Here is a 57,068-nt window from a genome sequence, read left to right as displayed (position 1 = left end):
TTCCGGTGCTGCTGGAGCAGGCCCGACTGCCGCACGAGCAGGCCGAGTCCGCCATCAAGATGGCCAAGAAGCTGGCCACCAACCTGCGCGAGCAGAAGGTCGGCACTGGCCGCGAGGGCCTGGTGCAGGGCCTGATCCAGGAGTTCTCGCTGTCGTCGCAGGAAGGCGTGGCGCTGATGTGCCTGGCCGAGGCGCTGCTGCGCATCCCGGACAAGCCCACGCGCGACGCGCTGATCCGCGACAAGATCAGCGGCGCCAACTGGCAGTCGCACCTGGGCCAGAGCCCGTCGCTATTCGTCAATGCCGCGACCTGGGGCCTGCTGCTGACCGGCAAGCTGGTGGCCACGCATACCGAGTCGGGCCTGAGCAAGGCGCTCACGCGCATCATCGGCAAGGGCGGCGAGCCGCTGATCCGCAAGGGCGTGGACATGGCCATGCGGCTGATGGGCGAGCAGTTCGTCACCGGCGAAACGATCTCCGAGGCGCTCGCCAACGCGCGCAAGTATGAGGCGCAGGGCTTCCGCTACTCCTACGACATGCTCGGCGAAGCCGCGATGACGGAGGAAGACGCCCAGCGCTACCTGGCGTCCTACGAGCAGGCCATCAACGCGATCGGCCAGGCCTCGCGCGGCCGTGGCATCTATGAAGGCCCGGGCATCTCGATCAAGCTGTCGGCGCTGCATCCGCGCTACAGCCGCGCCCAGCACGAGCGCGTGGTCACAGAGCTGTACGAGCGCCTGAAGTCGCTGACGCTGCTGGCGCGCCAATACGACATCGGCATCAATATCGACGCCGAAGAGGCTGACCGGCTCGAAATCTCGCTCGACCTGCTCGAACGCCTGTGCTTCGAGCCCGAGCTGGCCGGCTGGAACGGCATCGGCTTCGTGGTGCAGGGCTACCAGAAGCGCTGCCCGTTCGTGATCGACTTCCTGATCGACCTGGCCCGCCGCAGCCGCCACCGCCTGATGATCCGCCTGGTCAAGGGCGCCTACTGGGACAGCGAGATCAAGCGCGCCCAGGTCGAAGGCCTGGAGGGCTATCCGGTCTACACGCGCAAGGTTTACACCGACGTGTCCTACGTGGCCTGCGCGCGCAAGCTGCTGTCGGTGCCGGACGCGATTTATCCACAGTTCGCCACGCACAATGCGCACACGCTGTCGGCCATCTACCAGATCGCCGGCCACAGCTATTACCCGGGCCAGTACGAGTTCCAGTGCCTGCACGGCATGGGCGAGCCGCTGTACGACCAGGTCGTCGGCCCGATCGCCGACGGCAAGTTCAACCGCCCGTGCCGCATCTACGCGCCGGTCGGCACGCATGAAACGCTGCTGGCCTACCTGGTGCGCCGCCTGCTCGAAAACGGCGCCAACACGTCGTTCGTCAACCGCATTGCGGACGACACCATTTCGCTCGATGAGCTGGTGGCCGATCCGGTCGCCGTGGTCGAGACCATGCATCGCGACGAGGGCACGCTGGGCCTGCCGCATCCGAAGATCCCGTCGCCGCGCGGCCTCTATGGCAAGTCGCGCCCGAATTCGGCCGGTATCGACCTTGCCAACGAACATCGCCTGGCGTCGCTGTCTTCGGCGCTGCTGGCCGGCACCAGCGACCGCGTGGTGGCCGAGCCGATGCTGGGCGCCGAGGTAGCGCGTCCGGCCGATGCGGTCTCCGCGCCCGTGCTGAACCCGGCCGACCACCGCGACGTGGTGGGCCATGTGGCCGAGGCCAGCCAGGCCGAGGTCGACGCCGCGCTGCAGGCCGCCGCCAATGCCGCGCCGATCTGGCAGGCCACGCCGCCCGACGTGCGCGCCGCCGCGCTGGACCGCGCCGCCGACCTGATGGAAGCACAGATGCAGCAGCTGATGGGCATCATCATGCGCGAGGCCGGCAAGACCTTCTCGAACGCGATTGCCGAAGTGCGCGAGGCGGTCGACTTCCTGCGCTACTACGCCGCCGAAGTCCGCCGCAGCTTCGACAACGAGACGCACCGCCCGCTGGGCCCGGTGGTCTGCATCAGCCCGTGGAACTTCCCGCTGGCGATCTTCACCGGCCAGGTGGCCGCGGCGCTGGCCGCCGGCAACACCGTGCTGGCCAAGCCCGCCGAGCAGACCCCGCTGATCGCCGCCGCCGCCGTGCGCCTGCTGCGCGAGGCCGGCGTGCCGGCCGGCGCGGTGCAGCTGCTGCCGGGCCGCGGCGAGACCGTGGGCGCGGCGCTGGTGGGCGATGCGCGCGTCAAGGGCGTGATGTTCACGGGCTCGACCGAAGTGGCGCGCATCCTGCAGCGCAATGTTGCTGGCCGCCTCGATGCCGCCGGCCGCCCGATCCCGCTGATCGCCGAAACCGGCGGCCAGAACGCGATGATCGTCGATTCCTCGGCGCTGGCGGAGCAGGTGGTGGGCGACGTGGTGAATTCGGCGTTCGACTCGGCCGGCCAGCGCTGCTCGGCGCTGCGCCTGCTGTGCCTGCAGGAAGACGTAGCCGACCGCGTGCTCGACATGCTCAAGGGCGCCATGAATGAACTGACCATGGCCAACCCGGACCGGCTGTCGACCGACGTGGGCCCCGTCATCGACGACGAGGCGCGCGGCAATATCGTGCGCCACATCGACGCCATGCGCGCCAAGGGCCGCCGCGTGCACCAGGCCGACCCGAATGCCGCGCAGGGCGCGAGCTGCCGCCACGGCACCTTCGTGCCGCCGACGCTGATCGAACTCGACAGCGTGGAAGAACTCAAGCGCGAAGTGTTCGGCCCGGTGCTGCACGTGGTGCGTTACCCGCGCGTTGCGCTCGACACCCTGATCGGCCAGATCAACGGCACCGGCTATGGCCTGACGATGGGCATCCACACCCGCATCGACGAAACCATCGCGCAGATCGTGCAGCACGCCGAGGTCGGCAACCTGTACGTGAACCGCAATATCGTCGGCGCGGTGGTGGGCGTGCAGCCGTTCGGCGGCGAGGCCCTGTCCGGCACCGGCCCGAAGGCCGGCGGCCCGCTGTACCTGCACCGTCTGTTGTCGGTCTGCCCGCAGGACGCGGTGGTACGCAGCGTGCGCCATGCGGAAGCCTCGGGCGCCACGCCGGCCACGCTGGATCGCCCGGTCGCCGCGCAGGCGCTGAGAGACTGGGCCAGCGCGCAGATGCCTGAACTCGTCGCCGCCTGCGACCGCTTTGCCGAAGCCTCGGCGGCGGGCGTCTCGGTGACGCTGCCCGGGCCGACTGGCGAGCGCAATACCTACTCGCTGCTGCCGCGTCACCACGTGCTGTGCCTGGCGGCGCAGGAATCGGACCTGGCGATGCAGCTCGCGGCTGTCCTGGCCGTCGGCAGCCAGGCCGTGATGGCGGAAAACCCTGTCGCGCGCGGGCTGTTTTCGCGCCTGCCCAAGGGCGTACAATCGCGCGTCCGCCTCGTGGCCGACTGGACGTCGCCCGACGTTGCGTTCGACGCGGTGATCCACCACGGCGATGCGGACCAGTTGCGTACCGTGTGCGAACAGGTCGCGGCACGGCCGGGCGCGATCATCGGCGTGCAGGGTCTGGCGCAGGGTGAAACGAATATCGCGCTGGAACGCTTGCTGATCGAGCGCTCGCTGTCGGTCAATACCGCGGCCGCCGGCGGCAATGCCAGCCTGATGACGATCGGCTGAACCGGCGCGGACAGAGTTTGACGTGCGTATGCGCGGCGGCGATCCTGCCGCCATACGCAGCCATAGGGGAGGGGCGCCCAGCCGGCGTTCCCGAAGCGTAGAAAAAACGCAGCACACAGGCTGAACCAGCCACCAAGGAGAACTGATGACCTCGACATTCCACAAGACGGCCCTGACCGTTGCCCTGACCTTCGCCGGCCTGACCGGTGCCACGGCAGCCTTCGCGCAGGCGCAGGAAATCAAGCTGGGCTTCGCCGCGCCGATGACCGGCGGCCAGGCCCAGTACGGCAAGGACATGCAGAACGGCGTGGTCCTCGCCATCGAGGACATGAACGCCACCAAGCCGAAGATCGGCGGCAAGGACGTCAAGTTCGTGCTGGTGTCGGAAGACGACCAGGCCGATCCGAAGACCGGTTCCGTGGTGGCGCAGAAGCTGGTGGACAACGGCATCCAGGGCATGCTCGGCCACTTCAACTCGGGCACCAGCATCCCGGCGTCGATGGTCTACAACCGCGCCGGCATTCCGCAGATCGCCATGGCGACCGCGCCGGAATACACCCGGCAGGGCTTCAAGACCACCTTCCGCATGATGACTTCCGACACCCAGCAGGGTTCGGTGATCGGCGCCTTCGTGGTGAAGAAACTGGGCGCGAAGAACATCGCGATCGTTGATGACCGCACCGCCTACGGCCAGGGCCTGGCGGACGAGTTCGAGAAGGCGGCCAAGGCCGCCGGCGGCAAGATCGTGCGCCGCGAGTTCACCAACGACAAGGCGGTGGACTTCAAGGCCGTGCTGACCAACATCAAGCGCAGCAACCCGGACGTGATCTTCTATGGCGGCGCCGAGACCCAGTCGGCCCCGATGGCCAAGCAGGTCAAGGAACTGGGCATGAAGGCCCCGCTGGTGTCGGGCGAAATGTCCAAGACCGACAACTTCCTGAAGCTGGCCGGCCCGGCTGCCGACGGCACCGTGGTGTCGCTGGCCGGCCTGCCGCTGGACCAGATGCCGGGCGGCGCCGCGTACGAAAAGAAGTACGAGAAGCGCTTCGGCACCAAGGTGCAGACCTACTCGCCGTACGCCTATGATGGCGCCACCGCGATGATGACGGCCATGATCAAGGCCGGCTCGGCGGACCCGGCGCGTTACCTGCCGGTGCTGGCGGCCACCAATATGCAGGGCGTCACCACGAAGACGCTGGCGTACGACGCCCGCGGCGACCTGAAGGACGGCGGCATTACCGTCTACAAGGTGGTGGGCGGCAAGTGGACTGTGCTGGAGACGGTTGGCGGCAAGTAGTCGGCTATGCCGTTTGCCTGACTGAGGGCAGGAACGCCATCCGCTTCGGATGGCGTTTTAGTTTGCGGGCGACAAGCTAAAAACCCCTGCGTGCCAGTGAAGATTCTGCGCGAAGGTCCCGTTAACCGAGTTCTGCCGCGTCGGCAGTTCACGCAAGGACCGTGAGGGAAGTGTGCTTCCTTGCCGGGTACGAACCCCGCCATTGGCGCATAATCCCGCTTTCGCAATCCAGAAGGAGCAGTACGTGTCCGTGCAGGAAGTCAGCTACGACCGCGCAATCGAACTGGCCGGTGTCGGCCGGTTCGACGAGGCGCTGGACATCGCCGGCCAGTTGTCGGAGGCCCGGCCCGAAGTGGTCGATTTCATTACGCTGCGTGCACGGCTGCACTTCGACAAGGGCGACGCGCAAGCGGCCTTCGCCGTGCTGGACGACGCGCTGGCGCGGCTGGACTCGCTGGGGCTGGCGGCGCCACACCGCTGGGCCTCGCGCGGGGTGATCGCGCATCGCTACGGCGCCATGCTGATGAGCCTTGGGCGCGACCGCGAGGCGTTGCCCTGGCTGCATGAGGCCGCGCGGCGCAACGGCCTGCTCTCAGGCGAATGGGCCGCCCATTTCCATGCGGGCCTGGCGTGCTACCGGCTTGGCGACCTGGCTGGCGCTGGCCGTTTCTGGCACGACCTGCTGTACCGGGCCCCGGACCTCGGCGCCGAGGACATCCTTGCGCTCGTACACGATGCGATTGCACGGGCCGAGGCAGCCGGCCAGCCGGTCGAGCCCATGATGCGCGTCTGCCTCGGCCGCATCGCGCTGGACAACCCCGACCTGCTGGAACTCGAACCGGAGGCCGCCGACGCGCTCGCGGGCGAGCAGGCCGGCATGGTGCTGGCGCAGGCGCCCGATCATCCGCATGCCCGCCGCCTGCGAGCGCCACTGCGCTTCGGCACTGGCGACACGGAAGGCGCCCAGGATGACCTGGCCGTGTATCTGCGCCAGTGCCCGGATCCGCAGACCCAGGTACGCGCCATGGCGTGGCGCCACCAGGCCGCGCAGGCCGGCAAGCAGGGGGCCGATGCCCAGCCCTGGCTCAAATTCAGCCTGACCACGCAGTCCGACGACGGCGCCGGCTACTACCGTGCCGCCACGGCGCTGGGCGAGTTCATCGACCAGGTGCCGCAGTCCGAAGCCACGCTGCGGCCGCGCCTGGTGGAAGCCTGCCAGCTTGGCGTGGCGCGATTCGAAGCGTACTTTGCGACCGGCGAAGGCGATCAGGACGGCCATGGCGGCAACGCCGACCCGCACGTCTATTCGCTGCTTTGCCGCCTGCTTGCGCGCAGCCTGCCCGCTGAAGCGGGCAACCTGGAGACGCGCATCACGCTGCACCACAAGGGCATGGCGGCGAGCGAATTCATCGATCACTGGATCGACCTGCTCGACTGCCACGCCGGCGCGAACCAGCACCAGAAGGTGGTGGAGCTGGCGGGCGAGGTACTGAACCGCTATCCGCTGGAGCGTAATCCTGCCGACGTGACCTGGGCATTCAGCCGCCTGATCGCCGCGTGGAAGGCCATTGGCGGCGCCGAGGCCGGCGAGGCGGCCGGCGCGGCCATGTCGCATATGGACGCCCGGCTCGATGCGCTGCCGGTCGAGGCGCGCAGCGAAGCCGCGCACCCGATGGCGCATGCTCGGGCCCACTACGCCGCGCTGGTGCAGGCCCGCATGGATGGCATGGACCAGCACGACCGTACCGACGCAATCGCCGAGATCGACGCCCTGCAGCGCCGTGCGCTGCTCGTGGAAGATGCGTGGCTCTTCAACCGCTTTGGCTTGATCTGGCGCGACGTGGGCGACCACGAGCGTGCGCTGCCGCTGTTCGAGCAAGCCATTGAAATGACCGAGGGGGATGCCTTGGACCAGGCTGCGCCGCGGGTTCAGCGCGCGTTGATCCATAACGCCGCCGCACGCCACGACGCCGCGCTGGTGGACTTCGTCGCCGCCTTTGCAGTCCGTGACGACTGGGATGCCGAAACCTGGCTGCATGCCGTGGAATCGGCGGTCGGCCTCGGGCAGCGCGAGACGGCGCTGGGCTATTTCGACAAGGCACGTACCGCCGGGGCCGGCGAAGGCCGCACACGCAGCCTGAATGCGAAGGTCGAGGCAGCCCTGCGAACCACCCGCCCGAAGTGGAAACTCTGGGGCGTCTGACACCGACAGACCGCCTCCACATTGCGGAAAATCCCGCATCGAGAAACGCCATCAAGCAAGATGGCGTTTTTTATTGAAAGTTAGACTCAGAAGTTGGCGCATTCCGTGCGGTGTCAGACAATCACCGACAAGGAATGTCATGTGCTTCCATTACCATGTCACGCATGAATGGACTGAGCCAACTTTTCCCGTCACTTCCGCTCGCGCCCGGCGGCCTGTTCTGGGTCGGCCTGGCGCTGATCGGCGCCGGCCTGGCCGGCGAGGTGAGCCGCCGCTGGCTGCGTTGCCCGCGCATTGTCGGCTATGCCGCCGCGGGCCTGTGCGCCGGCATGCTCGGCCGCAGCATCGTCGACGACAACATGATCGCCCAGACCCGTATCCTGATCGATATGGCGCTGGCACTGGCCCTGTTCGAACTGGGGCACCGTCTGTCGCTGACCTGGTTGCGCGCCAACCGCTGGCTGCTGCTGACTAGCGCGTTCGAAAGCGTGCTGACCTGGGGCCTTGTCGCGGCCGTGCTGCAATGGATGGGCGCCTCGCCGGGCATTGCGATCCTGGCCGGGGGCATCGCGGTCAGCACTTCGCCGACCATCGTGCTGCAGCTCAAGAATGAATTGCGCGCCGAGGGCCAAGTAACGGAGCGGCTGCTCGCCATGGCCGCGCTCAACAGCATCTATGCGGCCGTGATCGTGCAGGTCGCCACCGGCTGGCTGCATTCCGAGTACGGCAACCTGGGCGCCGCGCTGCTGCATCCGCTCTACCTGCTGGTCGGTTCCTGCCTGCTGGCCTGGGTGGTGGGCAAGGTCGGCCACGCGATCTATGGCCGGATGTCGGTGGACGATCACTACAGCTTCCTGGTGCTGGTGGGTCTGGTGCTGTTCACGCTGGCGTTGACCCGGGTATTAAAACTATCGATGCCGATCACGCTTTTGCTGGCCGGGGTCGTGTTCAAGCACGAGGACAGTCAGCCGCATGTGTGGCCGACGCATTTCGGCAGCGCCGGCAGCTTGCTGATCATCGTCATGGTGGTGTCGCTGGGTCTGCCGCTCACGGCGCATGACTGGGTGGTCGGCGGCGTCTATGCTGTAGTGCTGGTGTTGCTCCGCCACCTTGCCAAGCTGGCGGGAGTGGTGTCGCTCGGATCGTTCTCCGGGCTGAGCCTGCGCCAATGCGTGGCGCTCGGGCTCGCGCTGGCGCCCATGTCGGGCCTGGCATACCTGTTGATGAACGATGTCGCGCGCCTGTATCCGGGTACCGGCGAACCGTTGGCCGCCATCATCCTGTGCGCGCTCGCCATCGAGCAACTGCTGGGCCCGGTGCTGGCGGCGTGGGCACTGCGGTTTGCCGGCGAAGTCCGTGCCGACCTGCGCAGCAATGGAGGAGGGCGCTGATGTCGCTCGAACCGTTCAAGCATTCCGAGGCGCTGACCTTCGGCGTCGAGCTGGAGCTGCAGCTCGTCAACCGGCACGACTACGACCTGGCGCCGTTCGCGCCCGACCTGTTGCGTGCGTTGAAGGGTGCCCAGCATGCCGGCGACATCAAGCCGGAGATCAGCCCGTCGATGATTGAGATCAGCACGGGCATCTGCCACACGTATGACCAGGCGGTGGAAGAACTGACCACCATGCGCGACCTGATGTCGGCGGCCTCGCGCGCGCTCAACATCGGCATCAGCGGTGGCGGCACGCATCCGTTCCAGCAGTGGGCCGACCGCATCATTTCCGATTCGCCGCGCTACCAGTACATCTCGGAGCTGTATGGCTACCTGGCCAAGCAGTTCACGGTCTTCGGCCAGCATGTCCATATCGGCTGCCCGACTGCGGATGAATCGCTGTTCCTGCTGCATGCCATCGGCCGCTACGTGCCGCACTTTGTCGCGCTCGCTGCATCGTCGCCCTATGTGCAAGGTGTCGATACCGGCTTCGCTTCGGCACGCCTCAATTCGGTCGCGGCCTTCCCGATGAGCGGGCGTGCGCCGTTCCTGCTCACCTGGGAAGCCTTCACCGCGTATTTCGAGAAGATGCGCAATACGGGCGTGATCGAGAGCATGAAGGACTTCTACTGGGATATCCGGCCCAAGCCCGAATTTGGCACGATCGAAGTGCGCGTGATGGATACGCCGTTGACGGTTGGCCGCGCCTGCGATATCGCCGCGTATATCCAGATGCTGGCGCGCTACCTGTTGCTGTCGCGCCCGTTCATGCCGCAGGAAGACGACTACCTGGTCTACACCTTCAATCGTTTCCAGGCCTGCCGCTTCGGGCTGGAGGGTGAATACGTGCATCCCAACGAACTGACGCGCCAGCCGATCGCCGAGCACATCCTATCGATCTGCGACGCGCTGGTGCCGCATGCCGAGGCGCTGGGTTCGCTGCAGGCGCTCGCCAATATCCGCGCGCTGGCCGAGCGCCGCGACGGCGATGCCGAATGGCTGCGCCAGGTCGACGCAGATGCCCGCAGCCAGCGGGAAACCGTGCGCCAGGCCTGCGAGCGCTGGGCGGCCTGATGTTTTCAGGTTTTTCGCTGATGGGCTTTGGGGATGACCGGGTCGTCGCGCTTGACAGACGTGGCTGTTTCGCCGGCGTAGCCGGCGAGTCACTTTTTGTCCGAGCGACAAAAAGTAACCAAAAAACGCGTTTACTTGCCCTAACGGGCGAATATTGATCGTAGCGTGCTGAGGGTGTTGTACGGGTATGAACTTCAGAGCGTGCCTGGCTGCCTGCCGCGTGGTGCGCGTCCGCATGCAGGCTTTCAAGCCGTGATTGAACCAGCCCTGAACCTGTCCGTGGCCCCTGCTTCCACCGTCATCGCATCATCGCCTTCGGCTGCTGCGCAGCTCACTAGTTGGTTAGTCAGGGGCATCAGCGGCGCTGGCGTCGGTGCTACCGTTTTCGCTTCGCCATTTCATTTTCTTTCGCTGAGCCGCGCGCAGCGCAGCCGAAGGCGATGATGCGATAGCGCGGGCAGTGTCGGGCCACGGACAGGTTCAGGGCTCGTTCAATCATTGCCCGAGAGCCTGCATACGGTTGCGCACCACGCGGCAGGCAGCGGGGCAGACTCTGAAGCGAGTACCCGTACGAAATTCTTCGCACGCTACGATCAATATTCGTCCGCTAGGACAAGTAAACGCGCTTTTTGGTTACTTTTTGTCGCCCGGACAAAAAGTGACTCGCAGGCTACGCCTGCGAAACAGCGGCGTCTGCCAAGAGCCAGAGCCAATTCCCAATCCCAATCCCCCACACCCCCCCCATCACGCCCCATGCGGCACGCTTTCCCCATCCCGCAGCCCGAGCCGCTTGTTCGCCGGCACCGCCACATCGATCAGCTTGGGCCGCGGCAGGTTCAGCCCGCGCATCATCTCGATGAACTCGTCCCGCGTGCGTCCCGCCACGCGGCTATTGCTTGCGCGTTCCTGCGCGATCGTCGACGAGGTGCGGCCCTTGTAGTCATGCGCCGGGAAGACCAGCGTGTCGTCGGGCAGCGCGAACAGCTTGCGCGTCAGGCTGTCGTACAGCGTGCCAGCATCGCCTGACTGGAAATCAGTGCGGCCGCAGCCATCGATCAGCAGCGCATCGCCGGTGAAGACGCGGCGTACCGTGCCATCCGGCGTAGTCTCTTCCCACAGGTAGCTCATGCTGCCGGCGGTGTGCCCCGGCGTGTGGATCGCACGCAGCACCTGCGTACCGAAGTTCAACGTATCGCCATCGATCAACTGCTTCTGCGCCGACCGGATATCGCATCCGGACGGCGCAGCGGTATGCGCACCGGTCTGCATGGCCACGTGCCCCGCCGAAGTGATGTGGTCGGCATGGGCATGCGTTTCCACCACCCACGCAAGGCTCGCACCGGCGTCGCGCAGCACGGCCATGTCGCGGTCGAGCTGGTGGTCGACCGGGTCGATCAGCACGGCATCGCGCGTAGCGGCGTCGATCAGCAGGTAAGTGAAGGTCGACGAGGCATCGTCGAACAACTGGAAGAAAGTTTGCATGGCCGCCTCGCTTTTTGCTCTGGTTCTGGCAGGCGCCCGCGGTGGCGCCATGGGGAGACTGGCGCCATGATACGCCGCAGCGGGCTCAGCATTCCACGATATTCACCGCCAGTCCGCCGCGCGCCGTTTCCTTGTATTTGGTCTTCATGTCGGCGCCGGTTTCGCGCATGGTCTTGATGACTGAATCGAGCGAGACATAGTGCGTGCCGTCCCCGCGCAAGGCCATGCGCGCGGCGTTCACCGCCTTGACCGAAGCCATGGCATTGCGCTCGATGCACGGAATTTGCACCAGCCCGCCGACCGGGTCGCACGTGAGGCCGAGGTTGTGCTCCATGCCGATCTCGGCGGCGTTCTCGACCTGTTCGGGCGTGCCGCCCAGCACTGCCGCGAGCGCACCGGCCGCCATCGAGCAGGCCACGCCGACTTCGCCCTGGCAGCCGACTTCGGCGCCCGAGATCGACGCGTTGAGCTTGTAGAGCAGGCCGATCGCGCCGGCCGTGAGCAGGAAGTCCACCACGCCCTGCGCGTTGGCGCCGGGCACGAAGCGATCATAGTAATGCAGCACGGCAGGGATGATGCCGGCCGCGCCATTGGTCGGCGCGGTCACCACGCGGCCGCCGGCGGCGTTCTCCTCGTTGACGGCCATGGCGTAGAGGTTGACCCAGTCCATCACGGACAGCGGATCGGACAGCGTGCGCTCGGCGCGCTCGGTCAGGCTGCGGAACAGCTCCGGCGCGCGGCGGCGGACCTTGAACGGGCCGGGCAGCTCGCCGTCGGTGCGGCAGCCGCGCGCGACACAGGCCTGCATCACGTCCCAGATATGCAGCAGCCCGGCGGTGACGTCTTCCTCGCTGCGCCAGGTGAGTTCGTTTTCCATCATCAGGCGCGCGATGCTCTTGCCACTTTCGCTAGCCATTTCCAGCATGTCCTTGCCGCTGCGGAACGGATGGGGCAACTGCTGCGCGGCGTTGAGCACCTGCGTGTTGGGCGCGCCCGCGGTGACGACGAAGCCGCCGCCGACCGACAGGTAGCGCGCCTCGCGCAGCGACTCGCCTTGTGCGTCGAAGGCGTGGAACTTCATGCCGTTCGGATGCTCGGCCATTGCCTCGCGGCGGTAGAAGGCAATGTGCTCCTTCTCGACGAACGGGATCGGGTGGCGGCCCAGCAGCGACAGCGTGCGGCTCGCGCGCAGCGCCTTCAGCCGGCCGTCGATGGTATCGGGATCGATGGTGTCAGGCGCCTCGCCCATCAGGCCCAGCATTACGCCCTTGTCAGTGCCGTGGCCCTTGCCGGTCGCGCCGAGCGAGCCATACAGCTCCACGCGCACGCTAGCGACCTGCGGCAGCAGGCCGTCACGCTCCAGCCCCTGGGCGAACATCAGGGCGGCGCGCATCGGGCCCACGGTGTGCGAACTCGACGGGCCGATGCCCACCTTGAACAGATCGAAGACGCTGACTGCCACGGAGCACTCCTGAAGTCACCTCCGCCTGCGCATGGCAAGCGGCGTTGCGGGTTCAAACGGCGTCGTCCTTGCCGACCTGGCTCCAGACCGACGCCGCTGTCTTGGGCGGCGCGCCATCGGCCGGCTGCTGGCGCAGCTTGACCGAAACCGTGCCGTCCGTTTCCAGGATGGCGAAATGCACGTCGGCCATGCTGGTGCTGCCGGCGTGGCGCAACACCTTGTTGAGGTCGTCCACGCTGATGCGCTGGTCGCGCATCACGTCTTGCAGCAATTTGCCGTCATGGATCAGGAACTGCGGCCGGCCTTCCACGAGGTTCTCAAGCTTGCGGCTGCGCCAGGTCAGATAGGCGAGCCCGGCATTGGCGCCCACCAGCGTGACGGCCAGGATCAGCCCGGCGGTCACGGAGTTGTCCCCTGCATTCATGGCGTTCTGCACGGCATTGGACAGCACCAGCAGCAACACCAGGTCGAATGGCGTGAGCTGTCCGATCTGGCGCTTGCCGGACAGCCGCAGCAAGGCCAGCACCGAGCCATACACGATCAACCCGCGCAGTACGAACTCCCACCAGGGCGCACTGAGATTCCACATGAAGCCTCCGCTGTACTGATGGCGCCCCGACGCGCGGCGCCTCCAAGTTCAGCATAGCGCGCCTGGCGGTCGACCGTAACCGGGGCGCCAGGTGCTGGACGGCCTCAATCGGCTCAGTCCTCGGCGTACTCGCTCATCGGCACGCAGCTGCAGAACAGGTTGCGGTCGCCATAGACGTTGTCGGCGCGGCCGACCGGCGGCCAGTACTTCTGGGTGCGCAGCGACGCCACCGGGTAGGCCGCTTCTTCACGCGTGTACTTGCGCGTCCACTCGTTGGCCGTGACCACGGCCGCGGTGTGCGGAGCGTGCTTGAGCGGGTTGTCGTCGCGGTCGAAGGTGCCATCGGCGACGCGGCCGATTTCCTGGCGGATGGCGATCATCGCGTCGATAAAGCGGTCCAGCTCGTGCAGGGCCTCGCTCTCGGTCGGCTCGATCATCAGCGTGCCCGGTACCGGGAAGCTCATGGTCGGGGCGTGGAAGCCGTAGTCCATCAGGCGCTTGGCCACGTCTTCGTTGCTGATGCCGGTGTCCTTCTGCAGCGGGCGCAGGTCCAGGATGCACTCGTGCGCCACCAGGTCGTGCTGCCCCGTGTACAGCACCGGGTAGTACGGCGACAGGCGCTTGGCGACATAGTTGGCGGTCAGGATGGCGTTCTCGGTGGCGGCGGTGAGGCCGGCCGACCCCATCATGGCGATGTACATCCACGAGATCGGCAGGATGCTGGCCGAGCCGAACGGCGCGGCCGATACGCCCCCGATGCCGTTGTCGTCGCGGCGATAGCCCACGCTGTCCTGGTTGGGCAGGAAGTCGGCCAGGTGCGCGCCGACCGCCACAGGGCCCACGCCGGGGCCGCCGCCGCCGTGCGGGATGCAGAAGGTCTTGTGCAGGTTCAGGTGCGACACGTCGCCGCCGAACTGGCCCGGCGCGGCGGTGCCGACCATCGCGTTCATGTTGGCGCCGTCGACATAGACCTGGCCGCCGTGCTGGTGCACGATCTCGCAGATCTGCTGCACGCCCTGCTCGAACACGCCGTGCGTGGACGGGTAGGTGATCATGATGGCTGCCAGGTTCTTGCTGTGCTGCTCGGCCTTCTTCGCCAGGTCTTCCAGGTCGACATTGCCGTTCTCGTCACAAGCCACCACCACCACCTTCATGCCGGCCATCTGGGCCGACGCCGGGTTGGTGCCGTGCGCCGATGACGGGATCAGGCAGATGTCGCGATGGCTTTCGCCGCGGCTGGCGTGATAGGCGTGGATGATCAGCAGGCCCGCGTACTCGCCTTGCGAGCCGGCGTTCGGCTGCAGGCTCACGGCGGCGTAGCCAGTGGCCGCGCACAGCATGGCCTCGAGCTGGTCGATCATCTCGCGGTAGCCGACGGTCTGGTCCAGCGGCGCGAACGGGTGGATCTGGCTGAATTCGGGCCAGGTCACCGGGATCATCTCGCTGGTCGCGTTCAGCTTCATCGTGCACGAGCCCAGCGGGATCATGGTGCGGTCCAGCGCCAGGTCCTTGTCGGCCAGCATGCGCAGGTAGCGCAGCATCTCGTGCTCGGCGTGGTGCGTGTTGAACACCGGGTGCGTCAGGTATTCGCTGGTGCGCGCGAGGCCGGCCGGGAAGGCGTCGTCGGCCGTGGCTTCGATCGCGTCGAACGTCAGCGATGCCGGCAGCGGCTTGCCGAACGAGAAGATTTCCCACAGCGCCACCACATCGTCGCGCGTCGCGGTCTCGTCGAGCGACACGCCGATGCGGGTCGCGCCGGCATGGCGCAGGTTGATGCCGCGTGCGGTCGCGGCGGCGTGGATCGCTTCGGTGTTGAAGCCGGTCTCGAACGTCAGCGTGTCGAAGAACGTCGCGTTGGTGCGCGTGAAGCCGAGCGTCTGCAGGCCGGCGGCCAGCGTGGCCGTCAGGCGATGCACGCGCTGCGCGATGCGCTTGAGGCCCTGCGGGCCGTGGTACACGGCGTACATCGACGCCATCACGGCCAGCAGCACCTGCGCGGTGCAGATATTGGAGGTGGCCTTCTCGCGGCGAATATGCTGCTCGCGCGTCTGCAGGGCCAGGCGGTAGGCCTTGTTGCCCTGCGCGTCGATGGTCACGCCAACCAGTCGGCCCGGCATCGAGCGCTTGAATGCATCCTTCACGGCCATATAGCCGGCGTGCGGGCCACCGAAGCCGAGCGGCACGCCAAAGCGCTGCGAGTTGCCGACGGCCACGTCGGCGCCCCATTCGCCCGGCGCGGCGATCAGCGTCAGCGCCAGCAAGTCGGCGGCCGCCACCACCAGGCCGCCGGCGGCGTGCACGGCGTCGGCAATGGCGCGGTAGTCGTTGACGTCACCGTTGACGCCCGGGTACTGCAGCAGCACGCCGAATGCGTGGGACGAAGCTGCGTCGGCAGCCGGGCCGACCTTGACTTCGATGCCCAGCGGCCTGGCGCGCGTGCGTACCACTTCCAGCGTCTGCGGCAGGACGTCGTCGGCCACGTAGAAGGTGTTCGACGCGTGCTTGTTCACGCGCTGCAGCAGCGTCATGGCTTCGGCCGCGGCCGTGCCTTCGTCCAGCATCGACGCGTTGGCGATATCGAGGCCGGTCAGGTCGGTGACCATCTGCTGGAAGTTCAGCATGGCCTCCAGGCGGCCTTGCGAGATCTCGGGCTGGTAGGGCGTGTACGCGGTGTACCAGGCCGGGTTCTCGAAGATATTGCGCAGGACCACGGCCGGGGTCAGCGTGTTGTAGTAGCCCTGGCCGATAAAGCTCTTCAGGACCTTGTTCTTGCCTGCCAGCTTGCGCAGCTTCGCCAGTGCGGCTTCCTCGGCCAGCGGTTCGGTGAATTCGCCCATCGGCATGCCGTCGCGGCGGCGGATGGCTTGGGGAATCACGGCGTCGATCAGCGCGGCGCGGCTGTCGTAGCCGAGCACCTTGAGCATGTGCTGCTGTTCGGGCGTGTCGGGGCCGATATGGCGGGAGGCGAAGGCGTCGCGCGCCTCCAGTGCGGCCAGCGTGGGCCGGTTACCTTGGGCGGCGGTCATGGGAAGCGGGGCGTTCATGGCAAGAACCTCGTTGGGGGCGCGGTGGCAGGTGGTCAGCCATGCCGCCGCGCGTCAATACAGTGGCCGGCCGCTACTGGATGCAGGGCCGGCGGGCGCGGCGTCAGGCGCCGACGCTGGCCTTGTAGGCGTCGGCCGACATCAGGCCGTTGACGTCGTCGCTGTTGGCCGGCTTGATTTTGAACAGCCACGCGTCGAAGGCGTCGGCGTTCACGCTTTCCGGCGCGGCCGTGGCGGCCTCGTTGACGGCGATGATTTCGCCGGCCACCGGGGCGTAGATGTCGGAAGCGGCCTTCACCGATTCCACCACGGCGAGCGCGTCGCCGGCGCCGACCGACTTGCCCACTTCAGGCAGTTCCAGGAAGACGATATCGCCCAGCGCGTCCTGCGCATGGTCGGTGATGCCGATGGTCAGGGTGCCGTCGGCTTCGACGCGCACCCACTCGTGCGACTCGGTGTATTTCAGGTCAGCGGGGAAATTCATGAGGGTTCTCCGGATTCAGATTTGTTCTTGGTTCAGGCGCCTGCCATCGGTCGATGGGGCAGGCGCGATGGGCGACCGTTGTGGTGGGCCGGGGCGTTGCCGCCTCAGCTCACGAGTGCCTTGCCATTACGCACAAACGGCAGTTTAACCACAGTCGCCGCGAGTTTGCGGTCGCGGATCTCCACCTGCACGGTGTCGCCCACCGCCACGCCCATCGGCAGGCGTGCGAAAGCGATCGACTGCGACAGGGACGGGCTGAAGGTGCCGCTGGTGATTTCGCCATCACCGGCAGCGGTGATGACCTTCTGGTGCGCGCGCAGCACGCCGCCCTTGTCACGCAGGATCAGGCCGAGGAACTGCTGGCGCTGGCCGGCGGCGGCGAGCGCCGCCTTGCCGGTGAAATCTCGCTCGCTCAGCAGATCCACGGTCCACGCCAGGCCTGCGTCGAGCGGCGAGGTGTGGATATCCATGTCCTGGCCGTACAGGTTCATGCCGGCTTCCAGGCGCAGGGTGTCGCGCGCGCCGAGTCCGGCGGGGCGCACGCCGGCCGCGTCGAGCTTTTCCCATACGGCGGCAACGTTTTCGGCGGGCACCACGAGTTCAAAACCGTCTTCACCGGTGTAGCCGGTGCGCGCGACCATGATCTCGCCGATGGCAGGGTCCTGGACCACGATGGCGTTGAAGGGCTTGAGGGCGTCGGACGGCTGGGTGGACGGGAAAGCGCTCCACACCTTGGCGCGGGCATTGGGGCCTTGCACGGCGACGATGGCGAACGGCAGCGTGCCGGCGGGTGCTACGTCGTCACGGCGCGGGGTGATGGTCACGCCGCTGCCGGTTGCGTCATTGCGCGCGCGGATCCATTCGATATCGCCGAGCGCGGTGCTGGCGTTGACCACGAGGCGGAAGCGGTCCTCGGCGAAAAAATAGACGATCAGGTCATCGATCACGCCGCCTTTCTCGTCGAGCATGCAGGAGTACAGCGCCTTGCCGGCCGTCTGCAGCTTGTCGACGTTGTTGGCCAGCAGGCCGCGCAGGAAGGTGCGGGTGTTCGGACCGGCGAGGTCGACGACGCACATATGCGACACGTCGAACATGCCCGCGTCGGTGCGCACGGCGTGGTGTTCCTCGATCTGGGAGCCGTAGTTGACCGGCATGTCCCAGCCGCCGAAGTCGACCATGCGGGCGCCGAGGGCGCGGTGGATGGCGTTGAGGGGCGTGGCCTGGAGCGTCATGGGAATCCTCGGGGGCAATCTCGGTTTCGAAAACGAAAAAAGGGTCATCCGCCGCAACGCTTGCTTCGCTCGAATAGCGTCGCAATCCGCTGCGGCGGATGACCCCTCTGTCCTCGATACCTGAGAGATTACGAGGTGGCCCCGCTTAGCAGGTCCGACCCTCGCGCGCCCCTTCGGTGGACACGCTCGCCATGGCTGGCGGGTGCCGCTCTCCAGAGTGCGGCATGCATCGTGTGCATGTTGCATGCCGATCCGAACGGTCCATGGTGCCTGAGAGTTTTCGGGTGATACCCCTTCGGCGGCGCAATGCAATGCGCGCTCTCCCGGTCGGATGCGCGCAATGTACGGGAGGGTCCTGCCTTTGTCAACGCGGCAGGCCCGCCCGTTATCGCCTCAAGCGATTGCCGTCAGCGCCGGTTAGCGGTGATGGTGGTTGTCGTCCGTCACGACGTTACCGACCACGCCGCCGAGTGCTGCGCCGCCGAGCGTACCGACCGCACTACCGTTGGTGAGCACGGCACCCCCTACGCCACCGGCCGCGGCGCCGATGGCGGTATTACGTTGCTTAGGCGTCATATCGGAACAGCCGCCCGCCAGGGCAGCTACCGCAACGCCGACCAGTGTCGCCTTGCCAAGGGCTCGTAGAGTTCTCATGATTGGCTCCGGAAGTGACTTCAATGGGCTCGGGGCAGATCGGAATCCATCCCGCCATACTGATTAGAAGCCGCGATATGCCGCAGGTTTTGGGACTTACCAAGCGTTACTTCCGTAACATCCGCGGCAAGAAAATAGCGACTTCCGCTGACAGAACGCCCGCTGACGGGCGTGTTAACATGGCGCGGCTTCGCGCCGGCCCCCGGCATGCTGCGGCATGTTGCGTACCAGGCGCCTCCGCCGCCCCCCCCCGACGCACCTCCAGCCAGACATCCCACGCATGACCCACGGCCTGAACGCTGCCCAATCCGAAGCCGTCCGCTATCTGGACGGGCCCTGCCTTGTCCTTGCCGGCGCGGGTTCGGGCAAGACCCGCGTGATCACGCAGAAGATCGCGCACCTGATCGAAGACAAGGGCTTCGAGCCGCGCCATATCGCCGCCGTCACGTTTACGAACAAGGCGGCCAAGGAGATGCAGGAGCGCATCGGCAAGCTGATGGAGGGCAAGACCTCGCGCGAGGGCAAGCGCTTGCCGCTCAAGCAGCTCACGGTGTGCACGTTCCACTCGCTCGGCGTGCAGATCCTGCGCCTGGAGGCCGAGCATGTGGGCCTGAAGCCGCAGTTCTCGATCATGGATTCGGACGATTGCTTCGGCCTGATCCAGGAGCAGCTCGGCACCACCGACAAGAAGCTGATCCGTGGCGTGCAGAGCACCATCTCGCTGTGGAAGAACGGCATGGTTGACCCGGAAGCCGCCATCGCGCAGGCCGCCAACGCCGACGAGCACCAGGCGGCGCTGGTCTACCGCAATTACGTGGCTACGCTGAACGCCTATCAGGCGGTGGATTTCGACGACCTGATCCGCCTGCCCGCCGAACTCTTCGCGCGCAATGAGACAGTGCAGCTCAAGTGGCAGAACCGCCTGCGCTATTTCCTGGTCGATGAATACCAGGACACCAACGCGTGCCAGTACCAGCTGCTCAAGCTGCTGGCGGGCGGCTCGCACCTGCGCGCGCCGGCGTTCACGGCGGTGGGCGACGACGACCAGGCCATCTACGGCTGGCGCGGCGCCACGCTGGACAACCTGCGCCTGCTGCAGACCGATTTCCCGGACCTCAAGGTCGTCAAGCTCGAGCAGAACTACCGCTCCACGGTGCGCATCCTGGAGGCGGCCAACGCGGTCATCGCCAACAACCCGAAGCTGTTCGACAAGAAGCTGTGGAGCGAGCACGGCATGGGCGACCCGATCGCGATCTATCCGATGAACGACGAGGAGCACGAGGCCGAGTCCGTGGTGTTCCGCCTGTCCGCCCACAAGTTCGAACGCCGCGCGCAGTTCCGCGACTACGCCATCCTGTACCGCGGCAACCACCAGGCGCGGCTGTTCGAGCAGATCCTGCGGCGCGAACGCATTCCGTATGTGCTGTCGGGCGGGCAGAGTTTCTTCGACAAGGCCGAGATCAAGGACATCTGTGCGTACCTGCGGCTGATCGCCAACCCGGACGATGATCCCGCCTTCATCCGCGCCATCACCACGCCGCGCCGCGGCATCGGCAACACCACGCTTGAGGTGCTGGGCACGTTCGCCGGCCAGGCCAAGGTGTCGCTGTTCGAGGCGGCCATGATGGGTGGCATCGAAGCGAAGCTGCAGCCCCGCCAGCTCGAGCCGCTGCGCGTGTTCTGCGAATCGATGGTGCGCCTGGCCGATCGCGCGACCAAGGATCCGGCCAGCGTGGTGCTGGACGACATGATGGAAGGCATCCACTACGAGGCCTACCTGTATGACGCGTTCGATGAGCGCCAGGCCCAGTCGCGCTGGACCAATACGCTGGAGTTCCTCGAATGGCTCAAGCGCAAGGGCACGCGGCCCGAGCCGGCGGGCGAGGGCGAAGCCACCGGCTTCGACAATGCGGATGGCTTCGGCAGTGAAGGCAAGAACCTGCTTGAACTGACCCAGACCGTGGCGCTGATGAGCATGCTGGAAGGGCGCGAGGAAGACCCCGACGCAGTGCGGCTTTCGACGCTGCATGCCTCGAAAGGCCTGGAGTATCCGCACGTATTCCTGGTCGGCGTGGAAGAGGGCATCCTGCCCCACTGCCGCGAAGACGAGGACATGGCCGACGAGAAGATCGAAGAGGAGCGCCGCCTGATGTACGTAGGCATCACGCGCGCCCAGCGCAGCCTGCATATCAGCTGGTGCAAGAAGCGCAAGCGCGCGCGCGAGACTTATTCCTGCGAACCGTCGCGCTTTATCGGCGAGATGAAGCTGGAAGAGGCGCCCCCGCCGAAGGACGAGATGCCGGCGATGAGCCCCAAGGATCGGCTTGGCGCGCTGAAGGCCTTGCTCGGCAATGGCGGCAAGACGGCGCCCGGTTGAGCGCTGCGTAAAACCGTGGACCTACCGCGTGCCTGAAGCAGCAAGCTGCACGTAGCGCGAGCCGCGCTGCCCCTGCGTGAAATCGAGCGTGAAATCGCCCACATCGACGCGAGCCTGCAGCGCGCGCCGCAATTCCACAGCGCCATTGCGGCGCCACGCACCCAGTGCGCGCACCAGCCAGGCGGCGCCGATATAGCCGGCGATGGTCGCGGGTGAGGGCGGCTCGTCAAGGTATTGCTTCATGCGGGCCACGTGCTCCTTGACCACGCGCAGCGTGGCGGCCTGCGGTCCGGGCGCAACCTGCGTCAGCACCATGCCGCCCGGATAGCCCGCGCCGAGCACTTCGCGCGCCACCGTGGGGCTGACCGCGGACAAGCCGACCAGGAATCCGTACCAGCCTTGCGCGGCCAGGGCCCGGCCCAGGCTTGCATAAGCCAGTGTGTCCCCCGCCACGATTACCGCACCGGGCCGTTGCGCCGCGATGGTGCGCGCGGCGGCGTCCGGGTTGCCGCCCAGCGGCACCGCGCGAGTGCCCATCGTGGCTTCGAGCGCCCCCAGCCACGCGGCGCTGTTGCCGGTAGCGGAGGCGGCGAACTCCGCCGAGACCGCCAGCGCCACGCGCGTCAGCCCGTAGTCGCGCAGTTGTTTTACGGCGGTGTCGAGTTCGGCCCGGTAGTCGGCGCGCGTGAACCAGACGTTGTCCGCGTTCAGGGCCAGGCCCGAGAGCGGCGCCACGATCTGCACGCCGCGCCGGTGCAGTTCGGGCGAGGCCGCCAAGGCCGGCAACAGCCGGTCGCCGGGACCGAACAGCAGTTCGGCATGCTCACCATCGGCGAGCGACAGCGCTTGCGCGAGCGCCGCGCGCGGATCAGCATCGGCGTCGCGCACGACATGCGCAATCCGCACCGGACCACCGGCGGCGTTGGCCGCGTCGAACATGACCTTCGCCCCGGCCAGGTAGTCACGCGCCAGGTCGGCCTGGGCGCCGCTTCGGTCGAGCAGGTGGCCGACCACGACGGTGCGCCGCGCCTGGGCCAGGGCAAGCGGCCCGGCGGCCACCCCGCCAAGTGCGGCCATCAACTGGCGCCGGCGCGGGGAGGGGGGCAGCGCTTCGCCGCGCAGGGATGGGTACGAAAAACAAGGCAGGATCGAGGGCATGGGAAGGGGATGGCTGGCTGTCCGGGCAGTGGCTGCCGGAGATGCGGGGCGCAGCGTATCCGGCACGTATGACAAAACTGTGACGAAATACCCCCGCCGACGAGGGGGCTGGCCGTGCCATGCGACCGTCGGGCTTGACGCGCGTCAATTCCTTACCGGCGTCGGGGAACTAGCATGGATCGTCAAACTCCCCGATCCGACCGCCCCCATGCACACGTTCACCACGCCATCCGCGGCCATCGATCGCCGCGCCCTCTCCGATTTCCGCGCGCTGGCCGGCCGCATCGACGGCAACGGCCCGCGCTACACGTCCTACCCGACGGCCGACCGCTTCCATGGCGGCCTCGATGCATCGGCCTACCACGCCGCGCTGGCGGACTGCCGCGCCGCGGCGCCGGCGCCGTTGTCGCTGTATCTGCACATCCCGTTCTGCGAGAACATCTGCTACTACTGCGGCTGCAACAAGGTCATCACGCGCGATCACGGGCGTAGCGCCAAGTACGTGAGCTACCTCGGCCGCGAGATGGCGCTGACCGCGGCCCACCTCGGCGGCCGCCGGCAGGTGCTGCAATCGCACTGGGGCGGCGGCACCCCGACCTTCCTGAACCCGGCCGAGATGCGACGCGTGATGGCCTCGCTGCACGAGCATTTCGACCTGCCGGCCGACGGCGAGCACTCGATCGAGATCGATCCGCGCCGCGTCGACTACGAACGCATGGCGTTGCTCGCCGAGCTCGGCTTCAACCGCGTCAGCCTGGGGGTGCAGGATTTTGACCCGGAAGTGCAGCAGGCCATCCACCGCATCCAGCCGTTCGAGGAAACCCGCGCGGTGGTCGACGCCTCGCGCCAACTCGGATTCCGGTCGGTCAGCCTGGACCTGATCTACGGGCTGCCGCACCAGACCACGGCGCGCTTCAACGCGACCGTGGAGCGGGTGCTGACACTGCGGCCCGACCGGCTCTCTGTCTACAGCTACGCGCACCTGCCGCATGTCTTCAAGCCGCAGCGGCGCATCGACGAAAACGCGTTGCCGAGCGCGGGCGAGAAGCTCGATATCCTGGTCTCCACGATCGAACGCCTGACCGCCGCCGGCTACGTCTACATCGGCATGGACCACTTCGCGCTGCCCGACGACGACCTCGCCGTGGCGCAGCGCGAAGGCCGGCTGCAGCGCAATTTCCAGGGCTATTCGACGCATGCCGGCTATGACCAGCTTGGCTTCGGCATTTCCGCGATCGGTGCCGTGGCGGGGCGCTACGTGCAGAGCGCGCGCACGCTCGATGATTACTACGCCGCAATCGACGCCGGCCGGCTGCCGGTCATGCGGGGCTTCACGATGGAAGCCGACGATCACCTGCGCCGCGAGATCATCGGGGCGCTGATGTGCAATGGCGTGCTCGACATCGCGCAGATCGAGGCACGCCATGGCATCGATTTCGCCAGCACGTTTGCCGCCGAACTTTCGGATCTTGACCGGCTTGGCGCAGATGGCCTGGTTCGTCGCGAGCCGGGCCGCATCGAGGTGACCATGCTGGGCCGCCTGCTCGTGCGCCGCGTTGCCATGGTGTTCGACCGCTACCTGCGCGAAGACGCTGCCAGGTCGCCCGTTGCCCCGCCGGCAGCCAATGACGACGCCCAGCCGGTGCGGTTCGTGCCGCGCTATTCCCGCGTGGTCTGATCCGGAGGCGCCGGTCCCGGCGCGCAACCAACAGGCGAAAAAAAGCCCGCGATCCAGTCGCGGGCTTTTCTGTCTGTGCAGCCGGTGTTACTTGGCGGCGTTGGCCATGTAGTCGGCGGCCGCCAGCACGTCGGCATCCGGGCCGGCATAGCCGCCCTTGGGCGGCATCACGCCCTTGCCCTTCAGCGCGTAGTTGTGGACGGCGTCCATGCCTTCCTTCAGGCGCGGCGCCCAGGCGGCCTTGTCGCCGAACTTGGGAGCCCCGGCAACGCCGGCAGCGTGGCAGGCGGCGCAGACCTGGTCATAGACCTTCTTGCCCACTTCGGCGGAAGCCGCGGCAGGTGCTGCGGCCGGAGCCGGCGCAGCAGCAGCGGGCGCGGGCGCCGCTGCAGGAGCCGGAGCGGCGGCAGCAGCAGGTGCGGCACCGGCGTCCGATGCCGCGGCGGTGGCCGGAGCAGCGGCGGCAGGGGCCGGAGGCTCGGGGAACTTGGCGCCACCGGCGTCAGCCATGTAGACCACGGCGCGGCCCAGTTCGTAGTCGGAGTAGTCGTCCGGCGTGGTGCCGGCGCGCGCCTGCATGGCGCCCTTGCCGTGCAGCACCGATTTCAGCAGGCCATCGAAGCCCTGACCGATGCGGCCGGCCCAGTCGCCCGAGTTGCTGTACTTCGGCGCGCCCGCGGCACCCGTGGCGTGGCACGCGGCGCAGACTTCCTTGTAGACCTGCTCGCCGGTCTTGAAGACGCGCGGTGCGTTGGCGTCCTTGATCTCGAGCGAAGCGACCGGCTTGATGCGGTCATTGATGGCTTCCGCCGTGGTGACCGAACCGGCACCTTCCTTGGAGCCGTGGCCGACAAAATTGACCAGCAGGATGATCACGATGATCGGGACCAGGAACGCAGCGATCACCACTGCGATCAGCTGCTTCGGCGTCTTGATGGGAGACTCGTGTTCGTCGTGTTGGTGTTGGACGTCGCTCATACAGAACTCTCAGTTTTGCAGGAAACCTTCAGCCGCTCACGCTCGGCTTGATTTATCGGGCCCTTGAACGTCTGGGTCCTTCTGATTGCGTGGTTCAGAACTGTCCCCCGTTTGCCAACGCGGTGCCGCTGCGTCTTGACGGAAATAGCTCGCGATTATAGCCCCAAAGGCCTCATGGCTGGGCCAAAAGAGACGGTTCCGAGACGTTGGGCGATGCCCCCGGATTCGCGCGCATGGACGCCTCCGCGCAAACGCGGTATCCTATGCGACTTCCCAGCGGCGGCATTCGCCCGCCGCACCGGTTGCACCCCGTGGCAGACCCTGCCGCCAGTGCCAGACCACTTTCCGCGCGCCCGTAGCTCAATGGATAGAGTACTGCCCTCCGAAGGCAGGGGTTGCTGGTTCGATCCCAGCCGGGCGCGCCAAATTTCCCGAAATGATTCCTTGCGTTCCGGCTGGCATTCCGCCTCCAGGCCGACAGCGCCTTGGCAAGGACCGAATCGAAGCGCCCCCGTTTGTGACACTTTGCGCAAGCTGCTTAATTCCGACCTAAGGATGTTTCAATTGTCTTAACAAGGGGGCGGACTTAGAGTGCCACTGAGGCCTCTCCCTGCAGAACGCTCCCCGTTTCTGACAGGACATTTGGAAAGCGCGGCATGTCCGCGCTTCTTTTTTGTCTCTTGCCACTGCGGAGGGGTGTCGCCGCCGGCCCCTGTACAGGAATATGCCGGTTGGCCTGCGGCGCGGCGATTCTCGTCGCCGGCTTGATGCGGGCTTGCGTGTAGGACCGAGCCGGATACCCACGGGGCCGCCAATGCGCCAAGACTTCCAATTGTCCCAAGGGCGGAGACCACCATGGCGAGCAAGATTTCCCCCGTCGTTGCCGCGCACGAGAGGATGCCGGCCGGTTCGGAAGCCGGTGACGACCACGGGCTGGCCGAGCCGCAAGGTAGTGCGGCGTGGATCGAGAGCGACGATCTGCTGGAGCGGATGCAGTGGATGCGCGCCTCCAACCGCCGGGTTGTCGAGCGCAGCGAGCAGTTGGTGACCGAGAGCATCCGGCTGCTGGCACGGATCGGTTACCGCTGAGCAGCGACAGGACCAGGGCCCGACGCGCTGCGCGCGGCCAGGACGAAACGCCGCAGCGACTGACCGTGCCCGGCTGGACGGTGGAACCTCCGGCAGTCAGTACCGCTGTTGGTCGTTGCGTCCCTTGATATTGCCCGCCACACCGCCCGCCACCGCGCCGATGGCCGCACCGGTCCAGCCGCTCCCGCCTGCGATGGCGGCAATGCCCGCGCCGGCGGCGGCACCGATGGCAGCCCCCGAAACCGTCCCCTGCTGCTGCGGTGTCATGCCCGTGCATGCGGTCACGCTGGCCACCGCCAGCGCCGCGCCGATCCATTGAAGTCGTTTCATGGCCTCGCCTTATTTCTTGCCCTGCAGTCCAGGCACCACCAGCTCGAACCAGATGGTTTCGAGCACCGGCCGCTGCAGGCGGTCGGGGTGGGCGGCATACCAGCGGTCCACGCCGTCGCGGACCGAGTCCAGCGTATGGCCTTTCAAGCCTCGCGCCAGGCGCGGCACGATGGTCTGCGAGTCCGGCGGGACATTGCCGGCGTGGTAAGCGACATCGACCTGCACCACATTGGCGATGCCGACCAGATAGGCCTTCTTCATCTGCTCCGTCGACTCAGTCCACTGCTTGCCCGTCACGAGCGGAACCTCGTCTGCGCTGGCCACGCCGGATGCCATGGCCAGCGCCATGCACGCGGCGGCAGTCCATGCGTGCAGCTTCTGCCTGGTTGTCATTGCACACTCCCGTGCGGACCAGGTGCGCGGCGGTCCGCCTTACCGTCGCGCCTGGTTCCGGGCAGCGGGTGCCGGTTGGCGCGCTTTCATATTAGTCGCTATTCCAGTGATCGCTACGCCGCCATGCACCCGCGCCCGGCAACGCCGGCAGCCGAAAACTTTCATATCGCCGACTACGTCCACGTCGCCCATGTGCTGATAGATTCGCCTGAATCGACGTACTCGATCGGGGAGGGCGAAACATGGCACGCACTGCGCGGACAGCACTGGCGGCACGGATCCGGCGTATCGCAGGCCCGGGCCTCGCGGCCCTCGCTTTGGCGCTGTCCGCCGGCGGCAGTGCCGCATCGCCGCTGGACCTGCCCGGGTCGCTGCCCAATATGGTTGGCATCGGCGTGGGCTCGACCACCGAGTTCGCCGGTGGTAAAGACCGCACCATCGGCGTCGTGCCCGGCGTGCGCTACGTGACCCCGGGCGGCCGGCTGCTCGAATGGTACGGCCCTTACGCGCAATTCAACTTCGGCGGGCTGACCGGCTGGCAGTGGGGACCCGCGGTGTCGCTGCGCCTGGGACGCAGCGGTGTCGACGACCCGGTGGTGTCGCGCCTCCACGAGATCGACACGACCGTCGAGGCCGGCGGCTGGTTCGGCTACGAGTACCTGCACGAAGGCGCGATCCCGTTCCGCCTGCGCGGCGGCATCAACGTGATGACGAATGCGGGCATCGTCTACGGCGGCGCGCGCGTCAGCGCCAACGCCTCGGCGTGGGTGCCGATGCACCGACGCGTCTATGCTGGCGTCGGCCTCGGTGCGAGCTGGGTCAGCGACAGCTTCAACCGTACCTATTTCGGCGTGACCGACGGCGATGCAGCCGCGAGCGGGCTGCCGGCCTACAACCCGGGAGGCGGGCTGGAGCAGTACACCGGCTGGCTCGCGCTGCTCTACCAGATCGACAGGAACTGGTATGCCGGGGCCATGGTTTATGGGCAGCGGCTGACCGGCGACGCGGCCAACAGTCCCATCGTTACCCAGCGCGGCACGCGCAACCAGATCACCTATGGCGTGGGCCTGGGCTACACGTGGCGCTAGCGCAGGACAGGTGTCGCGCCTGCAACAGATTGTCCATCCTTGCCGAGACGAGGGGGCGTCACACCCGACATCGTTTTGGCGCGCTGGCGCGGTTGCCCCAACACGCGCCGTGCATCACGGTTGAAACACTTCTGCCTGATTGTGGGGATGCCTTCGCGGTCACGCATCGCAATACGTCTCCAGTCGGTGCGTTGGCGCACATGGCGCGCAATTTGCGTCGCTGAACCCCTGGACGGGCCGCCATCGCCCGCTCTCCCTTGTGCATGGCGGCCCCGGGATGTCAATGCGGAGGTTCGCCATGCCTGCACTGTCGAAAGACCTGCTTGCGTCACTGCGCACGGCCGTGCGCGGCAAGGTACTGCTGTCCGGCGAGCCCGGCTACGACGAATCGCGCGCAATCTGGAATGCCATGGTGGACAAGCGCCCCGCCGTGGTGGTGCAGTGCGCCGGAGTTGCCGACATCGCGGCAGCGGTGGCCTTTGCGCGTGACAACGGCCTGCTGCTCGCCGTGCGCGGCGGTGGCCACAATATTGCCGGCAAGGCGCTCTGCGATGACGGCGTCGTCATCGACCTGTCCGCCATGCGCGCCGTCCATATCGACACCGGCACACGGCGCGCCTGGGTAGAGCCCGGTGCGCTGCTGGCCGACTTCGACCACGAGGCCCAGGCTTGTGGGCTGGCGACGCCGCTGGGCATCAACTCGACCACGGGCGTGGCCGGGCTGACGCTTGGCGGCGGCTTCGGCTGGCTCACGCGAAAGTACGGCATGACTGTGGATAACCTGCTGTCGGCGCAAGTCGTGACCGCCGATGGCCAGCGCCTTCACGCGAGCGAGCAGGCCCACTCCGACCTGTTCTGGGCCCTGCGCGGCGGCGGCGGCAACTTCGGCGTGGTGACGCTGTTCGAATTCCGGCTGCACGCGGTCGGACCGCAGATCCTGGCCGGGCTGCTGGTCTTTCCCGCCGCGGAGGGGCGCGCGGTGCTCAGCCAGTACCGCGTGTTCACCGAGACCATGCCGGAAGACCTCAATATCTGGGTCGTGCTGCGCAAGGCGCCGCCGCTGCCGTTCCTGCCGACCGCCGTCCACGGCACCGACGTGGTGGTGCTGGCCGTGTTCTACGCGGGCGATCCGGCGCAGGGCGAGCCGCTGCTGGCGCCGTTGCGCAGCTTCGGCACCGTGCTCGGCGAGCACGCGGGCGCCATGCCCTACGTGGCCTGGCAGCAGGCATTCGATCCGCTGCTGGCGCCAGGCGCGCGCAACTACTGGAAATCGCACAACTTCACGCAGCTGCCGGACGAAGCCATCGACGCCATGATGGATTACTCCAGCCGCCTGCCGTCGCCGCACTCCGAGATCTTCATCGGGCAGGTCGGCGGGCGGGCCAACAGCGTTGCCGCCGATGCCACGGCCTACCACCACCGCGATGCGCGCTATGTCATGAACGTCCATACGCGCTGGGAAAGCCCCGCCGAGGACGCGGCCTGCGTGGCCTGGGCGCGCGACTTCTTCCGCGCCACCGAGCCCTATGCGACCGGCGGCGTGTACGTGAACTTCCTGACCGAGGATGAAGCGGGCCGCATCAGCGCGGCCTATGGGCCGAATTTCGAGCGCCTGGCGCGCATCAAGCAGAAGTACGACCCAGGCAACCTGTTCCGCGTGAACCAGAACATCGCGCCGGCTGCCTAGCCGCATGGCCCGGACATGCGCCTTGCTATGATGCGCGCATGTCCGGCGAATTCCTCATCCCCCACCACGAGTACGACATCACCGCGATTCGCGCGCAGGGCGCGGGGGGGCAGAATATCAACAAGGTGTCCAACGCCGTGCACCTGCGCTACGACGTGAACGCGTCCTCGCTCGCGCCGGACCACAAGGCGCGCCTGCTGCAGCTGCATGACCACCGCATCACGCGTGATGGCGTGGTGGTCATCAAGGCGCAGCAGCATCGCAGCCTTGAAATGAACCGCGAAGATGCCATCCGGCGGCTACACGAACTGGTGGCCAGCGTGGCGACACCGCCGCGCACGCGCCGCCCGACCCGCCCGACGCTGGCTTCGCGCAAACGCCGCCTGGAAGGCAAGAGCCAGCGCAGCCAGGTGAAAGCGCTGCGTGGACGCGTCACGGAGTGAGTGCGGGTAGTTCACGGCTCGCGTGCGCCATGGCAGCGACGGGCCGCCGATAGGCCGGGAAATAGCCATGGAGATCGCCGGCCGAAGCGATGCGCCCGGCCGAGAGCGACTGGTAGGCCTGCCGGTTGACGACCACGCGCTGCGTGCGGAACACATGCGTGTCCGGCGAAAACCCACGCTTGAATGCGTGCAACGAGTCCACAGCGGAGCCAAGGCCGCCACCAAGATGCAGCCGCGAGAAGCCATGCATGCGGCCCCATTCGCGCGCGGTGTGGATGATGATCTTGGTTGGCTGGCGGTGGCGGTAGTCCCAGTCGGACCCGGACAGGTGGTACTGCATGATGCCCGAGCGCCGGGACAGCGTGAACAGCGCGCCGCCGATGACTTCGTCCGCTTCTTCCGCCACCATCAGCAGCAGGTCGTCGCCCAGCTCTTCCACCAGGGAGCGGTAGTACTGCCCGTCGAAAAAGTAGTACTCCGCCGCACTGCGGCGCGTCATGGTCTCGTTGTAGAGGTCGATGAAGCGTGACAGCGCGTCAAAGTCGCGGTCCAGCCGCACCGTCACGCCTGCGCGCCGGGCGCGGTTGATGCCGAGCTTGTGGCGTGACTGGGTTTCCTGCCAGTGCTTTTCGGGCGCCTTGCTCAAGTCGATCGAAACGGTCTGGCCCTGCTCGAGCACGAGCCCCAGCGAACTCTTCCAGTGCGTGTTGAGCAGCGGGTGCAGCCGCAGGAACCAGGACACGCAGCCGGCTTCGCGCAGCATCGCTACCGCGGCGCAGAATGCCGCATCCGCGAAATTCGCCGGCGCCCCGATGCTCACGAGCGGGCCGCCATAGCCGTAGGCCGAGGTGGCGTCCCACAGGTCCCCGATGATGGGGCGACGGATGTACGGGACCAGCAATTCATGGTCGCCATCCGTCGCGTGCACGGCGAACGCCTGGCCGCGCTCGCTGTTCTGCGCCGCCTTCATCCACGCCGGCGTGTGGTAGCAATCATGGCTGCAGCGCTCCAGGGCGGCGCGCCACGCGGAACTGGTCGTGTCCAACAGCTTCGCTTGCATCTCTTGCCCCCTGACAGGATGCCTGCGGTGTCCGCCCCGGGTGCCGCCGTGGCGCTCCCGGACGAATCGCAGCGATGGATCGGATTTCAGCGTGCCGACTGCAGAGCCGCGATGCGCTGCTCGATCGGCGGATGGCTCGAGAACAGCGCCATCCACGATTTCCCTCCGGCAATGCCCATGGCCTGCATGTTCTGCGGCAGGCTGTCCGGCTCCTGGCCGCCGAGGCGGCGCAGCGCGGCGACCATCGGCGCCGGCGAGCCCATCAGGCCAGCCGCGCCCGCGTCGGCGCGGAACTCGCGGCGGCGCGAAAAGGTCGCGACGATGATGCTGGCCAGGATGCCGAAGATGATCTCGCAGACGATCACGGTGACCATGTAGCCGATGCCGGGCCCGCTCGACTCCTCATCGTTCTTGCGCAGCATCGAGTCGACGAAGTAGCCGACCACGCGCGCCAGGAAGATCACGAACGTGTTCACCACGCCCTGGATCAGCGTGAGCGTCACCATGTCGCCATTGGCCACGTGCGCCACTTCATGCGCCAGCACGGCTTCCACCTCGTCATGCGACATCGATTGCAGCAGACCGGTGGAGACGGCCACCAGCGAGCTGTTCTTCGTCGCGCCGGTCGCGAACGCGTTGGGCTCGCCCTCGTAGATCGCCACTTCGGGCATCGGCAGGCCCGCCTTCTGCGACAGCTTCTGCACGGTCTGCACGAGCCACAGTTCGGTGCTGGTGCTCGGGTGCGTGATGACCTGCGCGCCGGTGGACCACTTGGCGATGGTCTTGGACATCAGCAGCGAGATGAATGAGCCGCCGAAGCCCATCAGCGCGGCAAAGGCGAGCAGCATGCCGAAGTTGAGACCGTTGGCGGTCAGGAAGCGGTTCACGCCGAGGACGCTGGCGGTGATGCTGAGGACAAGCATGACGGCGAGGTTGGTCGCCAGGAAAAGCAGGACGCGTTTCATGAGAGTGGAACTGGACTACGGATAGGCGCGGACGAGCCGCAGGCGCGCGCGGCGCCTCCATGGCACGGCGCGCAGGAACGGTCATGCGCGGCGAATGCCGCGCAGGTGGGTGTCAGCCGCGTGGGGGACGCGGCAGGAGCGGAAGGTCCGGGTCGGGCAAGGCAGTCCCGGCGTAGCGCGGCGGCCTGGATTGGGCTGGGCCGGCGGCAAGACGGAACTCTGACCCGGGCAGAAGCTGCTCCGCAAGGTCGATGCCGGCTGGCGACGTGTCGGGCGCGTCGGCCGGATTCGCCGGAGCCGTGCTGCAAGATGCGGCATGTTCCGCCGCCTTGCACAGTCCAGCCGGATGGCTGTCCGCGTGCTGGGCGGCGTGGGCCACCTCCGTGACGGGCGCGACGGTACCGGCCCATGCCTGGAACGGCAGGAAGGCCAGCATCAGCACCAGCAGGAAGAGCCGGATATTGCGCACGCGGCAGCGGAAAATCAAGTGGAGGTTCCGGGAATTCTACAGGATGGCCACGGTGTGCGCGGTGACGTAATGAGCGCTAGCCAACGATGCGCGCGGCCGCTCGGGTGCCCCACCAGGCCGCCTCTTCGAACACCGACAGGCCCGACAGATCCGCGTGCGCGAACTGGATCGGACCGTCCACGGCACGCAGCGCATTCGTGCCGGCGTTGGCCAGGAAGCCGGGCAGCGGCGACGCCATGGCATGGCCGCGTGCCGTGATCTCCACCCGGTCGACGTGGCGCCAGAACCCGCGGCCATAGACTTCGCGCAGGTCGGTCACCGCATGGTCCATCAGTTCGGCGGCGCTGGCGTCGGCCAGCCAGCGCCGCACCTCGAGGGGCCGGGGCGGGCGGCCTAGCGCCGCGGCATCGAGCGGGCAATAGGCCGTGAAGACCGTGCGCGCCGGCGGCGCCTGCCGGATCAGCTGGTGCGTCGCGACTACATAGCCCAGCGCACGCGAGCCGTGGACGACGTTGTCCCAGGCCAGCGGCACGCCCGGTGCCTCGCCGGGAAAACCGCGCAGGTAAAAGCTCGACACCAGCCACGCTGCATGTGGCGGCAGATGGCGCGCCGGATCGAAGCCGAAGCGCGCGAGCGGCGTCAGGCGCGCGGCGACGTGCAGCGGCATCGCGCAGATCACGCGGCGCGCGCGCAGGCGCACGGTGCGCGGGGTGCCGTCGCGATCCGCCATGCCGGTGCAGAGTACGTCCACGCCCTCGCGCGATTCGTCGAGCCTGAGTGCCATGCCCGCACGATGCCAGTCCGCGCGCCCCGTCAGCGCGTCGATGCGTGCGGTCAGCTTCGACACCATGCCGTGCAAGCCGTCCGGCCAGGTCAGCACAGCGCCATCCGCGGCGTTGCGCGCATGGCCGCCGCGGCTGGCGAAGTAGTGCAGCCCCGCCCAGGCCGACACGGCATCATGGCCCGCGCCATAGTCGTCGCGGCAGCAGTAGTCGGCATACGTGTGCAACGTGGGCGACGTGAAGCCTTCGTCCAGCAGCCACTGGCGGAAGGTGCGTGCATCGAGCGCCGTCCACTTCGGGTCGCGCGAAGCGAGCGCGAGCGGGATCGCAAAGACCTTGCGGCCGTCATCGCCGTGCGCGTCGCGAAGCTCGCGGATGCGCGCGAAGAAGCGTGCATGCTGCTCGCGTTCGCCTGCACCGAGGCCATCCGTCGGCAGCAGGCCGTCATGCCACCGGCCGTTGCGGAAGTGGCGCTCCTCGGGCGCATGCACGATCACGCGTTCATCGAAGCGCGGGCGCACGCTGAACGGATCCTGCTCGATCACGCCGACGTCGGCGAGCATCTCGCGCATATGGGTCGATTCCGCCGACGGCAGCGGCAGGTAGTGCGCGCCGCGTGGGAAACCGAGGTCGCCAAACTGCCCGGCCGCGGTATTGCCGCCGAACTCGGGCCCGTCGATGACGATGAAATCGCGCAGGCCCGCGCGTGCGAGCTGCCAGGCGGCGGAAAGGCCCGCGGCACCGCTGCCGAGAATCGCGACATCCGTGCGTAGCTCCCCATCAGGCTTGGGCCACTGCGCGGCGTCGCGCAAGGCGTGCCCTTGTACCATGCCGGGCCGCAGCACGACCGGCGTGGGCTCGTACATGCCGACACCGGACAGGAAGCGGCGCGACGCATCGCCCAGCTTGCCGCAGCCGGCCAGCGCGGTCGACGCGCCGATCAGGAACGTGCGGCGATCCATCACCGTGCGCGCACCGTCGTATCAGCGGATGACATTGCCCCAGTCCCGCTCGAAGTCATGCACCAGCGACTGCTCGTTAAGCCGGTTAGGGTGGCCCGCGCGCGGTGCCATGTCGGGCGGGAAGCGGAACATCAGCGCGGTGCTGTCCGCATCCAGGAAGCGCATCGGCATGTCGTAGTGCGAGGGCGGCGTGTAGTCGCCGCGCTTGCCGGCGAGGATGAAACCCCATTCGCCGAATGACGGCACATAGGCGTGGTAAGGCCAGGTATGCAGACCGGCTTCGTGCAGCGTCGCGTCGATGCCCCAGAACGAGCGCGGCGCGTAGTACGGCGAGGTGGACTGCACCACGGCATAGCCCTTCTCGGCGAGATGCCTCGACAGCAGCCGGTACATCGGCACCGAGTACAGCTTGCCGAGCCCGAAATTGGACGGGTCAGGCAGGTCGACGATGATCGCGTCGAAGACGTCCGCGTTCTGCTCCATCCATTGCGCGGCATCGGCGTTGATGACCTTCACGCGCGCATCGCGCAGCGAGTCCCGGTTGAGCGCGCGCAGCGGCGCGCTGTGCGAGAACAGCGTAGTCATGGCCGGGTCCAGGTCGACCAGCGTCACATGTTCGATGTTCCGATGGCGCAAGATCTCGCGCAGCGCCAGGCCATCGCCGCCGCCGATCACGAGCACCGTGCGCGCCCACGGCAGCGCCTGCAGCACGGGATGCACCAGCGCCTCGTGGTAGCGGTGCTCGTCGCGCGAGGAAAACTGCAGGTTGCCGTTGATATAGAGACGCAGGTCGTCCTTCCAGCGCGTGATCACCAGCCGCTGGTACGGCGTCGATTCGCTGTGGATGATCTCGTCGCCGAACAGCCCGCGCTCGGCCCAGTGCGTAAGCCGGTCCGAGCCGGCAAAGCCCGCGCCGAGCAGCGCAATCACGACCAGTGCGCGCATCGTGCGCAGCGGCACCTGCGGCAGCTCGTCGCGGAACAGGCGCGTGGTGTAGAGCGCCACCGCCGCGTTGAGCATGCCGAACAGGAAACCCGTGCGCGACAGGCCCAGCCGCGGCGCCAGCACCAGCGGGAACACCAGCGACACCGCCAGCGCACCCAGGTAGTCGAACGTCAGCACGCGGCTCACCAGGTCGCTGAATTCGGCGCGGCGCGCGTTCAGGATGCGCATGACCAGCGGGATCTCCATGCCCACCAGCACGCCGGTCAGGAACACCAGCGCATACAGCGCCGTGCGGAACGGCGCCGACAGCCACGCGAACACCACGAACAGCAGCGCCGCCGAGATGCCGCCGAGCAGGCCGACCAGCACTTCGATGTCGATGAAGCGCGCGAGCACGTCCTCGTCCTTCACATAGCGCGACAGCCACGAGCCCACGCCCATGGCGAACAGGTAGCAGCCGATGATCGACGAGAACTGGAGGATGGAATCGCCCAGCAGGTAGCTGGACAAGGCGCCGGCGATCAGTTCGTAGCCAAGCCCGCAAGAAGCTACGATCAACACCGAAATGACAAGGGTACGGTCGCGCATCAGGCGGCGGTCTGGGGAATTTGCGAGGATCGGGAGATCGAGCGGATGAGACTGCGGATATACTTGCGGCGCATTCGCGCGCTGCCGGCGCAATCGTAGTCAAATGTCCCATGACATGCCCGGCATGGGTTCCATGTCACCGGACACCGGCGCTGTCGACAACCGCCACGGAAACAGCATGCAACCGATCTACGCCTACGCCCTGCACCTGCTGGCAAGCCTGGTACTGCTTGCCGTGTTCGTCGGAGTCTACACCAGGATCACGCCGTTCCACGAGTTCGCGCTGATCCGCCAGGGCAACATCGCGGCGGCGCTGTCGCTCGGTGGGGCGATCCTTGGATTCTGCTTCACGCTGTCGTCGTCGATCCAGCACAACGACACCTTTCCGACGTTCCTGACGTGGGCGGTCGGCGCCATGGTGGTCCAGGCGCTGGTCTACGCGGGCCTCACGCGCGCGCTGCCCGACATGGACGCCGCCATCGAATCCGACAATATCGGCATGGGGGCCCTGATGGGCACCATCTCGGTCACCGTGGGCGCGATCAACGCGGCCTGCCTGTCCTGAACCGCGCTTCGCGCGCATCCACGCCGCAAGGAGACCTGACATGAGCATCGGTTCTTTCATCAAGAAGCAGTTCATCGACATCCTCCAGTGGACGGAGGACACCGACGGCGTGCTGGCCTGGCGCTATCCGATGGAGGACATGGAGATCCAGTACGGCGGCAGCCTGACCGTGCGCGAGTCGCAGATGGCGGTGTTCGTCAACGAAGGCAAGATCGCCGACGTGTTCGGGCCCGGCATGTACAAGCTCACCACGCAGACGCTGCCGGTGCTGACCTACCTGAAGAACTGGGACAAGCTGTTCGAGTCGCCCTTCAAGTCCGACGTCTACTTCTTCAGCACGCGCCTGCAGATCGGGCGCAAGTGGGGCACGCCGCAGGCCATCACCATCCGCGACGCGGACTTCGGCATGGTGCGGCTGCGCGCGTTCGGCCTGTATTCGTACAAGGTCGCCGACCCGGCGAAGTTCTACAGCGAGATCAGCGGCACGCGCGCCGAATACACGCGCGATGAAGTGGAAGAGCAGCTGCGCAACCTGCTGATCGCCACCATGACCAACGCGCTTGGCGCGTCGTCGCTGCCGTTCCTCGACATGGCCGCCAACCAGGCGCTGATGTCGCAGACCATCCGCGAGCGGCTGGCGCCGGAGTTCGAGCGCTACGGCGTGGCGCTGGACAACTTCGCGGTCACCAATGTCTCGCTGCCGGAAGAACTGCAGAAGGCCATCGACACCCGCATCTCGATGGGCATGATGGGGGACATGGCGAAGTATACGCAGTACCAGGTCGCCAGTTCAATCCCGCTGGCCGCGCAGAACGAAGGCGGTGTCGCCGGCCTGGGCGCCAGTCTGGCTGCGGGCGCGGTGATGGGTCAGGCGATGGCCGGCGGTCTGGCCGGCACGGCGGGAGCGCCGGGCGTACCCGCCCCTGCGGTACCGCCCGCCACGGCGGCTACCGCTGCGGAAGATCCGGCCGCGCGCCTGCAGAAGCTCAAGGAACTGCTCGACAAGACGCTGATCACCCAGGCCGAGTTCGACAGCGCCAAGGCGGAGATCCTGAAGAAGCTGGTCGGCTGACGGGGCTGCATGCAACAGGTCAACTGTCCCGGTTGCGGCGCGGAGGTCGCGTTCCGTTCCTCCGCCGCCGTCATGGCCGTATGCGAGTACTGCCACAGCACGCTGGTCAAGGACGCCGACTCCGTCAAGGACATCGGCAAGATGTCGGCCGTGCTGGAAGACTACACGCCGCTGCAGCTCCACGCGTCGGGCCAATGGCAGGGACAGGGCTTCACGCTGGTCGGGCGCATCCAGCTGCGTTATGAAGCCGGGTTGTGGAACGAGTGGTATCTGCTGTTCGACGATGGCAGCGACGGCTGGCTGGCCGATGCATCGGGCCAATACATGCTTACGCGCCGCGTATCGCCGGAACTGGCCGCGGCCGAACAATTCGACAAGCCGCCGAAGTTCGAATCGCTGCGCCCCGGCGACAGCCTGTTTTACGACAAGCGCCGCTGGCTAGCGGCCGATGTGCGCACCGCGCGCTGCACCGGTGGCGAAGGCGAGTTGCCTTTCGTCGTCGGCACGGGCTGGACCGCGCAGGTGGCCGACTTCCGCGACGAAGGCCGCTTCCTGACGCTCGACTATGCCGACGGCTATCCGCCGGCCGTCTACACGGGCCAGCTGGTCACGCTGGACCAGCTCAAGGCCCAGCTGCTGCGCGGCGTCGATGAAGTCGGCCGTACGGCGGACCGCTATCGCGGCAAGGCGGTATCGCTGGCCTGCCCGAACTGCGGCAGCCCGATTGCCTATCGCGCCGGCATGGCCAGCTTCGTCGTCTGCGGCAGCTGCCACAGCGAGGTCGATTGCACCACCTCCACCGCCATCGTGCTCGAAAAGCACAAGGAGCTGGAGGCGCTGAAAACCAGCCTGGCGCCGGGCGATATCGGACAGATCGGCGGCAAGCCCTATGCCGTCCTCGGCCTGATGCAATGCACGGACAACGACGAGGACGAAGCGTCGACGTGGGTCGAATACCTGCTCTTCAACGAGGAGCGCGGCCTGTTCTGGCTGGTCGAGCAGGACAGCGGCTGGGACAAGGTCGAAGTGCTCGACACCTGGCCGCGCATGGCCTCGGCGGACGTCGCCACGTTGCAGGGCAAGAACTTCCGCAAGGGCTCCGACTACCGCAGCGAAGTCCTTTATGCCGCGGGCACGTTCAACTGGCGCGTGCGCGTGGGCGACAGTACGCAGCTCACGGAATTCGGCGAACCGGCGCTGCGGCTCACGCGTGAAACATCCGCGACCGAGATCGTCTGGACGCGCTCGAGCCCGGTCACGCGTATGCAGGTGGCGCAATGGTTCCCGCGAAACAAGGCGCTGATCGCGGCCGCCGCGCAGCCGGGCGCGGCCCTGCGCAAGAAGCCTGACAACGCCGACCTGGCGTTCTGCCGCAAGGCGGCGAAGTGGTACGCGATTGCGCTGGCCATCCTCAATGTGCCGGTGGCGCTGGTGAAGGACGGCGGCTGGATCACGCTGGCGTTCGGATTGCTGCTGCTGTGGGTGCCACTATGGCTGGTGGGCCGCTGGTCAGCCAAGGACTGATGACGTGCGACTTCTCTATCTGATCTACGGCCTGATCGTGCTGTTCGGCGCGACCTTCTACAACCTCGGGTCGGGCAGCGACTACAAGTCCGGCGGCTCGGGCGGTTCCGGCCGGGTATGGGGCGGCAGCAGCGGCGGTGGCAGTTGGTCGTCGGGTGGCGGGCACAAGTGAGACGCGCATCGTGAACGCCCCGCAATTGCCTTGCCCGGCCGTGCTCGGCCGCCACCTGCTGCTCGATCTGCAGGGCGTCGCGCCGGCATTGCTGACCGACGCGGCACTGGTCGAGCGCGTGCTGTACGCGTCGGCACAGGCGGCCGGCGCGACGCCCGTGGATGCGCGCTTCCAGCACTTCGGGCCGGGGCTCGGCGTGACGGGCGTGCTGCTGCTCAAGGAGTCGCACATCAGTATCCATACATGGCCCGAATACGGCTTCGCGGCTGTGGATATCTTCATGTGCGGCACGGCCAGGCCCGAACTGGCCGCCGAACATATCCGCGCCGCGCTGGCGCCGCGCGCCACGACGCTGCGCGACGAGGCGCGCGGCATTGCGGGTGCCGCCGAGGACGCTTCGGCAAGCTCGCCCGGTCTGGGCTAGACTACGCAAAACCCCGTAGTCACTACAGAGATTCCGGCTCTATGCGAATCGGCGAACTTTCCCGGCATAGCGGTTGCGATATTGAAACCATCCGCTACTACGAGCGCGAAGGCGTGCTCGACGCCCCGCAGCGCGAGGCCAACGGCTATCGACGCTACGGCGACACCCACCTGATGCAGCTCAATTTCGTGCGGCACTGCCGTTCGTTGGGCATGAGCCTGTCGGACGTGCGCCGGCTGCGCGATTTCGAGCGCAACCCGTCGCAGGACTGTGATGATGTCAACGCCTTGCTGGACCGCCAGATCGAACAGATCCACGCCCAGCGCGTGGCGCTGGAAGCGCTGGAAAGCCAGCTGCGCGCCTTGCGCGAGACCTGTCATCACCAGCACCAGGCCGCCAGCGAATGCGGCATCCTGCAGAATCTGCAGCAGGCCGCGGCCGGTGCGCCGTGCGAATGCCACGCGCCCGCCACTGGCCACGCCCACTGAACCGGGCGCGCCGCGCCGGCCATCTGCCTGTGCTACGATGGCCGTTCCTGCACCAGGCCGGTGCGGAGACAATCGAAGCCCTGCTGCCGGATGTTCGGATCAACGTTTTGCCGTTGCCGCGCTCCGTTCCGGGTTTCCTTACCTGATCCTGATTCCTGTTATCCGCGTGACCGCCATGCCAGCCCGCCATTCGCTGCCCACCGTACCTGCCCGCCCCGCGCGACAGGTACGCGCGCGCGCCGGCGCTCCCGCACTGGCCACGCGCATGACGCCCCGCCGCCGGGTCAGCGCTCCGCCTGATCCCGCCCGGTTCCCAGCCTGACAGTCCCACTACCAGGGGCCCGGGCCGAACCGGGCCCGAGCCTCACGCCTGCCGCGTGACACCGATGCGCCTTGCCGGCGCCGCGTGACGCTGCAACGCCGGCACTGATTCACCGCTTCACCGTTCACTGTTCCCTGATGTTCCCGCATGGTCCGTCGGCAAATGCCGTCCGGTCGCCGTGCCGGACTTAACCTGACCGCCACCGACACCTGACGGAGGATTAGCCATGACGGCCACCAACCCGACCGCAACGACCCTCTACCTGACCGAACTCGACGTCACGCGCCTGGAGCGCATGGCCAGCCGCCCGGGCGCGGCCCACATGGCCGATATGCTCGATGAACTGCTCGCGCGCGCGGCCATCGTGACGCCGCAGGAGATCCCGACCGACGTGGTCACCATGAACTCGCGCCTGGTCTGCGCGCTGCAAGGCGATGCCGCGCCGCGCCAGTGGACGCTGGTTTACCCCGACGAAGCCGACTTCGATGTCGGCCGCCTCTCCGTGCTGTCGCCGGTGGGCCAGGCGCTGCTGGGCGCTCGTGCCGGGCAGACCGTCAACTACCGCATGCCCGATGGCCGCGAACAGCACGTGACGGTCACCGAGATCACGTTCCAGCCGGAGGCCAGCGGCCAGTACACGCTTTGATCCTGTGGAACGGGGGCCGCAGGCCCCCCGGTGCCAATGGGCGCGCACCATGCGGATGGCGGTCCACACACGCCGTTCGTCACCAAGTCCGTCGTTTCACGACTAGCAACTCACCATTCGTCGCAGCGTCATTTCCGATGACGTAGCCAGTGACTAAGCTTCAGTCCGTGCTCGCACCGCAACAAAGATTGCGTGGCGGCAAGACGTTAGCTGGTCACACAAAGCAAGACGAAATCAGTTGAAGGAGTCCGAAATGATCGCCAGACGCATTCTTGGTGGCGCGTTCGTGGTAGCGGCTTTGGTCGCATCCGCCGCGGCGATGGCTGCCCCCGCCGCGACCAGCAAGGCCGGCAAATTCGATGTCTACGCCGATGCACTGCGTGGCAAGTTCGACCCGTTCGTGGACGGCACCAAGCAAGGGAAGTACGACGTTTACACCGACGGCGCACGCCAGGACCGCTACAACCCTTATACGGATGGCGCCCGCAAGGACCGCTTCAATCCCTATACGGACGGGGCGGCCGTCTTCAGCGGCGAGATCTCCGCGAGCTCGACCGACAACTCGCGCACGGGTGACGGCTCGCTGTACGGGTATCGCGTCTGACGTACTTGCCCGGGTTCTCCCAGGACCTGCAGCGGCCACCTCGGTGGCCGCAAGTTTTCTCTCCCGCCTGCCCGGCAGACCTCCTCCTTCTCTCTGCGCCGGGCAGGCGATTTTTCCCCTGATGATGACAAGCTGAGTCCGGCATCCGATTCGGTGGCGGCCGTACGTCCGTGCGTCCCTGCGTCCGCTTGGTCGCGCAGTGCCTCGGGAACGGACAGGCATTACGTGGCGAACAACGCGCGCATCACACTCGCCGGGTCAAAGCTGGCGCGCGGCGAAGGTATCGCACTTGCGGATATCGCCCGTGGTCAGGCCCTGGCGCAACCAGCGCACGCGCTGCTCGCTGGTGCCGTGGGTAAAGGCTTCCGGCACGACATAGCCTTGTGACTGCTTCTGCAGCCGGTCGTCGCCGATGGCGGCGGCGGCCTTCAGGCCTTCCTCGATATCGCCGGGTTCGAGCAGTTGCTGGTTGGCGCGCTGCGCATTGGCGGCCCAGACGCCGGCCAGGCAGTCGGCCTGCAACTCCATGCGCACCGACAGCTGGTTGGCCTGCGCCTCGCCCATGCGCCGGCGCGCGGCATCGACCTTGTCGGAGACGCCCAGCAGGTTCTGCACGTGGTGGCCGATTTCATGCGCGATCACATACGCCTGCGCAAAGTCACCGCCCGCGCCGAAGCGCCGGCGCAGCTCGTCATAGAAAGCCAGGTCGATATAGACCTTGTGATCGCCGGGGCAGTAGAACGGGCCCATGGCCGATTGCCCCGTGCCGCACGCGGTCGGCGTCGCGCCCGAGAACAGCACGAGCTTGGGCGGATCGTAGCGCCGGTTCAGCTCGGTCTCGAAGATGTGCTCCCATGTCCGCTCGGTATTGCCCAGCACCTTGCGGGTGAACACCGTCATCTGGTCATTGGCCGGCGGCCGGTTGGCCTGCTGATGCTGCTGGGGGGGCTGCTGGCCTTGCAGCACCGACGCGCCCTGCATGATGACCGAGGGATCGATGCCAAAGAAGTAAGAGGCGGCAAGGGCGATGATGACCGTGCCGATGCCAATGGTCTTCGGACCACCGAACCCGCCGCCGCCAAAGCCGCCGCGGCGGTCTTCCACGTTCTGGCTTTCGGATTCGTCATCGAGACGCATGGGGGGTGCTCCGGGGATTGGGTGAAGGGTTTTGCGTTGAAGTATAGCAATGCGGGTCAGTGTGGTTTTTTGGTGCAGGATGACCGCCGCGGAGCACCATCCGTCCGGTTCATGGCGACCCAGTCCGCCTCCAAAAAACGGTTCTTCGCTGAATTGCGGGGATGTCGTGCTTGGCAGGCGCTGCTGTTTCGCCGGCGTAGCCGGCGAGAAACCGAGGGAAGGGAAGAAACGAGGCACCGGCGCCTGCACCGTTGATGCCGTCCCGCCTGCCGACTTGTGAGCCGCGTAGCAGCCGTAGGCGATGATGCGATATCGCAGGCAGTGTCGAGCCACGGACAGGTTCGGGGCTGGTTCAATCATTGCTGGAGAGCCTGCAGGTGGACGCGCACCACGCGGCAGGCAGCGGGGCAGACTCTGAAGCGAGTACCCGTACGAAATTCTTCGCACGCTACGATCAATATTCGTCCGCTAGGACAAGTAAACGCGCTTCTTTGCTTACTTTCTTGTCGCTCGGACAAGAAAGTAAGTCGCCGGCTACGCCGGCGAAACAGCAGCGCTTGCCAAGCGCAACAACCCATTCGATGCTACGCCGGCGAAACAGCGGCGCCAGCCAAGAACGGCCCCGCAATTCCCCGAAGACCCAAAAAAACGCCACCCGCGCAGCCTTGGAGAAGGCCTTCGCGGGTGGCGGGCGGCAACTGGCACCACCGGGGCACGGCCAGTGCCCCGACCACTACAAAAAAGCGATCAGACCGTGGCGACCTCGCGGGCGGTGTCCACCGCGGCCACCGCATTGCCACCGACTTCCGCCACACGCAGCAGGTTGGTCGTCCCGCCCTGGCCAAATGGCATGCCGGCGGCAATCGTGATCTGGTCGCCGGGCGCGGCATAGCCTTCGACCAACGCAGCGCGCGTAGCCGCTTCCACCATCTCGTCGACGCTCTTCACATCGGGGCTCACGGTCGAGTGGATACCCCATGCAATCGCCAGCCGCCGCGCGATCTCAAGGTTCGGCGTGATGCTGACGATCGGCGCGCACGGCCGCTCGCGCGCCGCGCGCAGCGCCGTGGCTCCGGAAGACGTGTAGGTGACGGTCGCCGCGGCACCGATGATCTGCGTGACTTCGCGCAGCGCCGCGCAGATGGCGTCCTGGCGCGTGTTCAGCGGCGTTTCGTGCTGGGCGTCGAGCAGGTTGCGGTAGAGCGGATCGCGTTCCACTTCCGTGACGATGCGGTTCATCATCGACACGGCCGGCACCGGGTAGCGGCCGTTGGCCGACTCGGCCGACAGCATCACCGCATCGGCGCCTTCATAAATGGCGCTTGCCACATCGGAGGCTTCGGCACGCGTCGGCACCGGCGAATCAATCATCGACTCGAGCATCTGCGTGGCGATCACCACCGGCTTGCCGAGCTGGCGGCACACGCGCAGGATGCGCTTCTGCACGCCGGGCACGCGCTCGGGCGGCAATTCCACGCCGAGGTCGCCACGTGCGACCATCACCGAGTCCGACACACGCACGATCTCTTCGAGCTGCTGCAGCGCGGCCGGCTTTTCGATCTTCGACAGGATGCCGGCCCGCGTGCCGACGATCTCGCGCGCTTCGACGATGTCGGACGGGCGCTGCACGAAGGACAGGCCAATCCAGTCAGCGCCGAGCGACAGCGCGAAGTCCAGGTCCTTGCGGTCCTTCTCGGTCAACGCAGGAATGGGGATCACCGCGTCGGGCACGTTCACGCCCTTGCGGTCGGACAGCGTGCCGTTGTTCACCACGCGCGTGGTGATGCTGCCGCTGGCCACGGCTTCGATCGCCAGGCGCACCTTGCCATCATCGATCAGCAGCGACTGCCCCGGCTGCGCCGCGCGGAACAGTTCCGGGTGCGGAAGGTGCACGCGCGTGCCGTCGCCGGGGGTCGGATCGCTATCGAGCACGAACGGATCGCCGGCACGCACCGCCACCTTGCCCGCAGCAAACACGCCGATGCGCAGCTTGGGACCCTGCAAGTCGGCCAGGATCGCGATCGGGCGGCCGGTCTCGGCTTCGATCTGGCGCACCGCGTCGTAACGCGCGCGGTGGTCTTCATGCGTGCCGTGGCTGAAGTTCAGGCGGAACACGTCGGCCCCGGCTTCGAACAGCTGTCGGATCACCGCGATATCGGTGCTCGCGGGTCCGAGCGTGGCAACGATCTTGGCTTTGCGCTGGCGTCTCATGATGTCTCCTCTTCCATTCTCGGAACGGCGCGCCATGGTTGGCGTGCCGGTAATGCGGTTCGGTGGGTGGCGATGCTCAGACGATGAGGATCGCGCGGAAGTCGTTCACGTTGGTGCGGGTCGGCTCGGTCACGATCAGGTCGTCCACGCCGGCAAAGAAGCCATAGCCGTCGTTGTTTTCCAGATGCGCACGGGCGGACAGGCCGCGGGCCGCGGCACGCGTCAGCGTGTCGGGGGCGAGCAGGGCGCCGGCGTTGTCTTCGGAGCCATCGATGCCGTCGGTGTCGCACGCGATCGCATGCACGCCGGGCAGTCCGTCGAGCGCGACCGCCAGCGACAGCAGAAACTCGGCATTGCGGCCGCCACGGCCTTTGCCGCGCACGGTCACAGTAGTTTCTCCGCCCGACAACAGCACGCAAGGCTTGCTGAACGGCTGGCCATGCTGCGCGATCTGTCGTGCGATCGCGGCATGCACGACGGCCACGTCGCGAGCCTCGCCTTCGATGCAATCGGACAGGATGTGCGCTTCGAAGCCGAGTTCGCGCGCCCGTGCCGCAGCAGCTTCGAGCGATTGCTGCGCGGTAGCCAGCGTCACGCTGCGGTGGCCTTCAAAGCGGGCATCGCCGGGCTTGGGCGTTTCGCCCGCGCCGCTTTCCAGATGCGCGCGCACATTGGCCGGCACATCGATGCCGTACTTGGCGATGACGGCGAGCGCGTCGGCGCAGGTGGTCGCATCGGGCAGCGTCGGGCCGCTGGCGATCAGCGTCGGGTCATCGCCGGGGATATCGGAAATCAGCAGGGTTTCAACGCGGGCCGGCTCGCAGTGCAGCGCCAGGCGGCCGCCCTTGAGCGCGGACAGGTGCTTGCGCACGCAGTTCATCTCGCCGATGCTCGCGCCGCTGCGCAGCAGCGCCTTGTTGATGGCCTGCTTGTCTGCCAGCGAAATGCCGGGCGCGGGCGCAGCCAGCAATGCGGAGCCGCCGCCGGAGATCAGGCACAGCACGAGGTCGTCGGCAGTCAGGCCCTGCACGAGTTCGACCATGCGCTGCGCGGCGCGTGCGCCCGCTTCATCGGGCACCGGGTGCGCGGCCTCGACCACTTCGATGCGCTTGCAGTCGGCACCGTGGCCATAGCGCGTGACCACCAGTCCGCTCAGCTCGCCTTGCCAGTGGGCCTCGACGGCCTGCGCCATCGCGGCGGCGGCCTTGCCGGCGCCGATCACCACCGTGCGGCCCTTGGGCGGGTGCGGCAGGTGCGGGGGCAGGCAGTGGCTGGCGCTCACCGAGGCCACGGCGGTATCGAACAGGTCGCGCAGCAGGGCGCGCGGCTGGAGGCTGGGACGCTGCGGGGTCAGCAGGGCGGCGCTGGTTTCGGTGTCGAGCATGGGGAATCCTGGGAACTGAAACTGAGGCCGTCCCCGGCGAGGGGACGGCGTTTGCTGCAACTACAGGTACTGCGTGTGCTGCGGATACTGCAGATGTTGCGTGTACAGCGGTGTGCTTACTTGGCGCTCGCGATCTCGTGGTTCGACATGATCTCGATCGCGCGGCACAGGGCCGAGTGATCGGACTTGCCGAAGCCGTTCGCGGCGCAGGTGTTGAACAGCTCTTGCGCGGTCGCGGTGTTCGGCAGTGCCACGCCCAGCGCCTTGGCACCCTGCAGCGCCAGGTTCAGGTCCTTCTGGTGCAGTTCGATGCGGAAGCCCGGGTCGAAGGTGCGCTTGACCATGCGCTCGCCGTGCACTTCCAGGATGCGCGACGCAGCGAAGCCGCCCATCAGTGCCTGGCGCACGCGTGCCGGATCCGCACCGGCCTTCGAGGCGAACAGCAGCGCTTCGGACACGGCCTGGATGTTCAGCGCGACGATGATCTGGTTGGCCACCTTGGTGGTCTGGCCGTCACCGTTGCCGCCCACCAGCGTGATGTTCTTGCCCATCAACTCGAACAGCGGCTTGACCTGGTCGAATGCTTCCTGCGGACCACCGACCATGATCGTCAGCGAGGCGGCCTTGGCACCGACTTCGCCGCCCGACACCGGAGCGTCCAGGTACGAAGCGCCCAGCTTGTTGATGCGCGCGGCGAAGTCCTTGGTCGCGATCGGCGAGATCGAGCTCATGTCGACCACGATCTTGCTGTAGCTGGCTTCCTTGCCGGCGGCCTTGAATGCGGCGGCAACGCCCTTCTCGCTGAACAGCACCGCTTCGACGTGCGGCGTGTCCGGCACCATGATGACGATCACGTCGGCACGCTTGGCGACTTCCTCGGCGCTCGTGCAAACAGTCACGCCGGCATCGACCAGGAATTGCGGCGCCGGGTTGACGTCATGCACGAACAGCGTGTGGCCGGCTGCGCGCAGGTGCCCTGCCATCGGTGCGCCCATGATGCCCAGGCCGATAAAGCCGATATTGCGTTGGTTTGCCATGTTGTTAGTCTCCGATTGGATGTTAAGTCTGTGATGGATGTCGTGTGCGGTAACCCGTTACTGCACGTCGTTACTGCACGCCGTGGGCGGCGCGCCAGCCCAGGCCGGCTTCGGTAGTGGTCTTCGGCTTGTACTCGCAGCCGATCCAGCCGGTGTAGCCGATTTCGTCCAGGTACTTGAACAGGAACTGGTAGTTCAGCTCGCCGGTGCCCGGCTCGTTGCGGCCCGGGTTGTCGGCCAGCTGCACGTGCTTGATCTTCGGCAGGTTCGCCTTGATGGTGTTGGCGATTTCGCCTTCCATGCGCTGCATGTGATAGATGTCGTACTGCACGTAGACGTTGGGCGCGTTGACCTGGCTGATCAGGTCCACGGCCTGCTGCGTGCGCGACAGGAAGAAGCCCGGGATATCGAAGGTGTTGATCGGCTCGATCAGCAGGTCGATATGCTCGGCGGCCAGTGCGTTGGCGGCGAAGCGCAGGTTCTCCACCAGCGTTTCCTGGGCCTGCTCGCGCTTCACGTTCTGCGGCTGGATGCCGACCAGGCAGTTGAGCTGGCGCACGCCCAGCACCTTGGCGTACTTGATGGCCTCGCCCACGCCGTCCTGGAACTCGCCGACGCGGTCCGGGTGGCAGGCAATGCCGCGCTCGCCCGCATCCCACTTGCCGGCGGGCAAGTTGTGCAGGACCAGGTCGAGCTGGAAGCGGTTCAGGCGGTCTGCGATCTGGTCCGCGTGGAACGCATACGGGAACAGGAATTCCACGCCGCGGAAGCCCGCGCGCGCAGCGGCTTCGAAGCGGTCGAGGAAACCCACTTCGTTGAACAACATGGTGAGGTTTGCCGCAAGTTTGGTCATTTGGTCATCTCCTGTGACTTGGTTTTTTCTTGTCGTTCCCGCGGAGGCGGGAACCCAGTGACTTTTGAAGACGCTAGATTCCCGCCTGCGCGGGAATGACGTGCAGGACTGCAGGGGGCGGGAAGGGTCTTACGCCGTTTCCACTTCTTCCTTCAGGATCGCTTCCTCGATGTCTTCGAGGTCCTCGATCGGCTCGAACTCGTTGATGTTGTCGATCTCGGTGCCCATCGCGATATTGGTCACGCGTTCCAGGATCACTTCGACGACCACCGGCACCGAGAACTCGGCCATCAGGTCGCGCGCTTCGGCAAAGGCCGGGGCGATGTCTTCCGGCTTGAACACGCGGATCGCCTTGCAGCCCAGGCCTTCGACCACCTTGACGTGGTCCACGCCGTAGCCGTTCAGCTCGGGCGCGTTGACGTTGTCGAACGCGAGCTGCACGCAGTAGTCCATCTCGAAACCGCGCTGCGCCTGACGGATCAGGCCGAGGTAGGAGTTGTTCACCACCACGTGGATGTACGGCACCTTGAACTGCGCGGCCACGGCCAGCTCTTCGATCATGAACTGGAAGTCGTAGTCGCCCGAGATCGCCACCACGTCCGAATCCGGCGAGGCGGTCTTCACGCCGATCGCGGCCGGGATGGTCCAGCCCAGCGGGCCGGCCTGGCCGCAGTTGATCCAGTGGCGCGGCTCGTTCACCGACAGGAACTGCGCCGCGGCGATCTGCGACAGGCCGATGGTGCTGACGTAGCGCACGTCGCGCGGGAAGTACTGGTTCATCTCGCGGTACACGCGCTGCGGCTTGACCGGCACGTTGTCGAAGTCGCTCTTGCGCTGCATGGTGCGGCGGCGCTTCTGCACATCGGCCACCCACGACTTGCGGCACGGCAGGCGGCCGGCCATCTTCATTTCGCGGGCGACTTCGACGAACAGTTCGAGCGCGGCCTTGGCGTCCGACACAATGCCCAGGTCCGGACCGAACACGCGGCCGATCTGGGTCGGTTCGATATCGACGTGCACGAACTTGCGGCCCTTGGTGTAGACGTCGACGCTGCCGGTGTGGCGGTTGGCCCAGCGGTTGCCGATGCCCATGACGAAGTCCGAAGCCAGCAGCGTGGCGTTGCCGTAGCGGTGCGAGGTCTGCAGGCCGACCATGCCGGCTTGCAGCGGGTGGTCGTCGGCCAGCACGCCCCAGCCCATCAGCGTCGGCACCACCGGCACGTTGACCAGCTCGGCGAACTGGACGAGCAGGTCGGCCGCGTCAGCGTTGATCACGCCGCCGCCGCACACGATCAGCGGGCGCTCGGCCGCGTTGAGCATGGCGATGGCCTTCTCGATCTGGGCACGCGAGGCAGCCGGCTTGTACGGCTGCAGCGACTGGTAGGTCTCGATGTCGAATTCGATCTCGGCCACCTGCACGTCGAACGGCAGGTCGACCAGCACCGGACCCGGACGGCCCGAGCGCATGATGTGGAACGCTTGCTGGAACACTTGCGGCACCAGTGCCGGCTCGCGCACGGTCACGGCCCACTTGGTCACGGGCTTGGCGATCGACTCGATGTCGACGGCCTGGAAGTCTTCCTTGTACAGGCGGGCGCGCGGGGCCTGGCCGGTAATGCAGAGGATGGGGATCGAGTCGGCCCAGGCCGAGTACAGGCCGGTGATCATGTCGGTGCCGGCGGGACCCGAGGTGCCGACGCAGACGCCGATATTGCCCGGCTCGGCACGGGTGTAGCCCTCGGCCATGTGCGAGGCGCCTTCGACGTGGCGGGCCAGCACGTGGTTGATGTTGCCCGACTTGCGCATCGCCGAGTAGAACGGGTTAATTGCCGCGCCCGGCACGCCGAACGCCGTGGTCACGCCTTCCTTCTCCAGCACCGCGATGGCCGCGTCGATTGCTCTCATCTTTGCCATGATCCTTGTCTCCAGTTGGGGTGGGTTTTCCGTTGGAGTTGATCCTATTCCCGCAGCCGGGGTCGGATAAAGGGAAGTGAGATCAGTTGATTCGATACCTGGAGTTTGTAATGTGGCCTTGGAAGGCCTGACGGATGGTCTGCGCGCGTTGCGCCGGCGTCGGGATTCGAGATGCGGTGTGATGATCTGGATACGCGAAGTGCTATCCGCGCTACGCGGCTGCGGCGACAATGGCGCACTCGCCCCGCCGCGTCGACTCGAACCACCACCTTCCCAGCGCCATGTACTCCCGGCTACCGTCCACCTACGAACTGCTCGAAGCCCTGGCGACTGCGCCGGCGCCAGCGCCCGTGCCGGCCTCCGTCAGCGCTGCGGGTGTGGCGCCGTGGACGCCTCGGATCGCTCGGGCCCTGTGGCTGGGTTTCGTGGTCACGCTGGTGGCAACGCTGCTGGCGGCTGGCGGGCTGGCTGTCTGGCGCCTGGTGCTGAAGCATCCGCTGGCGCCCTGGTCGGTCCGGCTGGCCGAGGCCCTGCTGGTGCTGTGTGCCGCGTGCTATGCGGGCGCAGGGCTGATGCGCCTGCCGGGCGTGTTGGCAATCCTGCGCAACCCGCTGCGCTGGCAGGCCGGCCAGATGGACCTGGACAGCGCCATCGAGAACGCGCTGCTGCGCCGTCTGGGGCGGATTCATCCGCTGCAGCTGCAGGCGCGGCAACGGCGCGTGGCCTTGCAGCTGCGGCTATGGGAAGGGATGGCGCGGACCGTGGGGCTGCTGCTTGCGCTCGCGCCCGCGGCGCTGGTGCTGGTCAGCGGGCTGCATCCGCTGCCGCATCAGGCCGAGATGAAAGGATCGCTGCTGGGGCTTTACGCCGTGATGGTGGTGGTTGGCGCGGCGTTTTATCTCTACGTGCATGTGCAATGCAGCCGCCCGCTGCGGCGGCTGTCGCATGTGCTGGGGGAGGCGGCGGAAATCAATGCGCGGGTGGGGGCGCAACGCGCGGTGCCGGCGCCTTCCGGCGAGCCGGCTCCCGCGCAGTAAAAGCCCGTTCAGTCCGCCACCAAGTATGTCTGCGCCAGCCTAACCCACGCCGCCGCACCCAACGGCAACACCGCATCATTGAAGTCGTAGCCCGGGTTATGCACCATGCATCCCCCGAACTCGCCTTCGCCGTTGCCGAGGATCAGATAACACCCCGGCACCGCATTGAGCATCCACGCGAAATCCTCGCTGCCGTTCAGCCCCTTGGGCGCCTGCGTGACGACGTTCTCCGCGCCAACCAGTTCCGCGCAAACACGCTGCGCCAGCTGCGTTTCCACTTCGGTATTGACCATCGGCGGCGTGAGCTGGCGGTAGTCGATCTGTGCTTCCACGCCATGCGCCTGCGCGGTGAGCGACACGATCTCGCGGATGCGCTGCTCCACCAATGCGCGCGTTTCAGGACGCGCCGCGCGCACGTTCAGCCCGATCGTCACGGACTCGGGGATGACGTTGTGCGTAGCGCCGCCGCGAATAAAGCCGACCGACACGACGGCGGTGTCATCGGGCGCGACATTGCGCGCCACCACGGTCTGCAATGCGGTGACGATCGCCGCCGACGCCGCGATCGGGTCGCGCGCACGGTGAGGCATCGCCCCGTGGCCGCCGACGCCCTTGATGGTGACGTCCGCCACATCGGACGACAGACTGACCGGGCCCGGCAGCACGCGGAAGGTGCCGGCGGGCACGCCCGGCATGTTGTGCAGCGCGAATACGGCGTCGCACGGGAAGCGCTCGAACAACCCGTCCTCGATCATCGCGCGCGCGCCGCACAGGTTTTCCTCGTCGGGCTGGAAGATCAGGTTCAGCGTGCCGTCGAAATCGGGGTGGTCTGCCAGCGCCTTGGCCGCGGCCAGCAGGATCGCCGTGTGGCCGTCGTGGCCGCATGCATGCATCTTGCCGTTCACCTTGCTCGCGTACGGCAGGCCGGTGGCCTCGACCACCGGCAGGGCGTCCATGTCGGCACGGATGCCAAGGCGGCGCTTGCCAGTGCCGCGCCTGAGCTGCCCCACCACACCGCTCTTGCCAATGCCGGTGTGGACCTCATAGCCCCACGCGGAGAGCATCGTGGCCACCAGCTTGCTGGTCACGCCGACTTCGAAGCCGAGTTCGGGTTGCGCGTGGATCTGACGGCGGATGCCGACGAAGGTCTCCGCGTCGATGTTGATGTTAGGCAGCAGGTGCGGCAGGTACTGGAACGGCTTTAGCGTGGGTGCGCGGGTCATGGATCGGGTCTCCGTGAGAATGTTGGGAATCAGTGGGCGCGGCGTTCGCGGATGCTCAGCACGGCAATCAGGGTGATGACGCTGCAGACCAGCATGTACCAGGCCGGCGACAGCGGGTTGCCGGTGCGCGAGAGCAGCCACGTGACGATGAATTGCGACGAGCCGCCGAAGACGGTCACGCCCACGCTGTAGATCACCGACAGGCCGCTGGCGCGCACGCTGGCGGGCAGCATCTCCAGCATCACCAGGAACATCGGCGTGGTGCCGAGGTTGATGCCGGCGGTCAGCAGCGCCGACAGGCCCAGCACCAGCGGCACGCTCGGATAGGCGTTGATCAGCCAGAAGGCGGGATAGACGGCGAGCATGCTGAACACCAGCGACGCCACCACCAGCGGCTTGCGATGCGTCAGCCGGTCGGCCAGGCGCCCCGCAATCAGCGACACCACCGTCAGCGTGATCCCGGTCACGCAGCCCGACAGGAACGACAGCGACGGCGGCATCTTCAGCACGCGAATCATGTACGTGGGCATGAAGAACACCACCAGGTACATGGTTGCGGTGCCGGCCGTGGTGGCCAGGATGCCCTTGACCACCGTGGCCCAGTGGTGGCGGAACAGCTCGCCGAGCGGGCTCGGCGCGTGGGCGTCGGCCTGGTGCGTTTCATCGAGGTTGGCGCGGATGTAGAGCCCCACGGGCGCGATCAGCAGGCCCACCAGGAACGGCAGGCGCCAGCCCCAGCTTTCGAGCGATTCGGTCGGCAGCAGCGCATACAGGGCCGCACCGGTCAGCGCGCCCAGCAGCGCCGAGATGCCCTGGCTGCCGAGCTGCCAGCTCACGCGCCAGCCGCGGCCGCGCACGCCGCCGGATTCCATCAGCATGGCGGTCGAGGCACCGATCTCGCCGCCGAGCGAAAAGCCCTGCAGCAGGCGGCCGGCCAGGATCATCAGCGAGCCGAACACGCCTGCCGACGCATATGGCGGCGCCAGGGCAATGCACAGCGTGCCCGCCACCATCATGGCGATGGTCAGCGTCATGGCGTTCTTGCGGCCACGGCGGTCGGCGTAGCTGCCGATCACGACGCCGCCAAGCGGGCGCATCACGAAGCCGATGCCGAAGGTCGCCACGGCCAGCAGCAGCGAACCGTAGGGGTTGTCCGACGGGAAAAACAGCTTGCCGATCAGCAGCGAGAAGAAGCTGTAGACGGTGAAGTCGAACATCTCCAGGGCATTGCCAAGGGAACAGGCGGCAATCAGGCGGAACTGGCTCTGCGTGCGCGCCGGCTTGGCAAGCGTGCCGGTGGTCGCGGCGAGGGTGGTGTCATTCATGCGGTCTCCACAAACTGTTCGGTGGGAGGCGCGCGGGGGCCGGTCTGTGCCGGCTGGTGAGGGGTCCGCGCTGCCTGTGGGGTGGGCCAGGGCTGCGACGAAGTATTCAGGCAAACGCGGCGGGACAAAAAATCATATATTTTCATCCTGATAACCAAATCGAATCACCGTCATAACCGGTTCCGCACGGATATCGGGACAACTACCAACCGGTGGCGAATCCCCAAGCTGGCGCGGGATGGCGTGAAAGCAACGTGCGCGCGGTGAAGGCGCGCCAGGCGGCACGCGGCACGCGGCACGCGGCACGCGGCACGCGGCACGAGAACAAGGAAACTGATGAAGCTGCAACAACTGCGCATCCTGCTGGCCGTGGCCGAGCATGGCAGTATCCACGAGGCCTCGCGCGCGCTGCATATCTCGCAGCCGGCGCTGTCCAAGGCGATCGCGGAGCTGGAACGCGAACTGGGCGTCACGCTGATGTCCCGCTCGGTACGCGGGGTGAGCCTGACCGCCTATGGCGCGGCGCTGGTCAAGCGCGCGAGCGTGGTGGAGCAGGAACTGCGGCATGCGCTGGAAGACATCGAGTCGATCCGCGGCCATGCCGAGGCCGAACTCAATATCGGCTTCACGGCGGTGGCGTCGAGCGGGCCGCTGCCCGATGCGATGGCGGCATTCCGCCAGCGCTTTCCGAACGTGGCGCTGCGCGCCTTCGAACTGCGTCCGCAGCAGATCCAGGAAGGCTTGCGCGAAGGCCGCCTGGACTTGGGGCTGATTTCCACCAACAGCGGACCGGGATCGGCGTCATTCCAATGGGAACCGTTGTTTTCGGTCGGCATGAAGCTGGCGGTGCGCACCGGCCACCCGCTGCGGCGCGCGCGACGCCTGCGGCCGTTGCTCGATGCGGACTGGCTCGTGCTGGATCCGGTGGACGACGCCGGCAGCCCGCTGGCCAGCCTGATGCGCCTGCACCGGCTGGAAATGCCGCAGCGCGTGGTGCAAAGCGCATCCAACCTGCTCGGCCTGCAACTTGCGACCAAGACCGACCTGGTCAGCATGTGGTCGGATTTCGTCTTCTTCGGCACGGGCGGCCCGCTGCAACTGGTACGCGATGCGCTCACGCCACTGCCGATCCAGGATGAGCTGCCCGATTTCCGCGTGTTCCTGGTCTACCGCTCGGTGGACCTGATGACCCACGTCTGCGCGGAATTCGTGCGCGAGGTGCGTCATTGTGCTCGCCAGATGGAGGCGCCGCAGGCCACCATGCGCAAGTCCCGATCCGCTTCATAAGTGACGGCAAGGTGCCAGTGCCGCGCCGATGCCGCACAATGGCGGGCAGGAGACGCAATACCCTATGGACAAACTGAAACAGATAGAAGCCTTCATCGCCGTGGTCGAACACGGCAGCATGGCCGCCGCCGCGCTGACCCAGGACGTCACGCCGGTGATGATCGGACGCCGCATCAACGCGCTGGAAGCGCGCATCGGCGTCAAGCTGCTGCACCGCTCGACGCGCCGGATCGTGGTGACCGAGCAGGGCGCCGTGTTCATGGAGCAGTGCAAGAAGGCACTGGCCGACCTGGACCGCGCCGAGATGCTGATCGCCGAGGGCAAGCACAAGGCCACCGGCCACCTGATCGTGTCGGCTCCGGCCGCGTTCGGGCGCAAGCACGTGGCGCCGCATGCGCCGGCCTTCCTGGCGTCGAACCCGGAAGTGCAGATTTCCTTCAACCTGACCGACCGCGTGGTGGACCTGGTGCGCGAAGGGTATGACGTGGGCATCCGCATCGGCGGCGCCATCGATCCGAACTTCGTCGCGATCAAGCTCGCCACGAACAAGCGCGTGGTGTGCGGTACGCCCGGCTATTTCGCGAAACATGGCGTCCCGCTCACGCTCGACGACCTGCAGCACCACAACTGCCTGGCCTTCAACCTGCAGGGCGGCCAGCAGCGCGGCTGGTACTTCCAGCAAAACGGCAAGACCGTGACGGTGCGCGTCAACGGCAACCTCGACTGCAACGACGGCGAGCTGCTGCACCGCTGGACCGGCGAGCACCTGGGCCTGGGCTGGCGCTCGACGTGGGAGATCCTGCCGCAACTGGAAAGCGGCGAGCTGGTCACGGTGCTCGACGAGTACGCGTTGCCGGACTACGACATCCTTGCCGTGTACCCGCAGCAGCGTCCGGTGCCGGCCAAGATCCGCTTCTTCATCGAGCACCTGAAGACGCAGTTCGCGCAGCCCGGCTACTGGAGCGGGCGCAGCGGCTGACCGATAGACGGGGAAGAGCGATGGCGGGGTGGCTGGCGGACCTGGTGGTCGTGATCCACTTCCTGTTCATTGCGTTCGTGGTGGGTGGCGCGCTGCTGCTGTTTCGCTGGCCTCGCGTGGCGTGGGTGCATCTGCCGGCGGCAGCATGGGGCGTGTTCGTGGAATGGTCGGGGCGGGTTTGTCCGCTGACGCCGCTGGAGAACGCGTTGCGCCGCGCGGCGGGGGAGGCGGGATATGGCGGCGGGTTTGTCGAGCGGTATTTGTTGCCGGCGATTTATCCGGCGGGGCTGACCCCAGCCATACAGCTATGGCTGGGGGTGTTTGTGCTGGCGCTCAATCTGATGATCTACGCGGCATGGTGGCGCCGCCGGCGACCCTAGCTCTGCGCCGCCTCGAACCGCGGCGCCCGCTTCTCCAGATTTGCCCGCACCGCCTCACGCTGATTCGGAGATCCGACCAGCTTGTCCTGCTCGACCGATTCGGCCATCAAAATGGCTGCGTTGTCCCCACCCTCGACCACTTCCATCAGCCGCTTGGCGGCGCGAATCGCGTGCGGATTCTTCTGCGCGACCTGGCGCGCGGCTTCCAACGCCGCAGCGCGCGGATCTTCCACCACGCGCGTGGCCAGGCCCAGCTCGCATGCTTCCACACCGGTGAGCACGCGCCCCGTGTAGACCAACTCGCGCAGCACGTCCGCGCGCACCAGCCCTCGCGTCAGCGCCATGCCGGCCATATCGGGCACCAGGCCCCACTTGATCTCCATGATCGAGAGTTTCGTGTCGGCAGTTACGAAGCGCACGTCCGCGCCGAGCGCCACCTGCAGGCCGCCGCCGAACGCCACGCCGTGAACCGCAGCAAACACCGGCACAGGTAATTCACGCCACACCATGCACGCGTACTGCGGACGATTCGAGATGCCGTGCGCGCGCGCGGCAAGACGCCCCGGGCGGATGCCGGAATCGCCGCCCGCGCCGTTACCGAGCATGCCGGCCATGCTTTCCATGTCGAGCCCCGCGCAGAACGCGCGGCCTTCGCCCGACAGCACCACCGCGCGCAGGTCCGGGGTCTCGCGAAGTTGTTCGCCGGTGGCGATCAGCGCGTCGAACATGGCGGGATCGAGCGCGTTCATCTTGTCGGCGCGGTTCAGGCGCACATCGGCGACGCCGTCCTCGATGGTCACAATGATGCGGTCGGTGCTGCTGGCGCTCATGCGCGGCTCCTTTTGTCTCGGTTTAGTGTTGGGATGGCTGCCCGCGCTGCGACAGCACGGGC

The 57,068-nt window shown here is 66.9% G+C and carries 48 protein-coding genes, 1 tRNA gene and 2 riboswitches (1 of these 51 cut by a window edge); of the genes, 24 read left to right on the top strand and 25 right to left on the bottom strand.

Going from position 1 to position 57,068, the window contains the following annotated elements; translation table 11 throughout:
• From putA to ACIGJB_RS16330, 5 genes are all read left to right on the top strand, one after another.
• Positions 1–3,647, top strand: partial view of a trifunctional transcriptional regulator/proline dehydrogenase/L-glutamate gamma-semialdehyde dehydrogenase gene (gene putA / locus ACIGJB_RS16350; protein WP_483730720.1) — the 3' portion only. It extends 322 nt beyond the left edge of the window; the window shows 3,647 of its 3,969 coding nt (coding positions 323–3,969); the start codon falls outside the window, past its left edge; its stop codon occupies positions 3,645–3,647.
• A gap of 145 nt (positions 3,648–3,792) precedes the next feature.
• Entirely contained in the window at positions 3,793–4,944 is a 1,152-nt protein-coding gene (locus tag ACIGJB_RS16345) for a branched-chain amino acid ABC transporter substrate-binding protein (protein WP_483730719.1), read from the top strand.
• A gap of 244 nt (positions 4,945–5,188) precedes the next feature.
• Positions 5,189–7,147: a hypothetical protein gene (locus ACIGJB_RS16340; protein ID WP_483730718.1), complete on the top strand. Its 1,959-nt coding sequence runs from the start codon at positions 5,189–5,191 to the stop codon at positions 7,145–7,147.
• Between the two features lie 155 nt (positions 7,148–7,302).
• Complete coding sequence (locus ACIGJB_RS16335; protein ID WP_483730717.1) at positions 7,303–8,538, top strand: cation:proton antiporter; 1,236 nt, start codon at positions 7,303–7,305, stop codon at positions 8,536–8,538.
• Complete coding sequence (locus ACIGJB_RS16330) at positions 8,538–9,653, top strand: YbdK family carboxylate-amine ligase (RefSeq protein WP_483730716.1); 1,116 nt, start codon at positions 8,538–8,540, stop codon at positions 9,651–9,653. Before ACIGJB_RS16335 ends, ACIGJB_RS16330 begins: the two co-directional genes overlap by 1 nt.
• A 744-nt stretch (positions 9,654–10,397) precedes the next feature.
• On the opposite strand, the gene ACIGJB_RS16325 is transcribed toward ACIGJB_RS16330, so the two are convergent.
• From ACIGJB_RS16325 to ACIGJB_RS16295, 7 genes are all read right to left on the bottom strand, one after another.
• Entirely contained in the window at positions 10,398–11,135 is a 738-nt protein-coding gene (locus tag ACIGJB_RS16325) for an MBL fold metallo-hydrolase (protein WP_483730715.1), read from the bottom strand.
• Positions 11,136–11,220: 85 nt separating this feature from the next.
• Entirely contained in the window at positions 11,221–12,597 is a 1,377-nt protein-coding gene (locus ACIGJB_RS16320; RefSeq protein ID WP_483730714.1) for an L-serine ammonia-lyase, read from the bottom strand.
• A 52-nt stretch (positions 12,598–12,649) separates the two neighbouring features.
• Positions 12,650–13,186 (bottom strand): DUF421 domain-containing protein, encoded by a 537-nt coding sequence (locus ACIGJB_RS16315; RefSeq protein WP_483730713.1) that lies wholly within the window; start codon positions 13,184–13,186, stop codon positions 12,650–12,652.
• Between the two features lie 113 nt (positions 13,187–13,299).
• Positions 13,300–16,230: an aminomethyl-transferring glycine dehydrogenase gene (gcvP, locus tag ACIGJB_RS16310; RefSeq protein ID WP_483730712.1), complete on the bottom strand. Its 2,931-nt coding sequence runs from the start codon at positions 16,228–16,230 to the stop codon at positions 13,300–13,302.
• Between the two features lie 103 nt (positions 16,231–16,333).
• Positions 16,334–16,714: a glycine cleavage system protein GcvH gene (gene gcvH / locus ACIGJB_RS16305; protein WP_483730711.1), complete on the bottom strand. Its 381-nt coding sequence runs from the start codon at positions 16,712–16,714 to the stop codon at positions 16,334–16,336.
• Between the two features lie 104 nt (positions 16,715–16,818).
• On the bottom strand, positions 16,819–17,946 hold the full coding sequence (gene gcvT / locus ACIGJB_RS16300; RefSeq protein ID WP_483730710.1) for a glycine cleavage system aminomethyltransferase GcvT: 1,128 nt from the start codon (positions 17,944–17,946) through the stop codon (positions 16,819–16,821).
• A gap of 97 nt (positions 17,947–18,043) precedes the next feature.
• Positions 18,044–18,172, bottom strand: a riboswitch (glycine riboswitch).
• A gap of 21 nt (positions 18,173–18,193) precedes the next feature.
• Positions 18,194–18,282, bottom strand: a riboswitch (glycine riboswitch).
• An 81-nt stretch (positions 18,283–18,363) separates the two neighbouring features.
• Positions 18,364–18,600 (bottom strand): glycine zipper 2TM domain-containing protein, encoded by a 237-nt coding sequence (locus ACIGJB_RS16295; RefSeq protein WP_276098907.1) that lies wholly within the window; start codon positions 18,598–18,600, stop codon positions 18,364–18,366.
• 280 nt (positions 18,601–18,880) lie between these two features.
• Here ACIGJB_RS16295 and ACIGJB_RS16290 point away from each other — a divergent pair, with 280 nt between their 5' ends.
• On the top strand, positions 18,881–20,977 hold the full coding sequence (locus ACIGJB_RS16290) for a UvrD-helicase domain-containing protein (protein WP_483730709.1): 2,097 nt from the start codon (positions 18,881–18,883) through the stop codon (positions 20,975–20,977).
• A gap of 21 nt (positions 20,978–20,998) precedes the next feature.
• Here the strand turns inward: ACIGJB_RS16290 and ACIGJB_RS16285 are convergent, their stop codons facing one another.
• Positions 20,999–22,135 carry an ABC transporter substrate-binding protein gene (locus ACIGJB_RS16285; RefSeq protein WP_483730708.1) on the bottom strand — a complete coding sequence of 379 codons (1,137 nt, stop codon included), beginning with the start codon at positions 22,133–22,135 and terminating at the stop codon, positions 20,999–21,001.
• A gap of 208 nt (positions 22,136–22,343) precedes the next feature.
• On the opposite strand from ACIGJB_RS16285, the gene hemN reads away from it, so the two are divergent.
• Positions 22,344–23,813, top strand: coding sequence for an oxygen-independent coproporphyrinogen III oxidase (gene hemN / locus ACIGJB_RS16280; protein ID WP_483730707.1), 1,470 nt, complete (start codon positions 22,344–22,346; stop codon positions 23,811–23,813).
• Positions 23,814–23,900: 87 nt separating this feature from the next.
• Here the strand turns inward: hemN and ACIGJB_RS16275 are convergent, their stop codons facing one another.
• Positions 23,901–24,791, bottom strand: coding sequence for a c-type cytochrome (locus ACIGJB_RS16275; RefSeq protein ID WP_483730706.1), 891 nt, complete (start codon positions 24,789–24,791; stop codon positions 23,901–23,903).
• 349 nt (positions 24,792–25,140) lie between these two features.
• Between ACIGJB_RS16275 and ACIGJB_RS16270 the strand changes: the two genes are divergently transcribed.
• Both ACIGJB_RS16270 and ACIGJB_RS16265 read left to right on the top strand, forming a co-directional pair.
• Positions 25,141–25,216 (top strand) — tRNA-Arg (locus tag ACIGJB_RS16270).
• A gap of 430 nt (positions 25,217–25,646) precedes the next feature.
• Positions 25,647–25,880, top strand: a complete 234-nt coding sequence (locus tag ACIGJB_RS16265; RefSeq protein ID WP_483730705.1) for a hypothetical protein — start codon at positions 25,647–25,649, stop codon at positions 25,878–25,880.
• Between the two features lie 96 nt (positions 25,881–25,976).
• Here ACIGJB_RS16265 and ACIGJB_RS16260 read toward each other — a convergent pair whose 3' ends face one another.
• On the bottom strand, positions 25,977–26,210 hold the full coding sequence (locus ACIGJB_RS16260; RefSeq protein ID WP_483730704.1) for a YMGG-like glycine zipper-containing protein: 234 nt from the start codon (positions 26,208–26,210) through the stop codon (positions 25,977–25,979).
• Between the two features lie 9 nt (positions 26,211–26,219).
• Positions 26,220–26,603 carry a hypothetical protein gene (locus ACIGJB_RS16255; protein ID WP_483730703.1) on the bottom strand — a complete coding sequence of 128 codons (384 nt, stop codon included), beginning with the start codon at positions 26,601–26,603 and terminating at the stop codon, positions 26,220–26,222.
• Positions 26,604–26,845: 242 nt separating this feature from the next.
• On the opposite strand from ACIGJB_RS16255, the gene ACIGJB_RS16250 reads away from it, so the two are divergent.
• The 3 genes from ACIGJB_RS16250 to arfB all read left to right on the top strand — a co-directional run bounded on the left by ACIGJB_RS16250 (position 26,846) and on the right by arfB (position 29,821).
• On the top strand, positions 26,846–27,691 hold the full coding sequence (locus tag ACIGJB_RS16250) for a MipA/OmpV family protein (protein WP_483730702.1): 846 nt from the start codon (positions 26,846–26,848) through the stop codon (positions 27,689–27,691).
• 298 nt (positions 27,692–27,989) lie between these two features.
• Positions 27,990–29,378 (top strand): FAD-binding oxidoreductase, encoded by a 1,389-nt coding sequence (locus ACIGJB_RS16245; protein ID WP_483730701.1) that lies wholly within the window; start codon positions 27,990–27,992, stop codon positions 29,376–29,378.
• A gap of 38 nt (positions 29,379–29,416) precedes the next feature.
• The gene (gene arfB, locus ACIGJB_RS16240) at positions 29,417–29,821 is read left to right on the top strand and encodes an alternative ribosome rescue aminoacyl-tRNA hydrolase ArfB (RefSeq protein WP_483730700.1); all 405 of its coding nucleotides are present in this window, start codon (positions 29,417–29,419) and stop codon (positions 29,819–29,821) included.
• Here the strand turns inward: arfB and ACIGJB_RS16235 are convergent.
• The 5 genes from ACIGJB_RS16235 to ACIGJB_RS16215 form a co-directional block, all read right to left on the bottom strand.
• On the bottom strand, positions 29,811–30,881 hold the full coding sequence (locus ACIGJB_RS16235; RefSeq protein ID WP_483730699.1) for a GNAT family N-acetyltransferase: 1,071 nt from the start codon (positions 30,879–30,881) through the stop codon (positions 29,811–29,813). The genes arfB and ACIGJB_RS16235 overlap by 11 nt on opposite strands.
• Before the next feature lie 86 nt (positions 30,882–30,967).
• Positions 30,968–31,846, bottom strand: a complete 879-nt coding sequence (gene htpX, locus ACIGJB_RS16230) for a protease HtpX (RefSeq protein ID WP_483730698.1) — start codon at positions 31,844–31,846, stop codon at positions 30,968–30,970.
• Between the two features lie 112 nt (positions 31,847–31,958).
• The gene (locus ACIGJB_RS16225) at positions 31,959–32,333 is read right to left on the bottom strand and encodes a hypothetical protein (RefSeq protein WP_483730697.1); all 375 of its coding nucleotides are present in this window, start codon (positions 32,331–32,333) and stop codon (positions 31,959–31,961) included.
• A 58-nt stretch (positions 32,334–32,391) separates the two neighbouring features.
• Complete coding sequence (locus ACIGJB_RS16220; protein WP_483730696.1) at positions 32,392–34,059, bottom strand: NAD(P)-binding protein; 1,668 nt, start codon at positions 34,057–34,059, stop codon at positions 32,392–32,394.
• A gap of 21 nt (positions 34,060–34,080) precedes the next feature.
• A complete protein-coding gene (locus tag ACIGJB_RS16215) occupies positions 34,081–35,592 on the bottom strand; it encodes a polyamine aminopropyltransferase (protein WP_483730695.1) in 1,512 nt (503 codons plus the stop codon).
• A 178-nt stretch (positions 35,593–35,770) separates the two neighbouring features.
• On the opposite strand from ACIGJB_RS16215, the gene ACIGJB_RS16210 reads away from it, so the two are divergent.
• The 8 genes from ACIGJB_RS16210 (at position 35,771) to ACIGJB_RS16175 (ending at position 41,409) form a co-directional block, all read left to right on the top strand.
• Positions 35,771–36,157: a DUF350 domain-containing protein gene (locus tag ACIGJB_RS16210; RefSeq protein WP_483730694.1), complete on the top strand. Its 387-nt coding sequence runs from the start codon at positions 35,771–35,773 to the stop codon at positions 36,155–36,157.
• Positions 36,158–36,197: 40 nt separating this feature from the next.
• Entirely contained in the window at positions 36,198–37,229 is a 1,032-nt protein-coding gene (locus tag ACIGJB_RS16205; RefSeq protein ID WP_483730693.1) for an SPFH domain-containing protein, read from the top strand.
• Positions 37,230–37,238: 9 nt separating this feature from the next.
• Complete coding sequence (locus ACIGJB_RS16200) at positions 37,239–38,753, top strand: DUF4178 domain-containing protein (protein ID WP_483730692.1); 1,515 nt, start codon at positions 37,239–37,241, stop codon at positions 38,751–38,753.
• 4 nt (positions 38,754–38,757) lie between these two features.
• A complete protein-coding gene (locus ACIGJB_RS16195; protein WP_483730691.1) occupies positions 38,758–38,925 on the top strand; it encodes a hypothetical protein in 168 nt (55 codons plus the stop codon).
• A gap of 10 nt (positions 38,926–38,935) precedes the next feature.
• Positions 38,936–39,349 carry an adenosylmethionine decarboxylase gene (gene speD, locus ACIGJB_RS16190; RefSeq protein WP_483730690.1) on the top strand — a complete coding sequence of 138 codons (414 nt, stop codon included), beginning with the start codon at positions 38,936–38,938 and terminating at the stop codon, positions 39,347–39,349.
• A gap of 41 nt (positions 39,350–39,390) precedes the next feature.
• Complete coding sequence (locus tag ACIGJB_RS16185) at positions 39,391–39,837, top strand: Cd(II)/Pb(II)-responsive transcriptional regulator (protein ID WP_483709784.1); 447 nt, start codon at positions 39,391–39,393, stop codon at positions 39,835–39,837.
• A gap of 548 nt (positions 39,838–40,385) precedes the next feature.
• A complete protein-coding gene (gene rnk / locus ACIGJB_RS16180; RefSeq protein ID WP_483730689.1) occupies positions 40,386–40,805 on the top strand; it encodes a nucleoside diphosphate kinase regulator in 420 nt (139 codons plus the stop codon).
• A gap of 253 nt (positions 40,806–41,058) precedes the next feature.
• On the top strand, positions 41,059–41,409 hold the full coding sequence (locus ACIGJB_RS16175) for a hypothetical protein (RefSeq protein ID WP_483730688.1): 351 nt from the start codon (positions 41,059–41,061) through the stop codon (positions 41,407–41,409).
• A gap of 258 nt (positions 41,410–41,667) precedes the next feature.
• Here the strand turns inward: ACIGJB_RS16175 and ypfJ are convergent, their stop codons facing one another.
• From ypfJ to gcl, 6 genes are all read right to left on the bottom strand, one after another.
• Complete coding sequence (ypfJ, locus tag ACIGJB_RS16170; protein ID WP_483730687.1) at positions 41,668–42,546, bottom strand: KPN_02809 family neutral zinc metallopeptidase; 879 nt, start codon at positions 42,544–42,546, stop codon at positions 41,668–41,670.
• Between the two features lie 747 nt (positions 42,547–43,293).
• Positions 43,294–44,757: a pyruvate kinase gene (pyk, locus tag ACIGJB_RS16165; protein WP_483730686.1), complete on the bottom strand. Its 1,464-nt coding sequence runs from the start codon at positions 44,755–44,757 to the stop codon at positions 43,294–43,296.
• 76 nt (positions 44,758–44,833) lie between these two features.
• Positions 44,834–46,141 (bottom strand): glycerate kinase type-2 family protein, encoded by a 1,308-nt coding sequence (locus ACIGJB_RS16160; protein WP_483730685.1) that lies wholly within the window; start codon positions 46,139–46,141, stop codon positions 44,834–44,836.
• Between the two features lie 116 nt (positions 46,142–46,257).
• Positions 46,258–47,178: a 2-hydroxy-3-oxopropionate reductase gene (glxR, locus tag ACIGJB_RS16155; protein ID WP_483730684.1), complete on the bottom strand. Its 921-nt coding sequence runs from the start codon at positions 47,176–47,178 to the stop codon at positions 46,258–46,260.
• Positions 47,179–47,248: 70 nt separating this feature from the next.
• The gene (hyi, locus tag ACIGJB_RS16150; protein ID WP_483730683.1) at positions 47,249–48,031 is read right to left on the bottom strand and encodes a hydroxypyruvate isomerase; all 783 of its coding nucleotides are present in this window, start codon (positions 48,029–48,031) and stop codon (positions 47,249–47,251) included.
• 129 nt (positions 48,032–48,160) lie between these two features.
• Complete coding sequence (gene gcl / locus ACIGJB_RS16145) at positions 48,161–49,945, bottom strand: glyoxylate carboligase (protein ID WP_483730682.1); 1,785 nt, start codon at positions 49,943–49,945, stop codon at positions 48,161–48,163.
• 230 nt (positions 49,946–50,175) lie between these two features.
• Here gcl and ACIGJB_RS16140 point away from each other — a divergent pair, with 230 nt between their 5' ends.
• Positions 50,176–50,982 carry a hypothetical protein gene (locus tag ACIGJB_RS16140; RefSeq protein WP_483730681.1) on the top strand — a complete coding sequence of 269 codons (807 nt, stop codon included), beginning with the start codon at positions 50,176–50,178 and terminating at the stop codon, positions 50,980–50,982.
• 8 nt (positions 50,983–50,990) lie between these two features.
• Here the strand turns inward: ACIGJB_RS16140 and ACIGJB_RS16135 are convergent, their stop codons facing one another.
• Together ACIGJB_RS16135 and ACIGJB_RS16130 are read right to left on the bottom strand one after the other, a co-directional pair.
• The gene (locus ACIGJB_RS16135) at positions 50,991–52,205 is read right to left on the bottom strand and encodes a M20 aminoacylase family protein (protein WP_483730680.1); all 1,215 of its coding nucleotides are present in this window, start codon (positions 52,203–52,205) and stop codon (positions 50,991–50,993) included.
• A gap of 29 nt (positions 52,206–52,234) precedes the next feature.
• Positions 52,235–53,530 carry an MFS transporter gene (locus ACIGJB_RS16130; protein WP_483730679.1) on the bottom strand — a complete coding sequence of 432 codons (1,296 nt, stop codon included), beginning with the start codon at positions 53,528–53,530 and terminating at the stop codon, positions 52,235–52,237.
• Positions 53,531–53,866: 336 nt separating this feature from the next.
• Between ACIGJB_RS16130 and ACIGJB_RS16125 the strand changes: the two genes are divergently transcribed.
• The 3 genes from ACIGJB_RS16125 (at position 53,867) to ACIGJB_RS16115 (ending at position 56,176) form a co-directional block, all read left to right on the top strand.
• Positions 53,867–54,817: a LysR family transcriptional regulator gene (locus ACIGJB_RS16125; RefSeq protein WP_483730678.1), complete on the top strand. Its 951-nt coding sequence runs from the start codon at positions 53,867–53,869 to the stop codon at positions 54,815–54,817.
• 64 nt (positions 54,818–54,881) lie between these two features.
• Entirely contained in the window at positions 54,882–55,796 is a 915-nt protein-coding gene (locus ACIGJB_RS16120; RefSeq protein WP_483730677.1) for a LysR family transcriptional regulator, read from the top strand.
• A 20-nt stretch (positions 55,797–55,816) separates the two neighbouring features.
• Positions 55,817–56,176 carry a DUF2784 domain-containing protein gene (locus ACIGJB_RS16115; protein WP_483730676.1) on the top strand — a complete coding sequence of 120 codons (360 nt, stop codon included), beginning with the start codon at positions 55,817–55,819 and terminating at the stop codon, positions 56,174–56,176.
• Here ACIGJB_RS16115 and ACIGJB_RS16110 read toward each other — a convergent pair.
• Positions 56,173–57,006 (bottom strand): crotonase/enoyl-CoA hydratase family protein, encoded by an 834-nt coding sequence (locus ACIGJB_RS16110; protein WP_483730675.1) that lies wholly within the window; start codon positions 57,004–57,006, stop codon positions 56,173–56,175. The genes ACIGJB_RS16115 and ACIGJB_RS16110 overlap by 4 nt on opposite strands.
• Positions 57,007–57,068: the final 62 nt, after the last annotated feature.

The organism is Cupriavidus sp. C2SS-8b (assembly GCF_057073745.1).
Note: the sequence above shows the minus strand (reverse complement) of the source record. Positions and strands in the feature narration are given on the sequence as shown.

Bases quoted from the DNA above. Each gene is read 5' to 3' on its own strand.
- ACIGJB_RS16265 (WP_483730705.1), top strand. From the start codon at position 25,647: ATGGCGAGCAAGATTTCCCCCGTCGTTGCCGCGCACGAGAGGATGCCG.
- ACIGJB_RS16220 (WP_483730696.1), bottom strand. From the start codon at position 34,059: ATGGATCGCCGCACGTTCCTGATCGGCGCGTCGACCGCGCTGGCCGGC.
- ACIGJB_RS16135 (WP_483730680.1), bottom strand. From the start codon at position 52,205: ATGACCCGCGCACCCACGCTAAAGCCGTTCCAGTACCTGCCGCACCTG.
- ACIGJB_RS16290 (WP_483730709.1), top strand. From the start codon at position 18,881: ATGACCCACGGCCTGAACGCTGCCCAATCCGAAGCCGTCCGCTATCTG.
- ACIGJB_RS16115 (WP_483730676.1), top strand. From the start codon at position 55,817: ATGGCGGGGTGGCTGGCGGACCTGGTGGTCGTGATCCACTTCCTGTTC.
- ACIGJB_RS16255 (WP_483730703.1), bottom strand. From the start codon at position 26,603: ATGACAACCAGGCAGAAGCTGCACGCATGGACTGCCGCCGCGTGCATG.
- ACIGJB_RS16245 (WP_483730701.1), top strand. From the start codon at position 27,990: ATGCCTGCACTGTCGAAAGACCTGCTTGCGTCACTGCGCACGGCCGTG.
- ACIGJB_RS16325 (WP_483730715.1), bottom strand. From the start codon at position 11,135: ATGCAAACTTTCTTCCAGTTGTTCGACGATGCCTCGTCGACCTTCACT.
- rnk (WP_483730689.1), top strand. From the start codon at position 40,386: ATGACGGCCACCAACCCGACCGCAACGACCCTCTACCTGACCGAACTC.
- ACIGJB_RS16110 (WP_483730675.1), bottom strand. From the start codon at position 57,006: ATGAGCGCCAGCAGCACCGACCGCATCATTGTGACCATCGAGGACGGC.
- hemN (WP_483730707.1), top strand. From the start codon at position 22,344: ATGCACACGTTCACCACGCCATCCGCGGCCATCGATCGCCGCGCCCTC.
- ypfJ (WP_483730687.1), bottom strand. From the start codon at position 42,546: ATGCGTCTCGATGACGAATCCGAAAGCCAGAACGTGGAAGACCGCCGC.
- ACIGJB_RS16260 (WP_483730704.1), bottom strand. From the start codon at position 26,210: ATGAAACGACTTCAATGGATCGGCGCGGCGCTGGCGGTGGCCAGCGTG.
- ACIGJB_RS16200 (WP_483730692.1), top strand. From the start codon at position 37,239: ATGCAACAGGTCAACTGTCCCGGTTGCGGCGCGGAGGTCGCGTTCCGT.
- ACIGJB_RS16210 (WP_483730694.1), top strand. From the start codon at position 35,771: ATGCAACCGATCTACGCCTACGCCCTGCACCTGCTGGCAAGCCTGGTA.
- ACIGJB_RS16315 (WP_483730713.1), bottom strand. From the start codon at position 13,186: ATGTGGAATCTCAGTGCGCCCTGGTGGGAGTTCGTACTGCGCGGGTTG.
- ACIGJB_RS16175 (WP_483730688.1), top strand. From the start codon at position 41,059: ATGATCGCCAGACGCATTCTTGGTGGCGCGTTCGTGGTAGCGGCTTTG.
- ACIGJB_RS16235 (WP_483730699.1), bottom strand. From the start codon at position 30,881: ATGCAAGCGAAGCTGTTGGACACGACCAGTTCCGCGTGGCGCGCCGCC.
- ACIGJB_RS16330 (WP_483730716.1), top strand. From the start codon at position 8,538: ATGTCGCTCGAACCGTTCAAGCATTCCGAGGCGCTGACCTTCGGCGTC.
- gcvH (WP_483730711.1), bottom strand. From the start codon at position 16,714: ATGAATTTCCCCGCTGACCTGAAATACACCGAGTCGCACGAGTGGGTG.
- ACIGJB_RS16215 (WP_483730695.1), bottom strand. From the start codon at position 35,592: ATGCGCGACCGTACCCTTGTCATTTCGGTGTTGATCGTAGCTTCTTGC.
- hyi (WP_483730683.1), bottom strand. From the start codon at position 48,031: ATGACCAAACTTGCGGCAAACCTCACCATGTTGTTCAACGAAGTGGGT.
- pyk (WP_483730686.1), bottom strand. From the start codon at position 44,757: ATGAGACGCCAGCGCAAAGCCAAGATCGTTGCCACGCTCGGACCCGCG.
- ACIGJB_RS16295 (WP_276098907.1), bottom strand. From the start codon at position 18,600: ATGAGAACTCTACGAGCCCTTGGCAAGGCGACACTGGTCGGCGTTGCG.
- ACIGJB_RS16125 (WP_483730678.1), top strand. From the start codon at position 53,867: ATGAAGCTGCAACAACTGCGCATCCTGCTGGCCGTGGCCGAGCATGGC.
- gcvP (WP_483730712.1), bottom strand. From the start codon at position 16,230: ATGAACGCCCCGCTTCCCATGACCGCCGCCCAAGGTAACCGGCCCACG.
- gcl (WP_483730682.1), bottom strand. From the start codon at position 49,945: ATGGCAAAGATGAGAGCAATCGACGCGGCCATCGCGGTGCTGGAGAAG.
- ACIGJB_RS16140 (WP_483730681.1), top strand. From the start codon at position 50,176: ATGGCGCACTCGCCCCGCCGCGTCGACTCGAACCACCACCTTCCCAGC.
- arfB (WP_483730700.1), top strand. From the start codon at position 29,417: ATGTCCGGCGAATTCCTCATCCCCCACCACGAGTACGACATCACCGCG.
- ACIGJB_RS16345 (WP_483730719.1), top strand. From the start codon at position 3,793: ATGACCTCGACATTCCACAAGACGGCCCTGACCGTTGCCCTGACCTTC.
- ACIGJB_RS16335 (WP_483730717.1), top strand. From the start codon at position 7,303: ATGTCACGCATGAATGGACTGAGCCAACTTTTCCCGTCACTTCCGCTC.
- htpX (WP_483730698.1), bottom strand. From the start codon at position 31,846: ATGAAACGCGTCCTGCTTTTCCTGGCGACCAACCTCGCCGTCATGCTT.
- ACIGJB_RS16120 (WP_483730677.1), top strand. From the start codon at position 54,882: ATGGACAAACTGAAACAGATAGAAGCCTTCATCGCCGTGGTCGAACAC.
- ACIGJB_RS16130 (WP_483730679.1), bottom strand. From the start codon at position 53,530: ATGAATGACACCACCCTCGCCGCGACCACCGGCACGCTTGCCAAGCCG.
- glxR (WP_483730684.1), bottom strand. From the start codon at position 47,178: ATGGCAAACCAACGCAATATCGGCTTTATCGGCCTGGGCATCATGGGC.
- ACIGJB_RS16275 (WP_483730706.1), bottom strand. From the start codon at position 24,791: ATGAGCGACGTCCAACACCAACACGACGAACACGAGTCTCCCATCAAG.
- ACIGJB_RS16205 (WP_483730693.1), top strand. From the start codon at position 36,198: ATGAGCATCGGTTCTTTCATCAAGAAGCAGTTCATCGACATCCTCCAG.
- ACIGJB_RS16285 (WP_483730708.1), bottom strand. From the start codon at position 22,135: ATGCCCTCGATCCTGCCTTGTTTTTCGTACCCATCCCTGCGCGGCGAA.
- ACIGJB_RS16185 (WP_483709784.1), top strand. From the start codon at position 39,391: ATGCGAATCGGCGAACTTTCCCGGCATAGCGGTTGCGATATTGAAACC.
- ACIGJB_RS16250 (WP_483730702.1), top strand. From the start codon at position 26,846: ATGGCACGCACTGCGCGGACAGCACTGGCGGCACGGATCCGGCGTATC.
- gcvT (WP_483730710.1), bottom strand. From the start codon at position 17,946: ATGACGCTCCAGGCCACGCCCCTCAACGCCATCCACCGCGCCCTCGGC.
- ACIGJB_RS16160 (WP_483730685.1), bottom strand. From the start codon at position 46,141: ATGCTCGACACCGAAACCAGCGCCGCCCTGCTGACCCCGCAGCGTCCC.